Genomic DNA, 55,329 nt, shown 5'->3' with positions numbered 1-55,329 from the left:
TTTTTGTGGGGGCAAGCAGAAGATCCCGAAGGGAAGCAAATCCGCGGCCCCCCCCCCCCCCCCCCCCCCCCCCCCCCCCCGCGTCGGGCCCCTCCCGCCGCGGGGCGGGCGGCGGTGGTGGCGGCCTCGTCCACATGGTGGGCGGGACCGAAGATTTTACCCGCGCGGTCCCGTCGCGCCGCCGGGCGGTCCCGCGGCGCCGCACCCGGAGTCAGGGCTGCTGGGGGCCCTCTTGACAGCCTCGGCGGGCGCGGGCGCGAGCGCGCCCGTCCCCCTTCGGAGACATGTTCGACGCTGGTCTGGACCTTGACAGGTCCAGACCAGCGTCGTTGAGTGTCGGTCACCCCCACGGCGGCGCACGGCCGGACGTCGCGCCGCGTCTAAGGAGTGATCCCGTGATCCGACGCGTCATGAGTCTGCTCGTCGCGCTGGGCGCGCTCGTCGCCACGCTCGTCGTGCTCCCCGCCACCACCGCGCAGGCCGCCGCCTGCGCCGCGGCCTGGAACTCCTCCGCCGTCTACACCAACGGCGGCTCGGCCTCGTACAACGGCCGCAACTACACCGCCAAGTGGTGGACCCAGAACGAACGGCCGGGCACCTCCGACGTCTGGGCGGACCAGGGCGCGTGCGGCACCGGCGGCGGCGACGACGGCGGCCAGACCAACGGCTTCGTCGTCAGCGAGGCCCAGTTCAACCAGATGTTCCCGAACCGGAACCCCTTCTACACCTACAGCGGTCTGACCGCCGCGCTGAGCGCCTACCCGGCCTTCGCGAAGACCGGCACCGACGAGGTGAAGAAGCGGGAGGCCGCGGCCTTCCTCGCCAACGTCAGCCACGAGACGGGCGGGTTGGTCTACATCAAGGAGATCAACGAGGCGAACTACCCGCACTACTGCGACGCCACCCAGTCCTACGGCTGCCCGGCCGGCCAGGCCGCCTACTACGGCCGCGGCCCCATCCAGCTGAGCTGGAACTTCAACTACAAGGCCGCCGGTGACGCGCTCGGCATCGACCTGCTCAGGAACCCCTACCTGGTCGAGCAGAACGCCTCCGTGGCCTGGAAGACCGGCCTGTGGTACTGGAACACGCAGAACGGCCCCGGCACGATGACCGCCCACAACGCCATCGTCAACGGCGCCGGCTTCGGTGAGACCATCCGCTCCATCAACGGCGCGCTGGAGTGCAACGGCGGCAACCCGGCGCAGGTCGAGAGCCGGGTCAACAAGTTCACCCAGTTCACCCAGATCCTCGGCACCACGGTCGGCTCGAACGTGCGCTGCTGACCCCGCGAACCCCACCGCGTACGGGGGGTGCGTCCGGCTCACGCCGGGCGCACCCCCCGTACCCGTCGAGGCGGCGGGACCCCGGCTCACGCCTCCGCGCGTTCCGGCGCCGCCGGGCACTCGGGTCCGCCCTGTGCGGGCGCGGCGTCGCGCAGTGGCCGGCGCGCCCAGAACAGCAGCGCCAGCACCCCCGGCTCGTCCTGACCCGGTTTCTCCAGGCGGAGCCGCGCACCCCCTGACGGCCGTCCCCGGCAGGCGTGAGCGGTCGGGGACGCCCCCGCCTCCGACAGCCGGCGGCCGGGCCCCGGACGGCGTGTCCGGGACCCGGCCGCCCTGGCCTCACTTCGTGAAGATGAAGTACTTCCAGGCCCCGTGCGTCGTGGAGTTGACGCTGTCACCCGAGGACTCGTTGACGTAGCTGGACCGCACCCGCATCTTGTAGCCCGTCTCGTGCGGGCCCGCCAGCGTCACGATCGAGACGCCCTTGGAGCCGAGCGCGAAGTAGCCCTCGCCCGCGTCGTACCACGTGCCCTGGTAGTTGAGCTGGAGCGTCAGCCGCTGCGCACGGCCCTTGTGGTAGGTCATCTTCGTGGTGAAGACCGGGTTCTTCTTCTTGCTGTAGTACGCGTACGGCGTCTTGCCGATCTTCGCCGTCTTGTACTGCTTGGAGAGGGTCGTGGAGACCTTCACCTGCGCGTACGCCGTCGACTTGACGGACGCCGGGGCGTACCGGCCGTCCCCGGCGAACACGGCCGTGACCGTCGTGTCGCGCGCCATGTCGACGGTGACGGACAGGTTGCCCTTGGAGTTGACCTTGGCGCGCTTGACCAGCTTCTTCGGCTTGTCCGCGCCGAAGGGGTCGGCCCACAGCTCGACGACCCGGTTCTTGTACGTCTTGCCCAGCGTGGCGGTGAAGGAGAGGTCCTTGCCGTACGTGTGCAGGGAGTTGTGCCGGTTCAGCTTCATCCAGGTGCCGGCCCGCGAGACCGTGACCACGTCGGAGCCGGAGGAGGCGGTGTGCGTGGCGTCGCCCGCGTAGACCGCCCGGTACGTCACCTTGCCGCCGGTGGGCGGGGTGTCGGCGAACGAGAACGAACCGTCGGACTTCAGCGCCGCCGAACCGAGCGACCTGCCCTTCGGCGCCTCCATGTCGGTGCGGACGACCGAGACCTTGGCGCCCGCCGGGAACGCCGTGGGCGCCCCGACCTTGCCCGTGATGGTCAGCTTCTTCGCCCGGTCGGCCTTGGCCGGGGCGAACAGCTTCAGCGCGGTGACCGCCTTCGACGGGTCGGTGAGGACGCGGAAGCTGCGGATCCCGTCGCTGTTCGTCGTGACGGCGAACAGCCGGCTGGCGTCCGGGGCCCACGAGAGGCCCCCCGAGTCGAGCCTGTCGGCGCCGTGGCCGGAGCCGTCGTCGGTCCCGGTGTCGGGGAAGTCGTAGGTGCGGACGGCCTTCGCCGCGCCCTTCGGGTAGATGTACACGTCCCGCTCCCACGGGCCGGCGACGCCCGCCGCGACCGTCCCGTTGGGGGCGATCTCCACGGCGACGGGGAACGTGGCGGACGCGTAGGGCTTCTCGGCGCTCAGGTCGGACGTCCGGTACACCTGGTGGTGGGGCGGTGACGTGCTGCTCGCGGTGACGAGCCGCTTGCCGTCCGGGGTGAGCGCCAGGTCCTTCAGGTTGATCGCGTCGCTCAACCTGAAGGCGGTCCGGGCGGGGGTGCCCGAGGCCACGTCGTACACGGCCAGGGGGGTCGGGTTGTGGTTCTCGATGGCGGCGGCCAGCATCCCCGGCGCGCCGGGCGTCGAGTCCAGGTGCGGGGCGATGTTCCACAGGCGGTCCGGTTCCTGGCCCAGGGCGACCACGGGCTCCGCGCCGGACAGGTCCAGCGAGCCGATGTTGCCCTTGCCCTCATGTCCGTACCCGAACCAGAGCTTGCCGCCCGCGAGCGCGGGGTGCGACGGGTAGGTGCCCTCGCCGGTCGGGTAGCGGGCGGACTCCCTCAGCGTGGCGGTGTCGACCGCCACGATGGCATCGGCCTTCGAGACCGCCACGTAGAGCGTGCCGGAGTCCGGCGACAGCTCCAGGCCCCACGCGCCCGGCAGCGCCGGGAGGGTGGCCGTGACCTTGCCCGTGTAGTCGGTGACCAGGAGCTTCCCGTTGACCGAGTCGCTGATGAAGACCTGCTGGTGTACGCCGTCGGTGACGATGTCGCCCAGGGACGCCATGGGAAGGAGTCTGCTGCTGTCGGCGGCGGCGGGGTTCGCCGCTCCGCCGACCAGGACCACGGAACTGAAGAGGACCGCGAGCGCTGTCGCGGTCGAGATTCTGCGCGTGCGCACAGTTGCTGATACCCCCACGGTATGAGAAGGGGCCGCGTCGCCCTGGGATGAGAGAAACGTCGGGGCGCGGCCCGAACCGCAGATTAATGCATGGCCGAAACACTGGGGGACCAATTTCGTGCGGGAGGGGCCGGGTTCGGCGTCCGGCCCGCCGCCGGGGCCGCGCGGGCCCGGTCACCGCACGCGGGTGTAGGTCAGGCTCTCGCCCGATCCCATCGCGGTCCGGCGCAGCGAGCCGTCCGGGAGCAGGGTCAACTCGGTGGGCCTGCCGGGGGAGCAGGAGGTGGCCGGCGCGCCCGAGGTGACGCTGGAGGGTCCGATGCGGACCGGGCCGCCCGCGGGTGGTCGGGACGCCAGGTGCGCGGTGAACGCGCAGCGGTACGTGGAACCCGACGCGAGGGGGCCCTGGGCGGTGAGGGTGAGCACCGGGTCCCCGACACGACCCTGACGGAGCGTCAGGACACGGCGGGCGGTGCCCCGGTCGGTGGGCAGGGAGCCGGACCAGGTGCCCACGTACGCGGGGGGCAGGGCGCCCGCGCCGCGCTTCCGCCCCTGCTGCCCGCCCGTGCGGTCCGTCGTTCCGGCCGTGACGGAGGGGCCGGGGGAGGCGGTCGGCCCCGCGCCCCGGCCGCTCAGGAACGCGTGGACGGACCCGCCGGCCCCCAGCGCGACGACCACGGCGACGGCGACGAGCGCGACGGTCGCCCCGAGGGGGCGGCGCTCGGGGGCGGGCGGCGGGGGGAGCGTGAAGTACGGCGGGACGACGGGCTGTTGGGAGCCGGGCCCGTACGGCGGATGGTGCTGCGGGTACGGGTGGGGCTGCGGCGGCACGACGGGCCGGACGGCGGCCGGGGCGACGGGCCGGGCGGGGGTGGTCGGCGGGGCCGGGGGCGCTGCGCCGGCAGGCTCCGTGACCCCGTACGGGCCGAGTCCGGCGGGTCCGGTGTGGCTGTACGGGCCGGGGGGTCCGGCGGGTTCGGTGTGGCCGTACGGGCCGGGGGGTCCGGTGTGGCTGTACGGTCCGGGTCCGGCGGGTCCGGTATGGCTGTACGGTCCGGCGGGTCCGGCCGGTCTCGCGGGGGTGCTCGGGTCTGCGCCGTCCGGCGCGTCCCCCGCGCCTGCCGCGTCCCCTGCGTCCGTCGCGCTTCCCGCGTCCGGCGCGTCCCCCGCGTCCCCCGAGGCCGCCGCGTCCGTCGCGCCTGCCGCGTCTCCCGCGCCCGCTGTGTCCGTCGTACCCGCCGTGGCCCGTATGCCCGCCGACGCCACCGGGTCCTCGGTGTCGAGCAACCCCGCCGCCTGGCGGCCCAGTTGGGCGAGGAGCGTGCCGGGCAGCCAGGGCTCTTCGGCCTCACCCCCGCCCAGCCGCTCCAGTATCTCGTCCGTACCGGGGCGGGCGGACGGGTCCTTCGCCAGGCAGTCCCGGACGACGGCGGCCAGGGCTCCGGGTACCCCGGTCAGATCGGGGTCCTCCTGGGCTATCCGGAACATCAACGCGTGCGCCCCGCCGCTGTCGGCCGTACCGAAGGGCAGGCGGCCGGTGGCGGCGTACGCGAGGACGGACCCCAGGCAGAAGACGTCGCAGGCGGTCGTCACGCGCTCGCCGCGCACCTGCTCGGGGGCCATGAAGCCCGGCGACCCGATGAGCACGCCGGTGCGGGTGAGGTCGCCGTCCGGTACGGAGTCCAGGGCGCGGGCGATGCCGAAGTCGATGACGCGGGGGCCGTCGACGGTCAGCAGGACGTTGGAGGGCTTGAGGTCCCGGTGGACGAGCCCGGCCCCGTGGATGTGCCGGAGCGCGCGGGCGAGCCCGGAGCCGAGGAGCCGTACGGAGCGGTCGGGCAGCGGCCCGTACGCCCCCGCGCCCCCGACCGGTGCGCCGGGGCGGCCGGAGACGACGCGCTGGAGGGAGGGCCCGGCGACGTAACCGGTGGCGACCCAGGGGACGGGGGCCTCGGTGTCGGCGTCCAGCACGGGCGCGGTCCAGGCCCCGCCGACCCGTCGCGCGGCGCGGACCTCCTGGCGGAAGCGGGCGCGGAACTCGGCGCGTTCGGCCAGCTCGCGGCGGACGAGCTTCAGGGCGACGGTGCGTCCGCGCTCGGAGCGGGCCAGGAACACCTGGCCCATGCCGCCTTCGCCGAGGCGGCCGAGGAGGCGGTACGCACCGACGCGGTGCGGGTCATCGGGCCTGAGCTGGTCCATGGTGCGCGTCCTCCCCGGTGCGTCCCCCGCGGCCCGCACGAGGATAACGCCGCCGCCCGGCGGACGACCGACCCGCGGGCCCCTGTGTACGACACCTGTCCGGAGCGGCCGGTTCCCCTGCGGGCGGCCCCTGGCCGCGGCGGGGACCCGCGTTCGCCGCTGCACCGCACCCGGCAGGGCCGCCCGACCCGACACCCTGCCGACCCGCGCACGCCCCGCGCCATACAAGGTGGCCATGGAGACGGCCCCCGCCGACCCCTACGCTCGCCGCATGACCCCTCATCCCCCTGCCGCCCCGTACGTGGACCCCGCCGCCGGTGCGGCCGTGAAGGCCGCGGACCGCGCGCACGTCTTCCACCCCTGGTCCGCCCAGGACCTCATCGACCCGCTCGCCGTCGCCGGCGCCGAGGGGTCCCGGTTCTGGGACTACGAGGGCAACCGCTACCTGGACTTCAGCAGCGGTCTCGTCTACACGAACATCGGCTACCAGCACCCGACCGTGATCGCCGCCATCCAGGAGCAGGCGGGCCGGCTCGCCACCTTCGCGCCCGCGTTCGCCGTCGAGGCGCGCTCCGAGGCCGCGCGCCTCATCGCCGAGCACACGCCGGGCGACCTGGACAAGATCTTCTTCACCAACGGCGGGGCGGAGGCCGTCGAGAACGCCGTCCGCATGGCCCGGTTGCACACCGGCCGCGCCAAGGTGCTCTCCGCCTACCGCTCGTACCACGGGGCCACCTCCACCGCGATCAACCTCACCGGCGACCCGCGCCGTTGGCCCTCCGACAACGGATCGGCGGGCGTGGTCCGCTTCTGGACGCCGTTCCTCTACCGCTCCCCCTTCCACGCGACGACCGAGGAGGAGGAGTGCGCCCGCGCACTCCAGCACCTCACGGACACTCTCGCCTTCGAGGGGCCGTCCACCGTCGCCGCGATCGTCCTGGAGACCGTGCCGGGGACTGCGGGCATCATGCCCCCGCCGCCCGGTTACCTCTCCGGGGTGCGCGAGATCTGCGACCGGTACGGGATCCTCTTCGTGCTCGACGAGGTGATGGCCGGATTCGGCCGCACCGGCGCGTGGTTCGCCGCCGACCACTTCGACGTGGTGCCGGACCTGCTGACCTTCGCCAAGGGCGTCAACTCCGGTTACGTGCCGCTCGGCGGCGTCGCCATCAGCGCGGAGATCGCCGCGACCTTCGCCACCCGTCCCTACCCCGGCGGCCTCACCTACTCCGGCCACCCGCTGGCCTGCGCCGCCGCCGTCGCCACCATCGGCGTGATGGAGGACGAGCAGGTCGTCGAGCAGGCGGCCCGCATCGGCGAGACGGTCCTCGGCCCCGGCCTGCGCGAACTCGCCGAGCGCCACCCCTCGGTCGGCGAGGTCCGCGGGCTCGGCGCCTTCTGGGCGCTGGAGCTGGTCCGCGACCGGGAGACCCGCGAGCCGCTCGTCCCGTACAACGCCTCGGGCGAGGCCAACGCCCCGATGGCGGCCTTCGGGGCGGCGGCGAAGAAGCACGGACTGTGGCCGTTCATCAACATGAACCGGACCCACGCCGTCCCCGCCTGCAACATCACCGAGGCGGAGGCCAAGGAGGGGCTGGCGGCCCTGGACGCCGCCCTCTCGGTCGCGGACGAGCACACGGTGTAGGCCGCGCCCGCCCCACGGAGGGCGCGCACGCCCCGTACGCGCACGGCCCCGTACGCGTACGCCTCGCACGCGCACGCCCCAGCGCGCACGCCTCGCGAAACCGCGGAAGCGTGCGTGCACCTCCGTACGCGCAAGCCCCCGCGCACGTACGCCCGTTCGCGCCGCGTACGCCCTGCGCGCCGCGCACGCACCCCCGCTCCGCGCACACCGTGTAACCGGATGTCCTTGTTCCGTGCGCGATCGGGCCCTCGTGCGGCCCCGCCGTGCCCGGAAACGGGCACGGCGGCGACCCTGGCTTAAGGTGACCCGGACTGACAGTGAGCCCGGCCGGGAACCACCGGCGCACGGGGACCGACGGGAGGGGCCGGTATGCGTCGGAGCGGAGGTGTGACCCGCAGTACCCTGCGCCAGCAGATCGCTGACGCGCTGCGAGACGAGGTGCTCGCCGGGCGTCTGCCGCCGGGCCGGGAGTTCACGGTCAAGCAGATAGCCGAGCAGTACGGGGTCTCCGCGACCCCCGTCCGCGAAGCCCTCTTCGACCTCTCCGCGCAGGGGCTCCTCACCTCCGACCAGCACCGGGGTTTCCAGGTCCGGGAGTACACCGTCGCCGACTTCCGGGCGATGGCCGAGGCGCGCGCCCTCATCGTCGAGGGCCTCTTCCGCGACACCGACCGGGTCGCGGTCCGGCCCGAGGGCCTCGCCTCGATCCGGCGGCGGGCCGCGGAGGCCGCCCGCGCGGCCAGGGGCGGCGAACTCGACGTGCTGATCGGGTACGACCTGCGGTTCTGGCGCGAGCTGGGCGGGTTCGTCCGCAACCCGTACATCGCCGACTTCCTCACCCGACTCCGCGTCCAGGCTTGGGTGTTCGCCGTGCACCGGCTGCGCGGCGAGAGCCCCGACGAGAACCTGCTCTGGTTCGGCCACGAGGAGTTGGTGGAGGCCATCGCCCGCGGCGACCACGACCAGGTCCACGCCGTCCTGCGCTCCTACTACACGCACGCCCTCGACTGGGCGGACCGCCTGGAGGCGCGGTGACCGGCGCCCGGCGGGACGCGGGGGACCCAGCGCCCGCCTGAGCCCCGCCCGCCCGGAGCGCGTCCGGCCCGAAGACCCGCCGGGGCACTGTGCGCGGGGTTCCGCCCGCATTACGCTGGTCGGACGATCGCCCGACCCGTTGGAGAGCGAGACTTCGTGGCCTGTGACCTGTGGCTGGTCCCCCTCGTCGACGTGCTGTGCCACAGCGCCGACAACCCGTTCGCCGAAGAGATCGCCGTCTACGACAAGGCGCTGAACGACGTGGGGCTGCCGCCCGTCCCCGTCTACGCGTACATGCCCGGCCTCAACGGAGAGGTCGCCCCCGTGGCCGGCTTCGACTACGAGGCCCTGCACCTCCTGCGCCGCGCCTACCTGCTCCGGCTGAGCGGGCTCGCCGTCACCCCGGTGACCGGCCTCGACAGCGAGTACGAGCGGTTGCTGGAGATGTTCGAGCAGGGCGCGCAGCAGTCGCACCTGGTCTGGCACTACGACCACGCCGGGGCGTACGTCCCGGTGGACTTCCCCGTTCCGCTCTCCAACGACGCGCTCCTGGCCGGCGGGGGCCCGCTGGGCTCGTCGTACGGGCTGCTGCGCGAGCTGGAGTTCGTCGCGCCGTCCATCGGCATCGACCCGACCAACCCGCCGCCCGCCCCGCTGCCGCCGTCCGGCCCCACCGAGCTGGAGGAGCCGTCCCGGTCGCTGCCCTACGACGACAGCCCGTTCGCCCGTGAACGCCATGTCTGGCTCGGCCTGCACGCGGCGGCGACGCGCAGCCTGGCCCAGGGATCGATGATCATCTTCAGTTGACCGGCCCCGGCCGGGGCCATCCGGAACCGCCGGGGGCGGATCGCGGACCCCCTGGGGCCGAGCGGACCCCCTGGGGCCGACGAGGGCCGACCGGCCCCGTCACTGCCTCCCCGGCCTCCCCGGCCATCGTCCGCCGCGCTCGGCACCCCGCCGCGCTCGCCGCGCTCCGCGCCCGTCGCATCGCACGGCGGCCGCGGACCGAAGGGAAGGCCCCGGCCCGCTGCTCACCGGGGCGACTCCGGGGGCCGCTGGCGCGGCATGTTCGGGCGGGCCGCCACCGAGGGCATCGAGAACCGCCCCGGCGCGGCCGACTCACTGCGCCCGCCGGCGTTGCCGCTGAGGAGGGCCTGCATCCCCATCGGGGCGGGCCCCGCCCGGAACTCCACCATCCAGTCCGCCGTCTCCGACCGCACCAGCTCGGTGACGTCCTCGGAGAACCGCCGCAACACCCCCAGGCACCGCTCCGCGGCCTCGCTGGCCGTGCCCTCGGTCGGCCCGAGCATCTCCCGTACGCACTCCGAGGCCCAGTCGAACTGGAGCGCCTGGACCCGCCGCTGGACGGCCTGGGCCGTCGCCAGATCTCTTATCCAGCCCGAGGTGAGCCCGAAGAACCGGTCGCACGCCATGCAGGCGGCGCCCAGCAGCAGCGACAGATAGCCCCACCCGGCCGAACCGCTCAGCACACCGGTCAGGTCGAACAGCGGCAGGGCGGCCCCGGCCACCACCCCGGCGGCGGTGCCCGTCCGCAGGGCCCTGGCCCCCCGGCGCTTGCCGACCCGGTCGTGGAGATACCAGTGCGCGGTGTTCAGGGCGCCGGCCTCGACCCAGCGGTAGAGCTCGTCGAGCCGTTCGGCCGGCTCGCCCCAGTCGCCGAGGGGGAAGGGGCGCGCGGTCAGATCCCGGCCCCCGCCCCCGGAACGGCTCCCGTCGCCTCGGGCGTCCGTCACGGCCCCGGCAGCGGAACGTTCCCCTCCGTTTTCACCGGAACCTTCACCGGAACCCGCACCGGATTCTTTGCGGGGCGGCCCCTCGGGCTGCATCTCCGGCTGACTCACCGGGGCACTCCTCTGCACTCTGACGGACGGGACGGACGTGTCGGGCTTCCCGGAGCTGGCTCGGGGAGGGCGGGGCGGTCCGCACGGCCGACGACCCTCGCGGGTAACTCTGCGTCACCGACGATGTGCGCACGTGTACCGGTGCACATGCCCTTCCTACCGCCGAATGGTGGGCCGCGGGGACGAAAACGCGGGATTTCCGACTGTGCGGGGCCGCTGGTCAGGTATAGGAGTCATCACGGCGGTTCCGGAATCTCACCCGAAAGAGTTGGCCCCCGGTGGGTGGAGCGCGCCGACCGGGGAGCACGTAGGCTCGGCGTACCGAAACATTTGTCGTCGAAATGCCAGGAGTGACCGTGATTCCCGGTGGTGGCCAGCCCAATATGCAGCAGTTGCTCCAGCAGGCCCAGAAGATGCAGCAGGACCTCGCCACGGCTCAGGAGGAGCTGGCGAGGACCGAGGTCGACGGACAGGCGGGCGGAGGCCTGGTGAAGGCCACCGTGACCGGTTCCGGCGAGCTGCGCGGCCTGGTGATCGACCCCAAGGCGGTCGACCCCGAGGACACCGAGACCCTCGCGGACCTCGTCGTCGCGGCCGTGCAGGCGGCCAACGAGAACGCGCAGGCGCTCCAGCAGGAGAAGCTCGGCCCGCTGGCGCAGGGACTGGGCGGCGGCGGCATCCCCGGCCTGCCGTTCTGACCCCACCGGGCGGCCCCTGCCATCGGTGCCGGGGGCCTACTGGTACCGACCCGTACCCACTACGGTACGGAGCAGGAAGCGAAGAGAGGCGTTCCGTTGTACGAAGGCGTTGTTCAGGACCTCATCGACGAACTGGGCAGGCTGCCCGGCGTCGGTCCCAAGAGCGCGCAGCGGATCGCCTTCCACATCCTGCAGGCGGAGCCGACGGACGTCCGACGGCTCGCCCACACCCTCCTGGAAGTCAAGGACAAGGTCCGCTTCTGCGAGGTGTGCGGCAATGTCGCGCAGCAGGAGCAGTGCGGGATCTGCCGGGACCAGCGCCGCGACCGGAGCGTCATCTGCGTCGTGGAGGAGCCCAAGGACGTCGTCGCGATCGAGCGGACGCGGGAGTTCCGGGGCCGGTACCACGTCCTGGGCGGGGCCATCAGCCCCATCGAGGGCGTCGGCCCGGACGACCTGCGCATCCGCGAGCTGCTGGCGCGTCTCGCGGACGGCTCCATCACCGAGCTGATCCTCGCGACCGACCCCAACCTGGAGGGCGAGGCCACCGCGACGTACCTGGCGCGGATGGTCAAGCCGATGGGGCTGAGGGTGACCCGGCTGGCCAGTGGCCTGCCCGTGGGCGGCGACCTGGAGTACGCCGACGAGGTCACCCTGGGCCGCGCCTTCGAGGGGAGGCGGCTGCTGGATGTCTGACGCCTGCGCCGCGCCCCTGCGGTCCCGTCCGTTCGCCGTTACGGCCCACTCACCGTCCGAGACCGCGCCCACGGGAGGTCCCCTCGATGTCTGACGCCACGCTGAACTCCGTCACGCACGATCCGGGCGACTTCGCCGTCCAGATCGCGGACCAGATCAAGACCTTCATCGTCGCGGTCACCGAGGTGTCCAAGGTCGACGAACCGGAGGAGGCCGTGCCGGTCCTGCTCCTCCAGGTCTCCCAGCTCCTCCTGGCGGGCGGCCGCCTGGGCGCGCACGAGGACGTCCTGCCCGACGAGCGCTACGAGCCGGATCTCGGGGCGGAACCGGACGCGGACGGCCTGCGCGAGCGGTTCGCGGCGCTCCTGGAGCCGATCGACGTCTACTCCGAGGTCTTCGACCCGTACGAGCCCCGCAAGGCCCCGGTCCCGCACCGCATCTCCGACGACCTCGCGGACCTGGTCACCGACCTCGGCCACGGCCTGGCGCACTACGAGGCCGGCCGCACCGCCGAGGCCCTGTGGTGGTGGCAGTTCTCGTACTTCTCGAACTGGGGCTCCACCGCCTCCGCCGCGCTCCGCGCCCTTCAGTCCCTGGTCGCCCACATCCGCCTGGGCCAGCCCCTGGCGGAGCTGGACGGCCTGGACATCGACCAGGATCCGGGCGAGGCCGACCTCGCGGAGGAGGCGGGCCGCGTGATGCTCCAGGAGATCGCGGGCCCGCTGGGGCTGCGCCCGGTGAAGTAGGGCGGTCTCGTTCGGGTCGTGCCGGGCTCGGGCTCCCCCGTATGAGGCGGAGGGCCTCGCGCGGACCACGCCGGGCCCCGCTCCCTCTGCCGCGCCCGCGTCCGCACGCACCGGCCCCGCTCCTCGGTCCGGTCTGGTCCAGGCGGAAGATCCTGGGCCGGGGCGGCCCGAACCGCCGTGCAATGACGGCCCTTGACCTCGACCATGCTTGAGGCGTGAGGCTCGTGCTGTCGGACCGACCGGCACCGCAGCGCGAGGAGTCCCGCATGAGCACCTCATCCGCCCCCACCGCCCCCACCGTCCTCGGGGTGTCCGCCCCGCAGGAGGACGTCGACGCCATCGTGGCGTTCGTGGCCGCCGTGCAGCACGCCCAGCGCGGCGCGCTGCCCGAGGCGTTCCTCAGCGGCTTCCGCGAGGACGCGATCTGGACCACCGCCCACGGCAGGAGGCTGACCGGCCTGCCGGAGATCGGCGCCTTCACCCGCAGTGTGCTCCCGGCGTCGGCGGACTCCCCGGTGACCGCCGCGTACACGGTCGACCTCATCCTCTTCATCCGCCCCGACGTGGCCGCCGTGAAGATCCGCCAGCGCCCGGTCACCCGTGGCGGAGAGCCGCTGGACGTGATCTTCCGGGGGGTGGAGGACCCCGCCGAGCTCATCGCGTCCCGGCCCGAGGCGATCCCCGGCTCCCCGACCTACGTCCTGGCCAAGGACGACGGGGTCTGGCGCATCGCGGCGGGGCAGAACACGTTGGTGATCGACGCGGAGTCGCTGGCGGCCGTCTGACCGGGCTCGTCTGACCGAGTCCGGCTGACCGGGCCCGGCTGATCCGGCCCGGTCGGCGGGGCGACGGGGGTCCGCTTCGGCCTCCCGCCGCCTCCGTGCGTCACCGCTGCCCCCCCTTGGGCCCCGCCCCGCCCCGCATCGCCGCACCGGTCCCGCCCCGCATCGCCGCAGGTCGGCCCGGAGCTCAAGCCCCGAGCGGCGAGCCCCGCGCCCCGAGCCCTCTTCTGGGGAATGGGTGGTCAGGTTCAACCCACCCACCCTCCCTCCCCGGTTCCGACCTGCGCCGACGGGGCGGCGGATGACGTTTGGTGACCGGGTTGCGTCGGAGCGTGCGCACGCTCTATGTTCACGAACAGCAACCCACTATCCGAAAAACGGACGACCCCGGCGGTGCTACCAACACCAACCGGGGTCTGGCCGTACGAGATCGAGGAAGAGTCGATCCCCCATGGTTACCGCCCACATTAGTGCTGCCCTGCGCGCTCCCGCCCACCCCATGGCGAAAGCCGGGTACGGCAAGCGCCTCGCTCCCGACCAGGCCCCGCCCCGCGCCGCCGACTTCGCCGGCCTGGAGCCGCGCGAGGCGGCCATCGCCGCGTACATCGACCGGCTCCCCGAGGGCGCCGCGATCGGCTACAAGGTGCTGGCGGAGGAGTTGCCGGACTACGGGCAGCAGGCGTGCCGCAGCGCGCTGGACCGGCTGACCGGGGCCGGCCACCTGCGCCGGATCAAGGTGCACCTCACCATGGCGGACGGCCAGATGCGGTGGGTGACGCGTACGTACTTCTCCCGGACCGCCCGCGACGCCGACTGGTGGGCCGCCTACGTGCGGTTCATCCGGGGCGTGGACGCGCCGGGCCAACCCCCGGCCCCGGCCCCGGCGCACGCCCCTGCGACCCCTGCCCCGGCGCACGCGCTCGCCACCCCCGTACCGGCGCACGCGCCTGCCGCCGTCCGCGCTGCGGCCCCCGCTCCCGTGCACGTCTCGGCCGCCGTTCACGTGCCCACCGCCGGGCGGGAGCCCGAGTCGGAGCCCGGCGTACGCGCCCCGCGCTCGGAGGCGTACGGCGTCCTCGCCGGGCTCGGCGGCCGCGAACCCCGGCTCCAGCTCTCCGAGGGGGAGTGCGTGGAGCTGGAACACCTGGTCGGGGAGTGGCTGGCGCGCGGCGTCGGCCGCGAACAGATCACCCAGGTCCTCACCTCGGGCCTGCCGACGCCCGTGCACTCGGCCGGGCGCTTCCTTCGCAAGCGACTGGAGAGCAAGATGCCGCCGACCCCCGCCCCGCTGCCGGAGCAGGACCACCCGCGCGAGCAGGTCGTCGCCGCCGTGATGGTGTGCATGTTCTGCGACGAGGACGAGACGACGACCACCCTGGACCAGGGGGTCTGCCCCGACTGCCGCGCCGACATCGCCCGCGACGAGGCGAACGGCCTGAGCGGCGACGTACCGGACACCTTCCTGGCCCGGCCGCGCACCGGGGTCGACGTCGCCGCCCGGATGGCCGAACTCCGCTCGGCCACGGGCCGTCCCTCCCTCCCCGCTCCGAGGCCGCGCCGCTGAGCGACCGGCCGAGCGGCCGGCCCGGCGGCACGCCGACGGACGCCCCCGGCTCGCGCGTACCGGCCGGGGGGTGTGGGCTGGACCACAAAAAGGAGTGCGCTACTCCGGTATGGGCAGCAGCCCCGTACGAGCGGTCCGGGCCGACACGCCGTACCGGGTAGTGAGCGGGATATCTCACCATCTGGTAGGGACGGGTCGATTCCGGGCTGCTCGTTAGACTGAGCCGACCGCAGTAATGACTGAGCGAGGAGCGCACGTGGGCCTTGTCGTGCAGAAGTACGGAGGCTCCTCCGTAGCCGATGCCGAGGGCATCAAGCGGGTTGCCAAGCGAGTCGTCGACGCCAAGAAGAACGGCAACCAGGTGGTTGTCGTGGTGTCCGCGATGGGCGACACGACGGACGAGTTGATAGACCTCGCCGAGCAGGTGTCTCCGATGCCTACCGGCCGCGAATTCGACATGCTGCTGACCGCCGGCGAGCGCATCTCCATGGCCCTGCTGGCCATGGCGATCAAGAACCTGGGCCACGAGGCCCAGTCGTTCACGGGCAGCCAGGCCGGTGTCATCACCGACTCGGTCCACAACAAAGCGCGCATCATCGACGTCACTCCGGGCCGCATCCGGACCTCGATCGACGAGGGCAACATCGCCATCGTCGCGGGGTTCCAGGGCGTGAGCCAGGAGGGCAAGAACATCACCACCCTCGGCCGCGGCGGGTCGGACACGACCGCGGTCGCGCTGGCCGCCGCGCTGGACGCCGAGGTCTGCGAGATCTACACGGACGTCGACGGCGTCTTCACCGCCGACCCGCGCGTCGTGAAGAAGGCGAAGAAGATCGACTGGATCTCCTTCGAGGACATGCTGGAGCTGGCCGCGTCCGGTTCCAAGGTGCTGCTGCACCGCTGCGTCGAGTACGCACGCCGTTACAACATCCCGATCCACGTCCGCTCCTCCTTCTCCGGACTGCGCGGAACCTGGGTCAGCAACGAGCCGCAAGGGGACCAGAAGGTGGAGCACGCGATCATCTCCGGAGTCGCCCACGACGTCTCGGAGGCCAAGGTCACCGTCGTCGGCGTCCCGGACAAGCCGGGGGAGGCGGCCGCGATCTTCCGCGCCATCGCCAACGCCGAGGTCAACATCGACATGGTGGTGCAGAACGTCTCCGCCGCGTCGACCGGGCTGACGGACATCTCCTTCACCCTCCCCAAGGCCGAGGGCCGCAAGGCCATCGACGCCCTGGAGCGGACCAAGGGCTCCATCGGCTTCGAGTCCCTGCGCTACGACGACCAGATCGCCAAGATCTCCCTGGTCGGCGCGGGCATGAAGACCAATCCGGGCGTCACGGCCGGCTTCTTCGAGGCGCTGTCCGACGCGGGCGTGAACATCGAGCTGATCTCGACGTCCGAGATCCGCATCTCGGTGGTCACCCGCGCCGACGACGTCAACGAGGCCGTGCGCGCCGTGCACACCGCCTTCGGGCTCGACAGCGACTCCGACGAGGCCGTCGTCTACGGAGGCACCGGCCGATGACCGCGCACCGCCCTTCGCTCGCGGTCGTCGGTGCGACCGGGGCGATCGGCGGTGTCATGCTCCGCATCCTCTCGCAGCACGCGGATGTCTGGGGCGACGTCAGACTCGTCGCCTCGCCGCGCTCGGCCGGCCGCAAACTGGTCGTGCGCGGCGAGGAGAGCGAGGTGCTCGCCCTCACCGAGGACGTGTTCGACGGCGTCGACGTGGCCCTGTTCCTGGTGCCGGACGAGGTGTCCGCCCGTTGGGCCCCGCTCGCCGCGTCCAAGGGCGCGGTCGTCATCGACGACTCGGCGGCCTTCCGGCTCGACGAGGACGTCCCGCTGGTCGTCCCGGAGATCAACCCCCACGCCGCGCGGCTCCGTCCGCGCGGCATCGTCGCGTCCCCGAACTGCACCACGCTGTCGCTGATCGTCGCGGTCGGCGCGCTCCACGCCGAGTTCGGGCTGCGCGAGCTGATCGTCTCCTCGTACCAGGCCGTCAGCGGCGCGGGCCGCGACGGCGTCGCCGCCCTGCGCGAGCAGTTGTCGCTGGTGGCCGGTACGGAGCTGGGCACCCAACCCGGCGACGTACGCCGCGCCTTGGGCGACGGCCTGGGCGCCCCCGAGAGCCGGGCGGGCGACGGGTTCGGGGGCGGCGCCGGAGCCGTCGCCGGGTCAAGGGCGGGTCTTGGCACCGGTTTCGGGGCCGGTTTCGGCTCGGGGGGCGGGCTCGACGGCGGTTCGCGTTCCGGTCTCGGGACCGGAGCGGGGCGCGGGTCCGGTCTCGGGTCGGGGTCCGGGTCCGGGAAGAGCCCGTTCGCCGCCCCCGTCGCGCTGAACGTCGTGCCCTGGGCCGGTACGGACGCCGGGGACGGCTGGTCGTCCGAGGAGATCGCCATCCGCGAGGAGTGCCGCAAGATCCTGGACCTCCCCGCCCTCAAGACCACCGCCACCTGCGTGTACGTCCCCGTCGTCGCCACGCACTCCATGTCCGTCCACGCGCGGTTCGAGAGCGAGGTCACCGTCGACCGGGCCCACGAGATCCTCGCCACCGCTCCCGGCGTGGTGCTCTTCGACAGCCCCGCCTCCGGTGACTTCCCCACCCCGTCCGACGTGGTGGGGACCGACCCCACCTGGGTCGGCCGGGTCCGGCGCTCGATGGACGACCCGCACGCCCTGGAGATGTTCCTCTGCGGCGACAATCTCCGTAAGGGCGCGGCTCTGAACGTGGCGCAGATCGCCGAATCCGTGGCCGCCGAATTCCCCCGCAGCTGATCGGACCCGTTGGGCGGGCCGGTGAACGCCCGCTGGGCGAATCGCTGGCCTGAACCCCTTGAGCTGGGACATTGTCGTATCCGACGATGATGTCCCGGCCCACTGCAACCGCATGGCGGACGGGCGGCGTCTATGTCCTCACTTCTTGCGGGGCCGGGACGCCATGACGGGGCATTTGGGGAAGAGCAGGTGCGTATGAGGGCATGTCGCACAGCGCCGAACGGGGCGCCGGCCGCGTACAACCCTGGCGGGGAGCAGCGTGTCCAACAGGCGTGGCAGAGGTTCTCGACATCACAGTGGTGGGCCCGTTGCGAGGCGCGCCGGTGCGCCCGCTCCGGAGGCCCCGCGCGCCCGGCGGTATGCCGGTGATCGCGCCCATGCCCGCCGCGCGTACCGCCCGGTTGCCCGTGCAGCGCGGGAGCGCTGACGAGGCGGTGGCGGCGGGGACCACGGTCGACCACCTCACCGAGACCTACCGTGCCCACTACCGCTCGCTGCTCGGTCTCGCGGCCCTGCTGCTGGACGACACCGCCTCCTGCGAGGACGTGGTGCAGGAGGCGTTCATCCGCGTGCACTCCGCGCGCAGCCGGGTCCGCGAGCCCGAGAAGACCCTCGCCTACCTCCGCCAGACCGTGGTCAACCTCTCGCGCTCCGCGCTGCGCCGCCGCATCCTCGGGCTGAAGCTGCTCTCCAAGCCCATGCCGGACATGGCGAGCGCGGAGGAGGGCGCGTACGACCAACTGGAACGGGACGCGTTGATCAAGGCGATGAAGGGCCTCCAGCGGCGCCAGCGCGAGGTGCTGGTCCTGCGGTACTTCGCGGACATGACGGAGGTCCAGGTCGCGGAGACGCTGGGCATCTCGCTGGGTTCGGTCAAGGCGTACGGCTCCCGTGGCATAGCGGCGCTGCGCGTCGTCATGGAGGCGCAGGCATGAGCGGGCCCGAGCACCGGCCCGACTGCCGGCACGAGGAGGACCCCACGGGAGACGGAAGGATGAACGACAGGCCGCAGAAGTCCCCGCACACCGATCCGGCCCGCCCGCACGGCGACGGCTGCCGCGCCGGGACGGGCGCGGAGTGCGCGGACGCGGGCACGGGCGGGGAGGCGCGTACGGAGGCTGAGGCCCCCGGGACCACGGCGGGCGTCCCCCCCGGGCCGCGGGGTCAGGCTCCGGCGGGCACGCTGACGGACCTCTTCGCGGGCGGCCGCGGCGCGTCCGCGCCGAACGAGTTCGCCGAAGCGGACCTGCGCCGCCTGCTGCACGGCGCTGTGCGCGGGTTGGAGCCCTCGCGGGGGACCCTCGACCACCTGCACCGCGCCGTCCCGGCCCGCCGGGCCAAACGGCGGCAGGCGGTCGTCGGGGCGGCCGCCGCGGCCCTGCTGATCAGCACCGCCGTCCCCGCGTTCGTCCACGTGGCGACCTCGGACGGCTCGTCCACCGCGCACCCCGCCATCGCGGGCCACGGCGAGCAGGCCCAGGGCGGCAACGGAGCCGAAGCCGGCCCCCAGGAGCCCGGCGAACGGCCCGCACAGCCCACCCAGCGCGAGAGCGAGGGCCTCGCGGGCGAACCCGAACCGTCCCGCAGCCCGACCCCCGGCCCAGGCCGCGACCCCGAGGCCACCGTGACGGCCACGCCGTCCGCCTTCCCGCGCGACAGCTTCACGGCCGTCACCTTCTGCGAGCCGGACCAACTCGGGGTGCGGTCCGCGGAGACCGATGCGCCGGACGGCGACGGCACGGTCTACGGCAGCTTCAGGATCGCCAACGTCTCCGCCGAGGAGTGCATGGTCGGCAGCGGCGGAACCGTGGGCTTCACCGCCGTGGGCGCCGCCGACCCGTTCAGGATCGACGTGGTCCAGCACGCACCGGGAGACGCGGCCACCGGCCTGCCCGACCCGGCGCTGGAACACCCCATGGTGGTGCTGAAGCCGTCCACGGCGTACGAGATCCGGTTCGCCTGGGTGCCGTCCGACCCCTGCCCGACCATCGGCCCCTCACCCACCCCGACCCCGACGGTGGACAGCGGCGGGGCCCCGGTGGGCGAGGGCGCCGGACCGTCCGGCGCCGACACGCAGACCCTGCCCGACGACGGCGGAGACACGGCGGCCGGCAGCATCGCCGTGACGCACACCCCCGAATCGGGCGCGCCCACAGCGGAGACGACCATCACCAACGCCTGCACGGGCACGATCTACCGCACAGGCCTCCTCCCCCCACCCTGACACCCACCCACCGAGGTGACCCCGCCGAGGGGGGCGGGGGGCCCGGCGGGGGCTGCCAGTTCGGCCCCCTCCAGAGGTGCGTGGGCCCACCGGCTCCGGCTACGCCTCCGAGACTTCCGACGCCGTCGGAGCCGGAGCCGGAGCGGAAGCGGGGGCTGGAACGGGCGCGGGGGCCGTAACCGCAGCCGGCCCCGGAGCCGCAGCCTCGCCGGCCGACGCGTCGCGGGCGGCCGCCGAACCCTCGGCGCTCGACGCCCCGGCACGCCCCGCCCCGCTCGCCGGACCGTCCGGGTCCGACCGGCCGTCCACGCTCACCGGGCCTTCCGGGACGAGGCCGAGGGCGACGTCGCGGGCAGCCTCGGCCTCGCGGCGGACCAGGCGGAACCACATGAAGAGCACGAAGCCGGCGAAGACGAACCACTCACCCGTGTACCCCAGGTTCTGGAAGGCCTTCAGGTCCAGGCCGGTACCCGGCGGGGCCGCCGCGGGCACCGGCTTCATCGCACCGCCCGCGCCCCCGGCCTCGCTCTCGGGAAGGGTCACCCAGGCGTCGTACACGTCGTACGGGACGAGGTTCACCAGGGTCGCCGCGCTGATCATGCCGAGCTGGCCCTTGGGCAGTCCGCCCCTGACGTCGACACCGTCGCTGTGCGCGCTCTCCGACGCTTGGAGGTCACCGGTCACCGTGACCTCGCCCTGCGGCGCGGCCGGTACACGGGCGCTGCTCGCCTTGCCGGGCAGCCAGCCCCGCACCACCGGCAGAGCCTTGCCGCTGTCCGTGCGCAACAGGTTCAGGACGTAGAAGCCCTGGCGGTCGTCCAGCTCACGACCGGGCACCAGGAACTGGTCGGCGTACCTCCCCGTGGCGATGGCCGGGCGGCCGGACGTGACCTTGTCGACGGGCAGTAGTTCGTCCAGGGGTTTCGCGGCCCGCGTGCTCGGATCGGGCTGCTTCTCCGCCTGTTCGTGCGACTGCACACGGTCCTCGAAGCGGCCGAGCTGCCAGGTGCCCATGAACACGCAGAACGGGATGGCCAGCACGACGAAGAGGTTGATCCCCCACCACCGCGGGGTCAGCAGGAACCGGTACACCCCTCCACGGTACGGTTCCCCGCTCCGGTCGACCGGAGCGGGGTCCACCCCTTATCCCTCCCTTACGCCCCCGTCCGGCCCTTCCACGCTCGCGTTCTCCCCCTTCGGTACCGCCATCCGGCCCCACCGCACCAAGGCCCGCCCCCGGCGCGTCGGCACCCCCGCGCCGGTCCGCCTTCGGCGCGTAGGCCCCACCGCGCCGAAGCCCCCCCCGGCACCCAGGCCTACCGCTCCGAAGCCCACCCCCGGCGCCCAGGCCCACCGCGCCGGTCCCCCCCCCGGCACACCAGCCCCCACAACCCCGGCCCGCCCCCCGGCGCGTCGGCACCCTCGCGCCGGTCCGCCTTCGGCGGGTGGGCACCCCCGCGCCGGCCCGCCCGTTGTGCCTCGGCCCCACCGCGCTGCCCCGACCCCCTCAGGGCGCCCCCAGGTGCTTCAGGGCGAACTCCAGCTCCAGGCGGACTTGCTTGATGCGTTCCTCCACCACGAGCGAGCCGTGCCCGGCGTCGTACCGGTACACCTCGTGGACCGCGCCGCGGGCCGCGAGGCGGTCGACGTAGTTCTCCACCTGGCGGATGGGGCAGCGCGGATCGTTGACGCCCGCGGAGATGTAGACCGGGGCGCGCACCGCGTCGACGTACGTCAGCGGGGACGAGGCCGCGTACCGCTCGGGAACCTCCTCCGGGGTGCCGCCCAGCAACGTGCGGTCCATCGCCTTCAGCGCCTCCATCTCGTCCTGGTACGCCGTGACGTAGTCCGCGACCGGCACCGCTGCCAGGCCCAGCGCCCACGAGTCGGGCTGGGTGCCGAGGCCGAGCAGCGTCAGATACCCGCCCCACGACCCACCGGCCAGGACCAGGCGTCGCGGGTCCGCGAGCCCGGACTCCACGGCCCAGTCCCGCACGGCCGCGATGTCCTCCAGCTCGATCAGGCCGACCCGGTGCTTCAGCGCGTCCGTCCAGGCGCGGCCGTACCCGGTGGAGCCCCGGTAGTTGACCCGGACGACGGCGAAGCCGTGGTCCACCCAGGCCGCCGGACCGGAGGCGAAGGCGTCGCTGTCGTGCCAGGTCGGGCCGCCGTGGATCTCGAAGACCGTGGGGAAGGGGCCGTCACCGGCGGCGGGCGTCTGTACGAGGGCGTGGATGCGGCCGCCGGGCCCCTCCACCCACGAGTCCCGCACGGGCACCGACGGCGGGGCCTTCGCACCGGGCGGGTCCAGGACCACCGCGCCGCTCGTCGAACGCACCGCGGGCGGCTGGGCGGCCGAGGACCAGAGGTACTCCACGGTGCCGTCCGGCCGGGCCGTGGCGCCCGAGACCGTACCTGCGGGGGTCTCGACGCGCACGGGCTCCGCCGCCCCCGGCTCGTACCGCCACAACTCGCTGCGCGCCTCGAAGCTGTGCTCGATGAGCAACGCCGAGCCGTCCGGATACCACTCGGCCCCCACATCGCCCGGCAGGTCGACGGGCAGCGCGGTCTCCGTGCCCGTGACCGGGTCCCAGATCATCGGCTCCCAGCGGCCCCGGCGCTGATGTCCGACGAGCAACCGGCTGTCACCGGCCACCGGAGCGAACCCCAGCACCGACAGCCCCAGCTCCTTCGTGCCGCCCTCGGTGTCGTCCAGCTCCGCCACCGTGGAGCCGTCCCGCCGCACCACGCGCAGCGCCGAGTGCATCGCGTCGCCGTGCTCGGTGTGCTCCAGCGCGATCAGCGTCCCGTCGTAGGAGAGGTCCCCGACCCCGGCGGACTCCCGGTGGCGGTAGATCTCCACCGGCGCGTCGCCCGGCTGACGCACCAGGTGGATCGTCGTGCCGTCCTCGTCGGTCGAGCGGCCGATCACCGCCGAACCGTCCCGGCCGAGGGCGAGGCCCGCCGGATACGAGGGCGCGAGCCCCGGCACGGCCGGCTCGTCCTCCCCGCCGCCGAACGGCTGGCGCATCCACACGCCGTACTCGTCGCCGTCGGTGTCGCTGAACCACCAGATGGTTTCGCCGTCCGGCGTCAGGACGCCGTCGGTCGTCCCGTTCGGCCGGTCGGTGACCTGGCGCTGCTCCCCGGTCGCCCGGTCCCACGCGTACAGCTCATAGGTCCCGGTGGCGTTGGAGACGAACAACGAGCGGTCGGGCGCTTCCTCGGCCCAATCGGGCAGGGACACCCTGGGCGCGCGGAACCGCTGCTCCCACTCCGGCATGGTCGAGACGTTCGGTGATTCGCTCATGCCCCCATGTAACCCGATCGGCCATCCCACCGGGGACCCTGTGGATAACCTGCCCAGCGACCCCCTCCGGCCTGTGGATATTCCCTCGCGTCTCTCCCGGCGCGCGGGTAGCTTTTCCGCCCATGTACTCCCCGACACCGGACGACTGGCAGGCGGCCAACCGCGCACGCTGGGACGAGCGCGTCCCGATCCACGCGGCGAGCGACTTCTACGACCTGGAGGCGTTCCGAGCCGGCAAGGACGCGCTGCGCGCCTTCGAGCTGGCGGAGGTCGGCGACGTCACGGGGAAGACCCTGCTGCACCTCCAGTGCCACATCGGTCTGGACACCCTCTCCTGGGCGCGCCACGGCGCCACGCAGGTCGTGGGCCTCGACTTCTCCGAGCCCGCCGTCGAGACCGCCCGCGGCCTGGCCGAAGCGATGGGGCTCGGTCCGGACCGGGCGGCGTTCGTCACCGCCGACGTGTACGACGCCCAGGCCGCCGTCCCGGATTCCGCGTACGACATCGTCTACACCGGCATCGGTGCGCTGAACTGGCTGCCCGACCTCGGGCGTTGGGCGGAGACCGCCGCATCGCTGGTCGCTCCGGGCGGATTCCTCTACCTCGCGGAGTTCCATCCGCTGACCGACTCGTTGGACGACTCGACCGGCTCGATGGTCAGTCACGACTACTTCAGCCGCGACCCCTGGGTGGCGGAGACGCCGGGCACGTACGCGGACTTCGACGCGCCGACGGTGCACAACCGCAGTGTCGAATGGCAGCACCCGGTGGGCGAGGTGGTGACGGCCCTCGCGAGCGCCGGGCTGCGGATCGAGTTCCTGCACGAGCACGACGCCTCGCTCTTCCCCCGGTTCGGCGTCCTGGAGCGGCACGCGGACGGCCACTACCGCTTCCCGTCCGACCGCCCGCGCATCCCGCTGATGTACTCGATCAAGGCGTCGCGCCCTACGGGCCGACGGGCATAACTGCTGGTCAGTGCCCGGTCCTTCGGACGGTCGGGCCGATTGTCAGTGGTGGCCCCCACACTGGCTCCCATGACCGAGATGACTGGCGGAGCGATGGGTGTGACAGCGGGCGGGGCCGGGGGCCGGCCCGGCGGCGGGGGCCTCGGCACGGCCGCTCTGCGCGCGGTGGTCGAGACGTACTGGACGGCGGCCGACGCCCGTGACTGGAGCGCGTTCGCCGCCACCCTCGCCGGCGATGTGGTGTACGACCTGCCGCAGACGAGGGAGCGGATACGCGGCAAGCAGCGGTATCTCCGCTTCAACCAGGAGTATCCGGGAGCGTGGCGCGCGCGGATCGAGCGGATCGTCGTCGACGCGGAAGCCCGGCAGGCCGCCGCCCGCACCGAGGTGACCGTGGCGGGCGAGGCGCCGGAGGAGATGGACGCCATCCACTTCTTCACGTTCGACGAGCAGGGCCTGATCTGCGGCGTGACGGATTTCTGGCCGGAGACGTACGAGCCCCCGGCCGACCGCGAGCACCTGGTGGAGCGCTACTGAGACCGGCCGGGCACCCGTAGAGCGGGGTGAGCGCGGGAGGGATGGACGCCCGCGGCACGGTGACGGCGGCCCATCGGACGCCCGATGAACCGCCGTAGGTCTGAACGCTGTTCCGCCCGTACCGCCGGCGGACGGGGCAGCGGCTCTGCGTCCTAGACCTCCGAGCGAAGGGCGGGCAGGTAGCCGCCCGACTGCCCTTCCGCCTTGGGGTGGTACGAGTGCTCGATCGGCAGGGTCACGCTGTGGAGCCAGGCGTTCCCGGAGCACAGCTCATGGCCGGTGAAGTCGTCCACCACGCTGGAGAAGGTGAATCCGGCACCGGCGGCCCGCTTGGCGAGGACGTCGTTCAGCACGCCCGACGCGTTGTTGACGGCGGTCCGCTCGGTCTCGCTGAGCCCGGCGGCGCAGTTTCCCGACAACTGGTAGAGACGGGGGTATCCGAGCACCACCACCCGCGCCTTCGGAGCGCGGTCGCGGATGGCGTCGTAGAGCGAATCGAGGCGCGCGGGCAGGGAAGTCCTCATCCGTCCGACCGCGGCGTCGATGCTCTCGATACAGACGGTCTCGCTCGACAGCACGCAGTCCCGCATGACGTCCGCGAACCCGATGTCGTTGCCACCGACCGTGATGCTGACCAGCGACGTCGACGCGCTGAGCACCCGCAGTTGGCCATCGGCGACGGACGAGGTGGTCGCTCCGGAGCAGGCGACGAAGGCGAACGAGGAGGGGGAGTGGGCGGCCGCCCACAGATACGGGTAGGCGTTGGTGCTGCGTCGGCAGTCGCCGCTGTCGGGGAGGTAGTCCCCGGCGCCGAGACCCGAGGAGTAGGAGTCGCCGAGGGCGACGTAACCACCTGCGGTGGCTGCGTTGTTCGCACCCGCCGCGGAAGCCGGACCGACGACGCCGAGAGCGGTCACGGCTGTGAGGGCCAGAGTGGATACGGACGCCCAGAACCTTCGTACTGACATGGCTGCCAGCCCTTCGCGGTGTGGGGGGACGGGAGAGGCACCAGCTTTGTAGCAGCTCGCGGAACCCACCCGTAATGACCGCGACATAAGTCTTCTGATATCGCCGCGTGCCTGTTCGACCAGCCGCTGCGCACAGAGGAGTCGCCGGCAACCACCAGACAGGCGCGGCGAATCAGGCGCATCGCCGAATCTGCGCGACGGCGCTTCGGGCACGCCCGTGCGGTGCGGCGGAGGCCGCGACAGGCGACAGGTTCAGCCGGTCGGCCCAAGGCCCGTACCTGCCACCGAACGTGCGCACGAAGGGTCGTTCGAGGGAGGCGGCCAAGGGCTGGCAACGTACCCGACCATCCGGAGGGGGTGAGCCTAGGATGTGGACTGCCTCGGCCGTCAGGGACCTGCTTGGCCGCCTGTTCCGGACGGCCGAGCGCTCTGCGCGCGTTGTCCTCACGGCGTACGCGTCCGCTCCGCGGAGAAATCAGCTCGCGGGAGAGATGCCCCGGTTCGATACGATGACGGCGGCCCGCAGGCGTGACCGTCACCGCACGTCACGCGACGGGGCGACCGGAGTGGTCGCCGCCTGCCGCCCCCTCCCGACCTGGCCCGCCGCGGCATCGCCGCCGGCGCCGTACGTAGGAAATGGAGCATCCGAGGATGGCTCGACACCTGGTGACCAGCGCGCTTCCCTACATCAACGGGATCAAGCACCTGGGGAACATGGTCGGGTCGATGCTTCCGGCCGACGTGTACTCCCGTTACCTCCGCCAGCGCGGCCACGACGTCCTGTACATCTGCGCGACCGACGAGCACGGCACCCCCGCCGAGCTGGCGGCCAAGGCGGCCGGGCTCTCCGTCAGCGAGTTCTGTGCGCAGGCGCACGACGCGCAGAAGGCGGTGTACGAAGGCTTCCGGTTGGCCTTCGACCACTTCGGCCGCAGCTCCTCCCCGCAGAACGCCGAGATCACGCAGCACTTCGCGCGCAAGCTGTGGGAGAACGGCTTCATCGAGGAGCGGGCGATCCGCCAGGTGTACTCCCCGGTCGACGGCCGCTTCCTCCCGGACCGGTACGTGGAGGGGACCTGCCCGCACTGCGGCTACGACAAGGCGCGCGGCGACCAGTGCGAGAACTGCACCCGCGTCCTGGACCCGACCGACCTGCTGAACCCCCGCTCGGCGATCAGCGGCTCCATCGAGCTGGAGGTCCGCGAGACCAAGCACCTCTTCCTGCTCCAGTCGAAGCTCCAGCACGAGGTCGAGGCCTGGGTGGCCCAGCACGAGGAGCAGTGGCCGCAGTTGTCGTCCTCCATCGCCCGCAAGTGGCTGACGGAGGGGCTGCACGACCGGTCGATCACCCGCGACCTGGACTGGGGGGTTCCGGTCCCGGCCGACACCTGGCCGGGACTGGCGGCCGAGGGCAAGGTCTTCTACGTCTGGTTCGACGCTCCGATCGAGTACATCGCGGCGACGAAGGAATGGGCGGACGCCGCCCCGGACGGCGAGACGCGCGAGTGGAAGCCGTGGTGGTACGAGGCCGACGACACCGTGCGCTACACCCAGTTCATGGCCAAGGACAACGTCCCGTTCCACACGGTGATGTTCCCGGCCACGGAGCTCGGTGTCCGCGAGCCGTGGAAGAAGGTCGACGTCGTCAAGGGCTTCAACTGGCTCACGTACTACGGCGGCAAGTTCTCCACCTCCCAGCAGCGGGGCATCTTCACCGACGCCGCGCTGGAGACGCTGCCGGCCGACTACTGGCGCTACTTCCTCATCGCCAACGCCCCCGAGTCCGACGACTCCTCCTTCACCTGGGAGCACTTCGCCGCCACGGTCAACAAGGACCTGGCCGACACCCTCGGCAACTTCGTCAACCGCGTGCTGTCGTTCTCCCGCAAGCGCTTCGGAGACGAGGTCCCCGCGGGCGCCGTGGCCGGCGCGGCGGAGGCGACGCTCGGCGAGGAGATCGCGCGCCTGCTCGCGGAGTACGAGGAGCACATGGAGGCCCTCCAGTACCGCAAGGCGGCGGCCGCGCTGCGGGCCCTGTGGTCGGCGGGCAACTCCTACCTGGAGGAGAAGGCCCCCTGGCTGGAGATCAAGACCGACCCGGAGGCCGCCGCGCTCACCCTGCGTACGGCGATGAACCTCATCCACCTGTACGCGATCGTCTCCGAACCGCTGATCCCGGCCTCGGCCGCCGCCATGCGCGGAGCCTTCGCCCTGGCCGACGACACCGCGACCTGGGTGACCGCAGACCAGGCCACGTCCTTGGACACCGTCCCGGCCGGCACCCCGTTCACGGTTCCGCCGGTGCTGTTCGCGAAGATCACGGAGGAGGACCTGGAGTCCTACCGCGAACGTTTCGGCGGCGCGGACGCCTGAGCCGGGGGCGGTGCGGCCTCCTCATCGGGTGCTCAGCCGCCGAGGTACCCCCGAAGGTCTTCCTCCCGAAGGCGCTGGTCCGCGTCGGCGACGCCTCCTGCGAAGCGCACGCCTTCACGGACCAGGACGTCCGCGGCGCTCTCCACGCGATCCTGGTCGTGCCACTGGAAGCCGGGGCTGACCTTCCCGGCGGCCGTGAGGACGCGCCAGGGGCCGGGGCACTGACCGCACGTGGCGAGATGCCGGCCGACCGGGACCGCGTGACTGTCGATCGCCGCGGCCAGGTCGCCGTAGGTGGTCCAGCGCCCGGAGGGTATGCGGCTCAGCAGGGTGTGGAACGCGGACCAGTCCTTGCGTGCGCCGCTGAGCTGCCGTGCCAGAGCGGCGAGGTCGGTCCCCGCCAACGTGGCCCACGCCTCGGAGTCGACGCCGGCGGGGACGTGCGCGGTGTCCACGTCCCACCACGTCGTCCCCTGGATGCCGTCGACGGACCGGCCCGTCACGCTCGTGAAGATGTGATGGGCCAGCCCGGTGGGGGAATAGGCGGCCCCGTCCGCGCCCCAGACCAGTGGCTGGGCGGTGTCGTTGGTCCAGGTGGCGGTCGCCCGACCGGGGTCCTCCGCCACCCAGGCGCGGATGCCGTCGCGGACGGCCTCCGTCACGCCGTGGCGCGGCGTCATCCGCAACCTGGCCCCATCGGGCAGCAGTCCCGCACCGACGAGCACGTGGACGGCGTTGCGCGAACGGGTGCGCTCCTGCAACTTCTTGGCCACCGCCTCACCCTCCATCCGGGCCGGGGTGAGCGTGAACTCCTCGACCTCCGGGGTCGGATACACCTTGGTGAAGCCGGCGACGAGGTGCCCTTCCACCCGCCACAGACCGACCTGCACCAGATCGATGTCCAGCCCCATCTCCGACAGCCAGACCACGGAGTGGGTGACCTGCTTGGGGAAGTCGGCGGCGATGATCACCTGCCGGGGCCGCTGGAGCAGTTCCGGACTCCACTCCCCTTCCACGTGGTCGAGCAGGCGCTGCCGGCACACGTCGGCGTCGAGGGGCTGCCCCCGGTGAGCCAGGAAGCGGCGGTGCGCGTCGGCGAGGGTGTCCAGGTCGAACCGGGACACCAGGGCGGCATACGTGATCGCCTGAAGGTGCACGTCCCGATCGGCGGCGCCCCGCTTCAACTCGACCACGACGAGCCGCCCGGTCGCGTCCAGCCCGAGCACGTCCAGCCGGTCACGGGCCGGCACCCCGTCCGTGTCGGCCCACCGGTCGTACTCCGCGGTGACCACGAGCACGGACTCCCCGAGCACCTGCGGATGGGCGATCACCCACTCCTGGAGATGCTGCCGCTCCAACAGGCTCTCCGCGGCCAGCTCGGTGCGCGCTATCGGGATGGCCGTCCGGCCCTCGACGGTGAAGAGATGATCCACGCTGCCCCCTTCGAACGCCCGGCGCGACGCGTCGGACGCCCAGAGCGTACGGGGGCGGGCGGGCCCGCGGATGCCGTCCCGGCGAATCGCCGAAACACCCCGCCGAGCCCGACACCGCAAAGGCCCACACAACACTCAGGGGACCGACTCACAATTCGCATCATGCCCCTGACCTGGTGCTTTAGCTATCGGGGTGGCGGGATTTGAGGCCGCGACCCCTTCGCTCCGAATCAGGGAGGCTGTGAAACCAGTCCAGGACCCGCGACCCTCTGACCTGCGCTGTAGCACCGCATAAGCCCAGTTCAGAGGCGCGAGTTCAAGGCCCGTGCCCCCCCAGTCGTGCATCTGCGATACCTCTCCGGCACCCCTCAGTCCTGGAGACTCATACCCAGTTCACACCCAGAATCGGCAGAAGTGCCGCAGAGGTATGCCCAGGTTGGAGAGGGTGCAACGCCGGATCTGCCCCGACACCCGGGTGTTGCCTCCAGAAGTGGGTGTCGCACCCAGGCGAGCGCCGACTCAGGCCGAGTCGACGGCTGGCCGGGACCCCCTGGTGCCGGAACCGAGGCATGGCCGGACCCGGTGGGGCCCGGCGGGCGGCGGTCTCAGTTCGCCGGGGCGGACACGGCGGCGTGCAGCTCCCGGACGCCAACGGCACGAGGGTGCCGCTGCGCCAACTCGGTCACGATGCTGCGGATCGCGGGGCGGTCTCTCACCTCGCCGGGGCTCGCACGGTGGGCGTCGAGCAAGGCGCGGGCGGTCTGCTCAGGGCGGTCCCACGCCCACCAGGCACGTGCCATGTCCGTGCCCAGGCGTGCCTTCCGCTCAGCCGTGGGGAAGTACTCGGGCCGAAGGTTCCGCCCCGCCTCCAGGGCGGCGCCGGCGTCGCCGAGGGCCCAGTGGACGCCGACGGCGTAGAGGTCCACGGCGGCCGGGCTGATGGGGAAGAGACGCCCGGCAGGTGCCTGGAGCGGCAGGCGGCGTGCGGCCCGCCGTGCCTCCTCGGCCATGGCCAGGGCCTCCGTGCGCCGGCCTCCCCGGGCGGCGGTGTAGGCCAGGGTGCACAGCATCTGCGCGTAGGCCGACGAGGCCGCGTCCGTCCGCAGCCCTGTCACCTCCACCCGGGCCGCGGCCGATTCCATGAGAGTCTGGGCTTCCTCGCCCCGGTCCTGGTGGCGCAGCACGATCGCGAGCTCGCGAGAGGCAGCAGCGGCGGCGAGCGGGGACCCGGACACCTCGGCCCAGGTGCGCGCGCGGTCGGCGGTGAGGCGGGCCTGCTCGTACGAGCCGAGCTTGATCAGCAGGGCGGCGCTCAGGCCGTAGACGGAGGACAGCCGTGCCTGGTCCAGCTCGCGGCGCGAGGAGGCAGCGGCGTGCCCGTCGGCCAGGAGGCCCGGCAGCAGTCCGAGGAGCTGTGTGTGGGCCCCCTTGTCGTAGAGGTCGCGGGCGGAGGCCACACGGGCGTCCAGGGCACCCCGGCCCGTCGGCGGCGGGGTGTCGGCCAAGGCCCGGTCCATGCCGAGCAGCATGGCGGCCGGGACGGTCGCCGTGGCGGCGAGCAACGAGCGGCGGCGCATCGGGTCCTCCTCGGCGTGCGGACTGGCCGACACTCTAGTGCTGGCCAGTCCGGAAGAAGCGGGGGGGGGCCAGAGAACTCACCAGGACGTGTCGAGGAACGCCCACCGTGGAGGCGGCCCGGTGAACGAGCGTCAGGTCGGTGACACGAGTCCGGCGTTCCATCCGCGAGACCGTCGCCGCCGAACACCCCAGGTGCTCGCCGAGTTCGGCGAGCGTCCATCCTCGGTGCTCACGGCCCAACCGTACGAGTCCGCCCGGTTGTCGCCGGGCGACTAGCTCCCTGACCTTCGCGCTGTCCCAGAGCGGGTCACCGGGCACTGGTCCCTCCCCCCTGCTGCACGACCGGGGGCCAACACGGTACGGGCGTGGGACGGCGCCCGTCGAGACCGTTTGCGCGACGTGCAAACGCCTTGCAAGGAAACCTGGTTGATCGCCGAGCGGGTGCCGGATGCGGTGTTCTCGTTACATCGCCCCGCACCTCGTGGGGCACCATCCAAGGGAGGCACCATGGCAACCACAGCCGACAGCGCCGTCGCCACCGATCCGGTGACCGGACCGGCCCGCTCCCCCCGGGACATCGTGCCGGCGGACCTCTGGGAGAAGCAGGTCGGCCTACTGATGCGGGACTACCCGTACGACTCCGTCATGGCCACCCGCGTCCTCGGCCAGGGCTACGCCTACCTGCTCACCGCCATGTCCCTCCGGGGCCAGGGCCTGGGACTCGCCCCGAGCAAGCTGGTCGACATCGGCGCCCACACGATCATCCTGGACACCGTCGCCTACGCCGAGCTGTGCGACAAGTACAACGGCGGACACTTCCTGCACCACGTGCCCAAGGTCGAGATGAAGAACGACGGGTCGGTCATCAAGACCGCCCACCTCGTCGCCCGCGCCGGTTGGGAGGTGGACCCCCCGTTGTGGGAGGGCGCCGCCGACTGCGGCCCCTGCCACCCGGGCAACGACTCGCACTGACCCCCACGTGACGCCCTCGGCGGTCCGGGCCCACGGCTCGGGCCGCCGAGGCACGCCCGGGCGACTTTCGTCCGAACCGGCAGCAGCCCCCCGCACGATGCCGCCAGGATGACCCAGGTGACGACCACGACCACAGACCTATGGCACCACTACGGTCGGGCCCGCGCCGCGCAGGATCACGCCGTCCCCGACTCCTTCCGCTGGGCTTGGGGCCAGGAGGACGGGCCGGGCCCGGAAGTCCTCGGCGACCTCACCGGCAAGACCGTGGCCGACCTCGGCGCCGGCGCCGCCCGCCACGCCGCGCACCTGGCCGTGCACCACGCCCCGAGCCGGATCGATGCCGTGGACGCGTCCCCGGCCCAGCACAGCATGGCCACCGCCCTGTACGCCGACCTCGCCCCGCGCCTGCACTTCGTCCACGCGGACGTCGTCGCCCACCTCCGTGCGAACGCGGGCGCCTACGACGTGCTTTACAGCCACTTCGGGGCGGTGGACTTCACCGATCCCCGTGAGTTGCTTTCGGCCGCCGCTGACGCGCTCCGCCCCGGTGGGCGCCTGGTCTTCTCCACCCTCGCCCACTACCTGTCCGGCAAGCCCGCGCAGCCGGACGTCACGGCCGTCGAGGTGCCGGCGAAGACCCCGGAGGGCGAGAGCGCCACCATGCACCGGTGGGTGCTGCAGGCACACGTGTGGACCAAGGTCCTGGACCAGGCCGGGTTCACCGACATCCGCGTCGAGGCGCTGTCCGCCGGCGACGGCCCCCGGCCCGCCGCGACCCTCCTCGTCACGGCCGAGCGTCCCGCCACCTGAGACCGGGCCGGGGAATGCCACTGCCCCGGGCCGCGTCTCCTGGGCTCCGGGGCCGCGGTGCGTTCGCGCTGAGGGTCAGCTAAGGCGTGCCGGCTGCCTCAAGGACCGGCTGACCCGTCGCGGCTCCGCCACGGCCACCCCACGCTCCTCTTGGAGGAGCGTGGGCTGCCCGAAGGTTCTCGCGGACGAGCGCCTGGGTCACGAGGACGGATCGGTCAGCGCCCGGTACACCCACGTGACGGACACCATGCGCGCGCTCCTCATGGACCAGCTCACCGAGGTCTGGCACGAGTCCCTGGATGACAGGCTGCTCCTCACCCCGCGCTCCCCGGCCCCGATCCTCGACCGGCTGTTGCGGCAGCGCGCCGCCGAATGGTGACACCCTGTTTCAAGATCACACCCAGATGACACCCAGATACAACGCAGCCAGGGCCGGTCTCCCTGAGGGGAAACCGGCCCTGACCTGTTGCTTAGCTGTCGGGGTGGCGGGATTTGAACCCACGACCTCTTCGTCCCGAACGAAGCGCGCTGCCAAGCTGCGCTACACCCCGATGCCCACCGGACTCCCGGCGACATCGATTACTTTAGCCCACCGGCGGCCGGAGGCGAAATCCGGTTTCTTCGGCGGTGGAGCCGGCCCGCCACGTCCGGTCGGAGGTGGTCTGCGGCGGTGAGGAGGGCGCCCAGGGCCGCGAAGAGAAGGCCGAGGGCGAGAGCCTGGGTGAGGACTCCGGCGTAGCCGTACGTGTCGACGTCGAGGAACGGGTATGGGTAGCGGGCCGGGGCGCCGGGGGAGAGCAGGGCTCCGCGGGTCAGGGCGTAGGCGGAGTAGGCCAGAGGGGCGAGCAGCCAGAGCGGGACGTGGGCAGGCCGCAGGGTTCTGGGGGTGGTCAGCAGGAACCAGTCGACCGCCACGGCCAGGGGCGTCGCCGTGTGGAGCAGGAGGCTCGCGGCGGGGGGCGGGCCGGGGGCCGCGTAGTTGGCCAGGACCAGGTGGTACATCAGCCCGGAGGTCGCGGCGAGCAGGAGCACCCCGCCGGACAGCCGCGGCGGCAGCGGTGGGGCGCCTCGCCACGCGCGTACGGCCGACCAGGCGAAGGCCCCCGCGACCAGCGCGTTCGCCAGGACCGTGAAGTGGCTCAGCGCCCTCGGCGGCTCCCCGACCACCAGAGCGGCGAGCGGGCCCGCGAGCGCGGCCCCGCACACCAGGGCGCGCAGGGCCGCCGTCCAGGGGTGGGCCGTCCTGACCTGGGCCGGGAGCGCCTCCGCCGCCCGAGGGCCGGGGAGGAGGGGCGTGCCGGGGGCGGTCATGGTTCGTACCGTATGCGGAGGGGGAGGGCCCCGCGATTCGTCGTCCTCCGCCGTCCGGGACGGCGTACGCCGTCCCGAGGGCTCGCCCCTCGACCGGCCCGGAGCCGCAGACGCGCGCCCCGGTCTCCGCCGTCAGGCCGTCGGGGCCAGCGTCAGCAGGGTGGCCTCGGGGGGGCAGGCGAAGCGGACCGGGGTGTAGCGGTTGGTGCCGCAGCCCGCGGAGACGTGGAGGTAGGCGCGCCGGTCGCCGACCGTGTGGCTGGTCAGGCCCTTCACCCGGTCGGTGTCCAGGTCGCAGTTGGTGACCAGGGCCCCGTAGAACGGGATGCACAACTGGCCGCCGTGCGTGTGGCCCGCCAGGATCAGGGGATAGCCGTCGGCGGTGAAGGCGTCCAGGGAACGCAGGTACGGGGCGTGGACCACGCCGATGGAGAGGTCCGCTCCGCTCTCCGGGCCGCCCTCGACCTCGGCGTAACGGTCCCGCTTGATGTGCGGGTCGTCCAGCCCGGTGAACGCCAGCTCCAGGCCGTCGAGCTTGAGCCGGCCCCGGCAGTTCGACAGGTTGAGCCAGCCGGCCTCGTCGAAGGCGTCGCGCATCGGCTCCCACGGGTTGTGGACGACGCCGACCGCGGGGGCGTTGCCGTTGAGGCCGTGCTTGCCCTGGACCTTCTCCAGGAGGTAGCGGGCCGGGTTGCGCAGCTTGGGGCCGTAGTAGTCGTTCGAGCCGAAGACGTACACACCGGGGAACTCCATCAGCGGGCCCAGTGCGTCGAGCAGCTCGGGCACGGCTTCCGGGTCCGAGAGGTTGTCGCCGGTGTTCACCACGAAGTCCGGGCGCAGCCCGGCGAGCGACTGGAGCCAGGCGCGCTTCTTGCGCTGACCGCTCACCATGTGGATGTCGGAGACCTGGAGCACGCGCAACGGGCGGGCCCCACGCGGGAGTACGGGGACGGTGACGCGGCGCAGCCGGAACGAGCGGGCCTCGAATCCGGCGGCGTAGGCCAGACCGGCCGCGCCGACCGCGGCACCGACTGCCGTGACTTTCAGGGGTACTCCGTAGCGTGCGCGCATGTGTCCATCGTCGCAGACACGGCGGGGCGACCGGAAAACCGGCGGGCGGCACAGGCCGCGTACCTGTCACAATCGCGGCATGACCACGCTCAAGTCCAAGCTCAAGGAAGACCTCCACACCGCCATGAAGGCGCGTGACGAGCTGACCTCGTCCACCCTTCGGCTCACCCTCACCGCCATCACGAAGGAGGAGGTCAGCGGCACCACGGCGCGCGAGCTCTCCGACGACGAGGTGCAGAAGGTGATCGCCAAGGAGGCGAAGAAGCGCCGCGAGGCGGCCGAGGCCTTCGCCCAGGGCGGTCGGACCGAGCAGGCCGAGCGGGAGAAGGCCGAGGGCGAGCTGCTCGACGGGTACCTGCCCAAGCAGCTCACCGACGACGAGCTGGACGCCCTCGTGGCGTCCGCCGTCGAGGAGGCGAAGGCCGCCGGGGCCGAGGGGCCGCGTGCGATGGGCGCCGTCATGAAGATCGTCACCCCTAAGGTCGCCGGGCTCGCGGAGGGCGGCCGGGTGGCCGCCGCGGTGAAGAAGCTCCTCGCCGGCTGACCGGGAGGGCACGCGGACAGCCGGACCCGAGGCGGTGTTCCCGAGGGGGTGGTCGGGTCTCCGTGTCCGTCGCTGTCGTCACGGCCGTCGGCCTTGGTCCGGTGGGCGTGCGGTGTTCCCGAGGGGTGGTCGGTCTCCGCGTCCGTCGCAGTCGTAACGGCCGCCCGCCTCGGTCCGGCGGCCCCGCAGAGACCACCGCCCTCCGAGCCGCCCGTCCCGCCGGCCCGGCAGACGCCACCGCCCTGCGAGCCGCCCGCCGCTCCCGGCCGTGCGCTCCTCCCCAGCGGGCAGGCGAAGCCGTAGGACGCTGCTGCCGAAACGACGAGAGGGTGGGGCGCCCGGTCCTCGACCGGGCGTCCCACCCTCCGTCATACAGGGGGTGCGAGGGCTCAGGGGCCGTTGCCGCCCAATCCGCCGAGCACGCCCTCCGGCAGTTCGATGCCGTCGAACGGGTCGCCGTCGCCGGGCTTGGCGTTGCCGCCACCGCCGGGCTTCGCGTTGCCGTCGCCGGGCTTGGCGTTGCCGCCACCGCGACCGGGGTTCGGCTCGCGGCCGCCCTGCCCCTTGTCGGCGCTCGGCTTCTCCTGGGCGCGGGGCACCTGGACCGGGCTGAACGTGGGGGTCTCGGACGCGTCCAGCGCGCCGGTCATCGCGATGCGCCAGATCGGGCCGGGGAGGCAGCCGCCGCAGACCTTGTCGTAGTACTGGCCGCCGATGGTGACGTCGAACATCGAGCTCTTGTCGCCGATGTCGTCGCCGACCCACACCGCGGTGGAGAGGTTCGGCGTGTACCCGACGAACCAGGCGTCCTTGCGGTCGTTGGTCGTACCGGTCTTGCCCGCGTTGTCCCGGTCGCTGAGGCCGGCCTGCGTGCCGGTGCCGTCCTCGACGACGCCCTTGAGCATCTGGTTGATGGTGTCCGCGGTCTTCTCGCTCATCGCCCGCGAGCACTGCGTCTTGGGGACCTTGAGCTTCTTGCCGTTCGCGTCGGTGATCGACTCGATGGCGATCGGCGTGCAGTACGTGCCCCGGTTGGCGAACGCGGCGTAGGCGCCGGCCATGGAGAGCGGGGTGCTCACCTCACCGCCGAGGGTGATCGAGGGGTACTCGCCCACCTTCTTGCCGTCACCGCGCTCGTAGCCGACCTTCTTGGCCATCTCCACGGTCTCGCAGAGGCCGGCCTTCTGCTCCAGCAGCGCGAAGTAGGTGTTGATGGACTTGCCGAGCGCGCTCGTCATGTCCCAGGAGCCCTTCTCGGACTCCAGCTCGTTCTGCAGCTTCCAGTCCGCGTAACCGGCCGGGGAGCCGGAGCAGTTGCGGAAGTCCTGCTCCTTCAGCGTGATCTTCCAGTCCGTGGCGAACGACGTCGCCGGGCTGATGCCCTTCTCCAGCGCCGCCGCCGCGGTGAACGGCTTGAACGTGGAGCCGACCTGGAAGCCGTACGTGCTGCCGCCCATCCTGTTGCTGACGGAGAGGTTGAGCACGGTCTCGTTCTGCTTCGGGTCCAGGCCGTACGGGCGGGACTGGCCCATGGACAGGATCTTGCCGCTGCCCGGCTGGACCTGCACCACCGACGCCGCGAACTTGTCGTCCTTGTTGACCTTCGCGGTGGCCGCTTCGTTGGCGGCCTGCTGGGCCCGCGGGTCCAGCGTGGTCCGGATGGTCAGACCGCCGAGGTTCCAGAGCTTCGCGCGCTCCTCCTCGGTCTTGCCGAAGGCGGGGTCGTTGAGGATCGTCTTGCGTACGTAGTCGCAGAAGAACCCGGAGCCGCTGACGGCGGTGATGCAGCCGTTCTTCGGCCTGCGGACCTGGAGCTTGATCGGGGTCTCCATGGCCTTGTCGGCCTCGGCCCGCGTGATGCTGCGGACCGCCGCCATCCGGGCCAGCACCGTGTTGCGGCGCTTGGTCGCCTCCTCGATGTCGTTGACCGGGTCGTAGCGGCTCGGCGACTGGACGAGGCCGGCGAGCAGCGCGGCCTCCTCCAGCTTGAGGTCCTTGGCGCGCTTGGAGAAGTAGCGCTGGGAGGCGGCCTCGACGCCGTACGCCTGCTGCCCGAAGAACGTGATGTTGAGGTAGTTCTCCAGGATCGTCTTCTTGCCCAGCTCCTCCTCGACCTGGATCGCGAACTTCAGCTCGCGGATCTTCCGGCCGAGGGTCTGCTGGGTGGCCGCCGCGACCTTCTCGGGGTCGTCGCCGGCCTCCTCGACGAACACGTTCTTCACGTACTGCTGGGTGAGCGTGGACGCGCCCTGCGCGGTCCCGCCCGCCTGCACGTTGCGGTTCATCGCCCGCAGGATGCCCTTGAGGTCGACGGCCCCGTGCTCGTAGAAGCGGGAGTCCTCGATCGCGATGATCGCGTCCTGCATGTACGGCGAGATGTCCTTCAGCGGGACGACCGTGCGGTCACGGGAGTAGACCGTGGCGATGGCGCCGCCGTCGCGGTCCAGGATCTTCGTCCGCTGGCTGAGCGGAGGGGTCTTGAGATTGGAGGGGATCTCGTCGAATCCTTCGACCGTCCCCTTGGCGGCGAGCCCCAGCGCTCCGGCTGCGGGCAGCGCGATGCCTGCCAGCACAGCTCCGGAAAGCGCGGCGACACCGAGGAACTTGGCGGCCTGCTGGGTCGTGGTGAGACCCCCGCCCGAGCGCTTCTTTGGCATGGGGGCAGCCTACGTTCTCATTCGCCGGACAGGCGTATAGGCCTTGGCCTAAGCTGCTGCCAACTGTCACAGCAGTCCGGTTCGGTAGCAAGTCGCGTGCGCCCCCATGCACGTCTTCTGGTCATTCTTCGCCTGGTCGACGCGTAGCCACACCGCTCAGAACCCGCCCAGTGCGACGTTCTCGGAATCGCCCGGTCAGTCAGGGAAAGTCCGTTGTGACTTGAGTGTTCTGTCCGCATTGATGGGCGATGGTCGCGCATGTCCTCGCATCACTCCCCTGGGTGATCTGCCGCATACGCATAGTCCGTTCGGACCATTCAAGATTGGGCCCGAAGGGGGTGTTGTGGTGTCCCCACCTTCCGTAACGTCCTCAACCGGCAGCGGTGAATATGCCGCTACCGCCGTGGGGGAGCCTCGATTCGGGAGAGGACGGCGCCGGCATGGGCTGGGTAACCGACTGGAGTGCGCAGGCAGCCTGCCGCACTACCGATCCGGATGAACTGTTCGTACAGGGCGCAGCGCAGAACAGGGCCAAGGCGGTGTGCACCGGATGCCCGGTGCGGACCGAGTGCCTGGCCGATGCGCTGGACAATCGCGTCGAGTTCGGCGTGTGGGGCGGAATGACGGAGCGGGAGCGCCGCGCACTGCTGCGCCGCCGCCCCACCGTCACGTCCTGGCGCCGACTGCTGGAGACCGCGCGCAGCGAGTACGAGCGGTCCGCCGGCATGTTGTCCGGAGTCATCGGACTGGAGGGCGAGGAGCTGCACGAGACGTACGCCGCCGTCGGGTAGCCGCGCGGGCGGCCCCGTCGTGCGGCAGGCGGCCGCGGCGGTCCGGCAGGGCGGTTACGCCGTTCCGGTCGGCGCGGGGTCCAAGCGGTTCGCGAGGCGGTCGCCGATGGCCCGCAGGCCGTCCAGGTCGTGCACATCGCCGGGCAGCGCCGCCACGCTGGTCACCGGCACCTCGGGGTGCCGGGCCGTGAAGCGGTCGCGGGTGCGGTGTTCGCGGGCGACGATCTGCATCCGCTCGGCGTGCAGTCGCAGCAGACCCGCCGTCAGCTCGTCGACGCCCACGAGCGCCTCCGGATCGGCGGTCCCGTCCGGTGCCGTGCTCCCCGTCGTGTCCTGGTACTCGGACACGGGCCTGTTTTCGGTCCCGGCCTGCCGTTCGGGGGAGAGGGCCGAGTCGGTCGTACCGGGGGCGGTGACCGCGGGGTCGGGGATCACCCGGTCACCAAGGGCAGCCTTCCCTTCCCGTTGATCCACCATGCGGAGTGCGTCAAGATTTTCCGCGGCCTCCAGCGCCTGCTCGGCGGAGAGTCGCGCCGCCTCGCTCCCGTGCACGCGGTTGAGGACGAGACCGGCCAGCGGCATGTCCTCGGCGGCCAGCCGCTCCACGAAGTACGCGGCCTCGCGCAGCGCGTCCCGCTCCGGGGTGGCGACCACGAGGAAGGCGGTGCCGGGCGCCTGGAGCAGCCTGTACGTGGCGTCCGCGCGGCTGCGGAATCCGCCGAACATGGTGTCCATCGCGGCCACGAACGTCTGGACGTCCCGCAGGAACTGGCCGCCGAGCAGCTTGCCCAGCGTCCCGCTCATCATCGACATGCCGACATTGAGGAACTTCATCCCCGCCCGGCCGCCCACTTTCGCGGGCGCCATCAGGAGCCGGATGAACTTCCCGTCGAGGAAGGAGCCGAGCCGCTTGGGCGCGTCCAGGAAGTCCAGCGCGGAGCGCGAGGGCGGGGTGTCGACGATGATCAGGTCCCACTCGTCGCGGGCCCGCAACTGCCCGAGCTTCTCCATCGCCATGTACTCCTGCGTACCGGCGAACCCGGCCGACAGGGACTGGTAGAAGGGGTTCTCCAGGATCGCGCGGGCGCGCTCGGCGTCCGCGTGCGCCTCGACGGTCTCGTCGAAGGTCCGCTTCATGTCGAGCATCATGGCGTGCAGCTCGCCCGCGCCCGCGATGCCGTCGACCCGCCGGGGGACGTTGTCCAGCTGGTCGATGCCCATGGACTGGGCGAGCCGCCGGGCCGGGTCGATGGTGAGGACGACGACCTTGCGGCCGCGCTCGGCGGCTCGTACGCCGAGGGCCGCGGCGGTCGTCGTCTTGCCGACCCCGCCGGAACCGCAGCAGACGACGATCCGGATGCCGGGGTCGTCCAGCAGCGCGTCGGCGTCCAGCGTCTCCGTGTCCCGCGACCGCGCGCCGGGGTCGTCCGGCGCCTCCGTGGCCCGAGCCGTGCCGGGCGTGGCCGGTGTCATGCGTCCCCCTCGTCCCCTGCGCCCTGTTTGCGCAGTTCCACGGCCAGGTCGTGCAGCGCGGTGAGGTCCACCCCGTCGCCCATCAGCGGCAGCTCCACCGTCGGCAGGCCCAGTCCCGCCAGCACGGCCCGCTGCTCCCGCTCCAGGCCGACCCGCTCGGCGTGCTCGGCCGCCTGCTCGACCAGGGGGCGCACCAAGGCGGCGGAACCGGTCACCCCGGCCCGCGTCAGCGCCTTGGCGATCTCCTTGCGGCGGCCGCCCGCGGCGGTGCGCAGGGCGTCCTCGTCCAGCAGGTGCGGGCGGACCATGTTCACGAAGACGCGGCCCACGGGCAGATCGGCCGCGCGCAGCTCGGCGATGCCGTCCGCGGTCTCCTGGACCGGCATCTCCTCCAGCAGGGTCACCAGGTGGACCGCGGTCTCCGGGGACTTCAGCACCCGCATCACGGCCTGCGCCTGGTTGTGTATCGGGCCGATCCTGGCCAGCCCGGCGACCTCGTCGTTGACGTTGAGGAAGCGGGTGATCCGGCCGGTCGGCGGGGCGTCCATGACCACGTGGTCGTAGACGAACCGGCCCCGCTTGTCCTTGCGGCGTACGGCTTCGCACGCCTTCCCGGTCAGCAGGACGTCCCGGACGCCGGGCGCGATCGTGGTGGCGAAGTCGATCGCGCCGAGCTTCTTCAGCGCCCGGCCCGCGCCGCCGAGCTTGTAGAACATCTGGAGGTAGTCGAGGAGGGCGCGTTCGGCGTCGATCGCCAGCGCGTACACCTCTCCGCCGCCGGGCGCGACGGCGATCCTGCGCTCCTCGTAGGGCAGCGCGTCGGAGTCGAAGAGCTGGGCGATGCCCTGCCTGCCCTCGACCTCGACGAGGAGGGTGCGCCTGCCCTCGGCCGCGAGGGCGAGCGCGAGGGCGGCGGCCACCGTGGTCTTACCGGTACCGCCCTTACCGCTGACGACCTGGAACCTGCTCACGTATTCGAGCCTAACCAGTCGAGCCCCGGCCTACGCACGGGACCGTACGTGCCAGGCGTTACAGTCGGGCCCATGACCAAGTGGGAATACGCGACCGTGCCGCTTCTCGTGCACGCGACCAAGCAGATTCTGGACACCTGGGGCGAGGACGGCTGGGAGCTGGTCCAGGTCGTTCCCGGCCCGAACAACCCCGAGCAGCTCGTGGCCTACCTGAAGCGGGAGAGGCCGTAGTGGCGGGCGCCGTCGAGGCGCGGCTCGCCGAACTGGGCCTGACCCTGCCCGCCGTCGTGCCGCCGCTGGCCTCGTACCAGCCGGCCGTGCGGTCCGGGGCGTACGTGTACACCTCCGGCCAGTTGCCGATGGTGGACGGCGCGCTCGCCGTCACCGGCAAGGTGGGCGCCGAGGTCACGCCGGACGAGGCGAAGGAGCTCGCGAGGACCTGCGCGCTCAACGCCCTGGCCGCCGTGAAGTCGGTCGCCGGGGATCTGGACCGGATCAAGCGCGTGGTGAAGGTCGTGGGCTTCGTCGCCTCGGCCGCCGACTTCACCGGTCAGCCCGCGGTGGTCAACGGCGCCAGCGAGCTGCTGGGCGCGGTCCTCGGCGACAAGGGCGTGCACGCCCGCAGCGCCGTGGGCGTGGCCGTGCTGCCGCTGGACGCCCCCGTCGAGGTCGAGGTCCAGGTCGAGCTCGTCGACGACTGAGCCGCCGGCGGCTCGCCGCCACCCGCACCTCCGAGATCCCGCCCCGTCGCAGCGACCGGGCGGGATCTCGCGTGTACGGGGTCGCCGGGGCGGGGCGGGGCGGGGCGGGGCGGGATGCGGTCGGGATGTGTACGGGACGGCTGCGGCGGGCGCGGGGCGTGCTCCAGGCGGTGCGGGGCGCGGTCCGCGGTGTGCACGGGACCGGCGGGGGCGGTGCGGCGTGCGGCCCGAGATGTCTGCGGGGCCGCTGGGCGGGGTCCGAGGCGTCCGCCGCCCGTGTCGGACGAGCACGTGCCTCTCGAACATCGGCGCGGTTCCGGATAGCCTCCGCCCATGCCCTCTGGCCAGTGGTACCCCCCGGAATGGCCCGACCGGATTCGGGCCCTCGCCGCCGGCGAGCTGACGGCCGTGGAGCCCCGGCGGTCCGCCACGGTCATGCTGCTCCGCGACACGGGCGCGGCGGACGCCTCCGGCCGGGCCGGCGGGGGCGGGCCGGCCGTGCACATGCTCCGCCGCCGGACGTCGATGGCCTTCGCCGGAGGCGCGTACGCCTATCCGGGTGGCGGGGTCGACCCGAGGGACGACGACCGCCTGATCGGGTGGGCCGGGCCCTCCCTGGAGCAGTGGGCCGCCCGGCTCGGCGTGGCGACGGTCACCGAGGCGCAGGCCGTGGTGTGCGCGGCGGTGCGCGAGACGTTCGAGGAGGCGGGCGTCCTGCTCGCCGGGCCGACCGAAGGGACGGTGGTCGGCGACACGACCGGGGCGGAGTGGGAGGCCGACCGGGAGGCGCTGGTGGCTCGGGACCTGTCCTTCGCGGAGTTCCTGGACCGGCGGGGTCTCGTGCTGCGCTCGGACCTGCTGGGCGCGTGGGCGCGGTGGATCACCCCGGAGTTCGAACCGAGGCGGTACGACACCTGGTTCTTCGTCGCCGCGCTCCCCGAGGGGCAGCGCACCCGCGACGTGTCCACCGAGGCGGACCACTCGGTGTGGATCGCCCCGTCCGAGGCGGTCCGCCGGTACGACCGGGGCGAGCTGCTGATGATGCCGCCCACCGTCTCGACGCTGCGGGCGCTCACCCCGTACGGGACGTCCGCCGAGGCCCTCGCGGCCGCCGAGGGCCGGGACCTGGCCCCCGTACTCGCCGAGGCCCGCCTGGAGGGCGGCGAGCTGGTGGTGAGCTGGCCGGGGCACGAGGAGTTCACCCGGCACGCGCCGACGGCCGGTCAGAGGGGTGAAGGCGCGTGAGTGACGCCGCCGCCCTGCCGGGGCAGCCGCGCGGAGCCGTGGTGTCCGGCCCCGCCACCACCCGTACGGTCAACGTCCTCGCGCCCAACCCCTCCGCGATGACGCTCGACGGCACGAACACCTGGATCGTCGCGGAGCCGGGCTCCGACCTCGCCGTGGTCATCGACCCCGGCCCGCTCGACGACGCGCACCTGCGGGCCGTGATCGACACGGTGGAGCGGAGCGGGCGGCGCGTGGGGCTCACACTGCTGACCCACGGGCACGCCGACCACGCGGAGGGCGCGGGCCGGTTCGCGGGGCTGACGGGGACGAAGGTGCGGGCCCTGGACGCGGCGCTGCGGCTGGGGGACGAGGGCCTCGCGGCGGGCGACGTGATCACCACCGGCGGTCTGGAGCTGCGCGTGGTGCCGACGCCGGGGCACACCTCGGACTCGCTCTCGTTCCATCTGCCCGCCGACCGGGCGGTGCTGACGGGGGACACGGTCCTCGGGCGCGGCACGACGATGGTCGCGCACCCGGACGGGCGGCTCGGCGACTACCTGGACACGTTGCGGCGGCTGCGTTCGCTGACGGTCGACGACGGCGTCCACACGGTGCTGCCGGGCCACGGGCCGGTGCTGGACGACGCGCAGGGGGCCGTGGAGTACTACCTGGCCCATCGCGCGCACCGGCTCGCCCAGGTCGAGACGGCGGTGGAGGCCGGACACCGTACGGCGTCGGAGGTGGTGGCCCATGTGTACGCCGACGTGGACCGCTCCCTGTGGCCGGCCGCCGAGCTGTCCGTACGGGCACAACTGGAATACCTGGCCGAGCACGGACTCATCCGGAGGCGGGAGCCGCCGCTCCCGTAGCGGCCGGACCGCCGGCGCGCGGCGGGCGGGCCCCCGGCGGCCGTGCCGGGCGGTGTGCGGCGGAGCGAAGGGCCCCGCCGACCGGAGCGCGCGGGTCGGCGGGGCCGTTGGGATCGTCCCGTGCGGCTCACCGGCCGGTGCTCCGGGTCAGCGCGAACGCTTCGCCAGCCGCTCCACGTCCAGGAGGATGACCGCGCGGGCCTCCAGCCGGAGCCAGCCGCGGCCCGCGAAGTCCGCGAGCGCCTTGTTGACCGTCTCGCGCGAGGCGCCGACCAACTGGGCCAGCTCCTCCTGCGTGAGGTCGTGCACCACGTGGATGCCCTCCTCCGACTGGACGCCGAAGCGGCGCGACAGGTCCAGCAGGGCGCGGGCGACGCGGCCCGGCACGTCGGAGAAGACCAGGTCGGACATCTGGTCGTTGGTCTTGCGCAGCCGCCGGGCGACCGCGCGCAGCAGGGCGGTGGCCACCTCGGGCCGGACGTTCAGCCAGGGCTGCAGGTCGCCGTGGCCGAGGCCGAGCAGCTTGACCTCCGTCAGCGCGGTGGCGGTCGCGGTCCGCGGGCCCGGATCGAAGAGCGACAGCTCACCGATCAGCTCGCCGGGGCCGAGCACGGCCAGCATGTTCTCGCGCCCGTCGGGCGAGGTGCGGTGGAGCTTCACCTTGCCCTCGGTGACCACGTACAGCCGGTCCCCCTGGTCGCCCTCGTGGAACAGCGCGTCTCCACGTGCGAGGGTCACCTCACTCATCGAGGCGCGGAGCTCCGCGGCCTGCTCGTCATCGAGCGCCGCGAAAAGCGGGGCGCGCCGCAGAACGTCGTCCACGAGTTCTCTCCTTGTCGGCCTGTCCCGGGAACCGTGGTCCCCATCATGCCGGACGGTAAAACAGTGCGATCAATCACAAACCAGTTTGACGCACGGGAGTGCCGGACCCTACGGCAGGGGGCCGATCGGGCGCGGATACCCGGTCACATGGGTGGTTGTCCGCGGCTGGCTCTAGGCTGGCCGGGTGTCCAGAACGCCGGGCAGAGCGCAGGCGGCGGGGGCTCACGGAGCGTCCGGGAGCCGTGATTCCGCTGAGAGCGAACAGCCCCGGCCGTGCCCGAAGAACGCCGCGTACGGCTCCCCGGAGACGCGCGTCGCCCCGGAGACCGGGGGACCGCTTCCGGAAGTCGGCCAGGAGGTCCGCAGTGTCACCGTCAACGCCCGGCACGACGCCCGACGAGCCGAAGGGGGGACCGGCACCCCGGCGCGCGTCCGCCGCCGGGGCCGGGGGGCGTGCGCGCAAGGCCCCGAGGGCGGAGTCGCATCTGGCGATGGTCCGCAGGGCGCGCCGGATCAACCGCGAGCTCGCCGAGGTCTATCCGTACGCCCATCCCGAGCTGGATTTCCGCAACCCCTTCGAACTCCTGGTGGCCACGGTCCTCTCCGCCCAGACGACGGATCTGAGGGTCAACCAGACCACTCCGGCCCTCTTCGCCGCCTACCCCACCCCCGAGGACATGGCGGCGGCCGTGCCGGAGGAGATGGAGGAGATCATCCGGCCGACCGGGTTCTTCCGGGCCAAGACGAAGTCGCTGCTGGGGCTCTCGGCCGCTCTCCGCGACGAGTTCGGCGGCGAGGTCCCCGGCCGTCTGGAGGACCTCGTCAAGCTGCCCGGCGTCGGGCGCAAGACCGCCAACGTCGTGCTGGGCAACGCGTTCGGAGTGCCCGGCATCACCGTCGACACGCACTTCGGCCGTCTGGTGCGGCGCTGGAAGTGGACGGACGAGGAGGACCCGGTGAAGGTCGAGGCCGTCGTCGCCGGGATCTTCCCCAAGAGCGAGTGGACGATGCTCTCCCACCGCGTCGTGTTCCACGGCCGCCGGATCTGCCACGCCCGCAAGCCCGCCTGCGGGGCCTGCCCCATCACCGCGCTCTGCCCGTCGTACGGGGAGGGCGAGACGGACCCGGAGAAGGCCAGGAAGCTCCTGAAGTACGAGATGGGCGGCTATCCGGGCCAGCGGCTCAGCCCGCCGCCGGACTATCCCGGCAAGCCCGCTGCGCCGCTGGGGTCCGCGTGAAGGCGGAACGGCCCTGACCGGAGGGGAGCCGCGGGGGGCGGCTCGGAACGAAACGACGCACGACAGCCGTTGTGCATCTACGGGGGTGCCTATGACACACGCGCACACACACGGCACGACGCGGGCCCGCGGCGTTCCGGCCGACGGTCCGGGAGGCGCCGGGCCCCGACACGCGGGGGCCGGCCCGAGCGGCGGGAGCCGGGGAGGGGCCGAGGGACGCGGCGGCCAGGAGCACGGCGGGCGCGGGGACGCGGAGCGCGCGCCCGAGGAGCGCGGCCCGCGCGGGGACGAGGGCGGGCGCGGGGCCGGGGAGCACGGCGGGCACGGGGCCGGCGGGGCCCCCGCCGGCGTACCGCCCGCTGGCCCGGCGGCCGTCTCCCCGGCCGTCGCGGACAGCGCCGCCCCCGGCCTGCCGACCTCCGGGCCGGGGGGTTCCGGTGCGGTGGTGGCGGGCGGGGCAGCTTCCGGGCCGGGGGGTTCCGGTGCGGTGGTGGCGGGCGGGGTCGCCTCCGACGCGGCGGTTCCCGTCACGACCGACGGCCTGCCCGCGTGGCTCGACCCCGTCGCCCGTGCCGCGCGGAGCGTCCAGCCGCGGCAGTTGAGCCGCTTCCTGCCGCCCGAGAGCGGGGCGGGCCGGCAGTCCGCCGTCCTGATCCTGTTCGGCGAGGGCGAGCGCGGGCCCGAGCTGCTGCTCATGGAGCGCTCGGGGACCCTGCGCTCCCACGCGGGTCAACCCTCCTTCCCCGGCGGCGCGCTCGACCCCGCGGACGGCGACCCGGCCACCACCGGTCCGCTGCGGGCGGCGCTGCGCGAGGCCGAGGAGGAGACCGGGCTCGACCCGCGGGGCGTCCAGGTCTTCGGTGTGCTGCCCCGGCTCTACATCCCGGTCAGCGGCTTCGTCGTGACGCCCGTGCTCGGCTGGTGGCGCGCGCCCAGCCCGGTCCGGGTGGTCGATCCGGCCGAGACGGCACGGGTCTTCACCGTCCCCGTGGCGGATCTCACGGACCCGGCCAACCGGGCCACGGCCGTGCACCCGAGCGGGCACAGGGGCCCGGCATTCCTGGTCGAATCGGCCCTTGTCTGGGGGTTCACGGCCGGAGTGATCGACCGGATCCTGCACTACGCGGGGTGGGAGCGCCCATGGGACCCGGCCAGACAGGTGCCGCTCGACTGGCGCTCATGACACGCTGGCTCTCCTGCTGCGCTGCTCCGGGCCCGGCCCGGACCCCGTCACCACCGACGGGCCAGGTGACGAAAGTGCGAGGCTACAGACGGTGAACGTGCTGGACATCCTGCTGCTGCTCGGTGCCGTGTGGTTCGCGGTCATCGGATACCGCCAGGGTTTCGTCGTCGGCATCCTGTCGGTGATCGGCTTCCTGGGGGGCGGTCTCGCCGCCGTCTACCTGCTGCCGGTCATCTGGGACCGGGTGACCGACGGGTCCGAGGTCTCCACGACGGCCGCCATCGTCGCGGTCGTCATCGTGATCGTCTGCGCCTCGGTCGGCCAGGCCCTCACCACCCACCTGGGCAACCGGCTCCGCAGGTTCATCACCTGGTCGCCGGCGCGCGCCCTGGACGCCACCGGCGGCGCGCTGGTCAACGTGGTCGCCATGCTCCTGGTGGCCTGGATGATCGGCCTGCTGCTGGCCGGCACCTCACTGCCGACCCTCGGCAAGGAGGTCCGCAGCTCCTCGGTGCTGCTGGGCGTCGACCGGGTGATGCCCCAGCAGGCGCCCAACTGGTTCGACGACTTCTCCTCGGTCCTGGCGCAGAACGGCTTCCCGCAGGTCTTCAGCCCGTTCGCCAACGAGCCGATCACCGAGGTCAAGGCTCCGGACCCGGCGCTGGTGGGCAGCCCGGTCGCCGCCCGTGCCAAGAAGTCGATCGTCAAGGTCGTGGGCACGGCCCCGAGCTGCGGCAAGGTCCTCGAAGGGACCGGCTTCGTCTTCTCCGGCCGCCGGGTCATGACCAACGCCCACGTCGTCGGCGGCGTGGAGGAGCCCACCGTCCAGATCGGCGGCGAGGGCCGACTGTACGACGCGAAGGTCGTCCTCTACGACTGGCGGCGCGACATCGCCGTCCTGGACGTCCCCGACCTCAAGGCCAAGCCCCTGGAGTTCACCGACACGGACGACGACGCGCGCAGCGGCGACAGCGCGATCGTCGCCGGCTTCCCGGAGAACGGCGCGTACGACGTGCGCTCCGCCCGCGTCCGCGCCCGTATCAACGCCGACGGCCCGGACATCTACCACCGGGGCACCGTCCGCCGCGACGTGTACTCGCTGTACGCGACGGTGCGTCAGGGCAACTCCGGTGGCCCGCTGCTCACCACGGACGGCAAGGTCTACGGCGTGGTGTTCGCCAAGTCGCTCGACGACCCGGACACCGGTTACGCGCTGACGGCCGACGAGATCCGCGAGGACATCGAGATCGGCCGCACGGCCAACCAGCAGGTCGACAGCGAGGGCTGCGCCCTGTAGCGCGCCGCCCGCCCGGTGAGCGCGGCGCAACGCGGACGGGTCGGCCGGTCCGACTGCGGGCGGCCCGACCCCGTCCCCGTACCGCCGCCGTACCGTGAAGAGCCCCGTCAGCCGCACTGCGGATCGACGGGGCTCGGGGGCGGGGTGTCGGAAGGGTGCGGGGAGGTCAGTTACGGGGGTGGCGCAGGCGCGCCGAGACCCAGCGGGCCCGGCGGCGGAGGATGCGCGGGATCCCGAGCCGGGGATGATGGAGGTCGTGCACGTCGTGTCCCCGGCCGCTGGGGCCGCCCCCTTCATGAGTGCCCGCACCGGCTGTCGCGGTGGAGCGGCGGTTGCGTGCTTCGTCGGTGAAGTCGTGCGTCCAGCCCATACCCCGACGTCTGCCCGTGACGCATGGTCGGTAATCGTGTGGGCGTCAGCCGATTGGCCTATGCGGTAGGCAAGTGGCCAACCCTCGAACACCCGTGCCGTCGCCGGGCCGGGGGCTACCGGTCGGGCTCGGGGTCTTTGAGCCAGTTGACGAGTTCGGTGGAGAAGCCGATCGGGTCCTCCTCGTGCGGGAAGTGCCCGACGCCGTCGAAAAGCCGCCATCGGTAGGGCGCTTCGACGTACTCCCCGGACCCCGCCGAACTCCGGGTGCGGACGGCCGGATCGAGCGACCCGTGCAGATGCAGCGTGGGCACGCGGACCGGGCGCTTCATCCGCCGGTTGAACTGCACGCCGTCCGGGCGGGCCATCGACCGCACCATCCAGCGGTACGGCTCGATCGAGCAGTGCGCGGTCGACGGGATGCTCATGGCCCGCCGGTAGACGTCCAGGGTGTCCCGGTCGGGGAAGTCCGGGGTCCGGGGGCCCGCCCACTCCTCGATGAGACGGCCGACCAGCGCGGCGTCGTCCGCGACGAGCCTGCGCTCCGGCAGCCACGGCCGCTGGAAGCCCCACACGTACGAACCCGCCCGCGACTGGGCGAAGTCCGAGAGCATCGAGGAGCGCCAGCGGCGCGGGTGCGGCATGGAGGAGACGGCGAGCCGGCGGACCAGCTTGGGCCGCATCACGGCGGCCGTCCACGCGAGGTACCCGCCGAGGTCGTGGCCGACGAGTGCCGCATCGGGCTCGCCGAGGGAGCGGATCACCCCGGTGACGTCGAGGGCGAGGTTGGCGGGGTCGTAGCCGCGCGGCGTGCGGTCGCTGCCGCCCACCCCGCGCAGGTCCATCGCCACGGCCCGGAAGCCCGCTTCGGCGAGCGCGGTCATCTGGTGGCGCCAGGTCCACCAGAACTGCGGGAAGCCGTGCAGCAGGAGCACCAGCGGCCCCTCACCCGCCTCCGCGATGTGGAACCGCGCCCCGTTGGCCGCCACGTCGCGGTGCGTCCAGGGGCCGTCGAGGCGTACGGGGCCTCCGGCCGGGGCGCGGCCCGCCGTGGCGGCCCGCTGCTCGTCGCTCCCGCCGGCGGAGGGCCCGTCGCCCGGCGGCCTGCCCGCGGCCTCGACCGGGCGCGTGGCTGATGTCGCCGAGGCGGCCGGGCCCGTCGGGTCCACCGGACCCGTCGGACCGAATGCGCTGGAATCGGGAACCGTCATGTGGACGAGCGTGCCACAGCGGCGGCCTCACCCTGACCGACGCGCCCCTCGCCGCCCTTCGCCGCCAGGCTGCTGCCGGATCGGTCGATGATCGCGGCGGCCTTGACGGACGGGCGCGGGTGCGGCTTCGCGCTCTGCAGGACCGCGGCGGTCTGCTTGGCCGAGGCGATCGACTTCTGCGGCGGCTTGACCTTCTTGAACTTGCGCAGGCCGATCAGCCCCAACAGGGCCGCCAGCAGCACGAACCCGCCCGCCACGATCAGGAACGACCACGCCAGGCCCAGGCCCAGGTTGTGAATCCCGTACGCGGCGGCGAAGCTCAGCATCGGCATCGTGAACAGGAGCAGCGCGCCCGCGACGATGAACGCCACGCTGCCGATCACCCCGCGCTTGACGTCCTGGCGCACTTCCGCCTTGGCCAGGGCGATCTCGTCGTGCACCAGCGCGGACATCTCGGCGGTCGCCGTGGCGACCAACTGCCCGATGCTGCGGTCGGCACTGGCCACGTAGTTGCCGGGGTCGCTCATCCCTGACTCCCTCTCCGTCTTCGACACATCCGATGTCAGATCATGCCGGACTGTTCGGCTTGTCGCGCGCTGCCCCCGCCCGTTCGGCGAGACGGAGGTGCTCGGCCGCCTTCCGCTCGTGGATGGCGGCCATCCGCAAGTGGTACTCGGGATCGTCCTGCTCGTAGACGTCCGGCACCCCGGACGCGTCCTCGTCCCGCTCCTCGGCCTCCCACAGCGCCTGGTACTTGCGTACCCGCAGGCGGAGAAGTACACAGGCGAACAGCGCCGCGATCAGCGAGCCCATGAGGACGGCGGCCTTGATCTCGTTCACCGTCTCCGTGTCGCCCTCGAAGGCGAGCTCGCCGATGAGCAGGGAGACGGTGAAGCCGATGCCGGCGAGCGAGGCGACGGCGAAGACGTCCGCCCAGGCCAGGTCCTTGTTCAGCTCCGCCTTGGTGAAGCGGGCGGCGAGGTAGGTGCCGCCGAAGATGCCGACCGCCTTGCCCACGACGAGTCCGAGCACGACGCCGAGCGTCTCCGGGCGGGTGAAGACGCCCGCCAGCGCCTCCCCCTTCAGGGAGACCCCGGCCGCGAACAGGGCGAACAGCGGGACCGCGACCCCGGCCGACAGCGGACGCACCAGGTGCTCGATGCGCTCACCGGGGGAGTGCGCCTCGCCCTCGCGCCGGGTGCAGCGCAGCATCAGGCCCATCGCGACGCCGGCGATGGTGGCGTGGACGCCGCTGTTGTACATCAGGCCCCAGACGACCAGGGCGAGCGGTACGTAGACGTACCAGCCCCGGACGCCGAAACGCAGGAGGAGGTGGAAGGCCACCAGACCGGCGACGGCCCCGCCGAGCGCCAGGAAGTCCAGGTCGGAGGTGAAGAACACCGCGATGATGAGGATGGCGAAGAGGTCGTCGACCACGGCCAGGGTCAGCAGGAACGCCCGCAGCGCCGAGGGCAGCGACGTGCCGATCACCGCGAGGACGGCCAGCGCGAAGGCGATGTCGGTGGCCGTGGGCACGGCCCAGCCGGCCATCGAGCCGCCGCCGACGCCCACGGTCAGGGCGTAGACCAGGGCGGGTGCCACCATGCCGCACAGCGCCGCCACCACGGGGAGGGCGGCCGCTTTCGGGTCCCTCAGTTCGCCCGCGACCAGCTCGCGCTTGAGTTCGACGCCGGCGACGAAGAAGAAGACGGCGAGCAGCCCGTCCGCGGCCCAGTGCGCCACCGAGAGGTCCAGCCCGAGGGCGCCGGGGCCGAAGTGGAAGTGGCTGACCGATGCGTAACTGTCGCTGAACGTGTTCGCCCAGAGCAGCGCCACGACCGCCGCGACGAGCAGGAGGACGCCGCCGACCGTCTCGGTCCGCAGCGCTTCGGCCACGTAGGTGCGCTCGGGGAGGGAGAGCCTGCCGAGCACGGTGCGGCGGTGCGGGGGCGGTGCGGGGTTGGACGCGGCCACGAGAGGGACCTCCGGGTCGGTACGGCGAAGCAGGCGGACAAGGCATGGCTGATGCACATGCCGACCAGACTTCCCGGCGCCCCTGTGGGATCTCTATGACGTTGTGGCTGCGGTGGGTCCACCCTACCTGGGGGTTCTCGCCCTGCGCGGTGAGCGCCCGATTCGACGATCTTCGCCTGGGACGCCGACGGGGCGCCCGGCGGTGTGCCGGGCGCCCCGTCGGAGCCGTACGGGCTCTCTCTCCGCGGTGTCGGTCCTCGGCGGAGTCCGCGCGCGTCAACCCTCGGAGGACGTCGCACCCTCGGAGGACGTCGCACCCTCGGAGGGTGTCGGTCCTCCGAGGGTGTCGGTCCACGGAGAGTGTCAGTCCTCGGAGGAGGAGGACGGCAACTGGGTGGTGATCAGGTCCATCACCGAGGAGTCGGTGAGCGTGGTGACGTCTCCCAGCTCGCGGTTCTCGGCGACGTCGCGCAGCAGACGGCGCATGATCTTGCCGGACCGGGTCTTCGGCAGCTCGGCGACCGGCAGCACCCGCTTGGGCTTCGCGATCGGGCCGAGCGTCGCTCCGACGTGGTTGCGCAGGTCGGCGACCAGCTCCTCGGAGGCGGACGCCGTACCCCGCAGGATCACGAACGCCACGATGGCCTGGCCGGTCGTCTCGTCGGCCGCGCCGACCACGGCGGCCTCGGCCACCGAGGGGTGGGAGACCAGGGCGGACTCGACCTCGGTGGTGGAGATGTTGTGCCCCGAGACGAGCATCACGTCATCGACCCGGCCGAGCAGCCAGATGTCGCCGTCCTCGTCCTTCTTGGCGCCGTCGCCCGCGAAGTACTTGCCCGCGAAACGCGACCAGTAGGTGTCGATGAACCGCTGGTCGTCGCCCCAGATGGTGCGCAGCATCGACGGCCACGGCTCGGTGAGGACGAGGTAGCCGCCCCCGCCGTCGGGCACCTCGTTCGCCTCGTCGTCCACGACGGTGGCGGAGATGCCCGGCAGCGCGCGCTGGGCGCTCCCCGGCTTGGCCGCCGTGACGCCGGGCAGCGGGGAGATCATCATCGCGCCGGTCTCGGTCTGCCACCAGGTGTCCACGACGGGACACTTGTCGGCGCCGATGTTCTTCCGGTACCACATCCACGCCTCGGGGTTGATCGGCTCGCCCACCGACCCGAGAACGCGCAGCGAGGACAGGTCGAACTTGGCGGGGATGTCGTCCCCCCACTTCATGAACGTGCGGATCGCGGTCGGCGCCGTGTAGAGGATCGTGACGCCGTACTTCTGCACGATCTCCCAGAAGCGCCCCTGGTGCGGCGTGTCGGGCGTGCCCTCGTACATGACCTGGGTCGCGCCGTTGGCCAGCGGCCCGTAGACGATGTACGAGTGCCCGGTCACCCAGCCGATGTCGGCGGTGCACCAGTAGACGTCGGTCTCCGGCTTGAGGTCGAAGACCGCGTGGTGGGTGTAGGCCGCCTGGGTGAGGTAGCCGCCGGAGGTGTGCAGGATGCCCTTGGGCTTCCCCGTCGTGCCGGAGGTGTAGAGGATGAAGAGCGGCTGCTCCGCCTCGAAGGCCTCGGGGGCGTGCTCGGCGGACTGCCGGGCGGTGATCTCGTGCCACCAGACGTCGCGGCCCTCGGTCCACGCGGTGTCCTGCCCGGTGCGGCGGACCACGAGGACGTGCTCGACGCTGTCGATACGGGACACGGCGTCGTCGACCGCGGGCTTGAGCGCGGAGGGCTTGCCGCGCCGGTAACCGCCGTCCGCCGTGATCACGACCTTGGCGTCCGCGTCCTGGATGCGGGTGGCGATGGCGTCGGCGGAGAAGCCGCCGAAGACCACGGAGTGCGCGGCGCCGATACGGGCGCACGCCAGCATCGCCACGGCCGCCTCGGGGATCATCGGCAGATAGACGGCGACCCGGTCGCCCTTGCCGACTCCCAGCTCCGTGAGGGCGTTGGCGGCGCGCGAGACCTCGTCCTTCAGCTCGGCGTAGGTGATCGAGCGGCTGTCGCCGGGCTCGCCCTCGAAGTGGATGGCGACCCGGTCTCCGTTGCCCGCCTCGACGTGGCGGTCCACGCAGTTGTACGCGACGTTCAGCTCGCCGTCCGCGAACCACTTCGCGAAAGGCGGATTGCTCCAGTCGAGGGTCTCGGTCGGTTCGGTGACCCATGTCAGGCGGCGGGCCTGCTCGGCCCAGAAGCCCAACCGGTCCGCCTCGGCCTGCTCGTACGCCTCTGCGGTGACGTTGGCGTTGGCGGCCAGCTCGGCAGGCGGAGCGAACTTCCGCTCTTCCCGAAGCAGGTTGGCCAGGCTTTCGTTGCTCACGACTTCTCCCAGTCCCAGGGTGTCCGTTGTGTCCCGAGGCATAGCTCATCAGGCGCGAGGCCGGGTGACAAGGGTCTGCCGGGAATTGGTTTAGACCTGTGTCTTCCTGTATGGAGACATGATCCCGTTCGGCTCTCCGGGGCCGCCCCGCGACGCGTGCCGCGCGGAGTCCGCGTCCCCCGATGAGGGCGTGGAGCGGGCACATCGGGTGCCACGGATGTGAGGCGCGTCCGGTTCAGGTCGGCACGGCTGGTCCCGGCGCGTGGGTGGGACTCTTCGTTTCGGCCAGGTCGTCTGCCCCGACCGCACCTCCCTGGCGTGGGGGCGGGTTGTCTGCCTGGCGTGACGTGGGCTCCGTGCGGTGGGTGGATGCCGCTTGGCCGGGCGCATGTCGCGCGGGGGGGGGGGTGTCTCTATGTCCTTCGTCAAGGACGTGGTGCCTGGTATGGGGCTGTTTGGGGTGGTCATGCGGTGAGGGTGACGGTGGGGGTTCTGGA

General features: G+C 72.6%; 47 protein-coding genes, 1 tRNA gene and 1 pseudogene. 28 read left to right on the top strand and 21 right to left on the bottom strand.

What is annotated here, in order from left to right; translation table 11 throughout:
• Positions 1–395 precede the first annotated feature (395 nt).
• Complete coding sequence (locus ACZ6EJ_RS03790; protein WP_469264329.1) at positions 396–1,283, top strand: glycoside hydrolase family 19 protein; 888 nt, start codon at positions 396–398, stop codon at positions 1,281–1,283.
• Between the two features lie 339 nt (positions 1,284–1,622).
• On the opposite strand, the gene ACZ6EJ_RS03785 is transcribed toward ACZ6EJ_RS03790, so the two are convergent.
• Both ACZ6EJ_RS03785 and ACZ6EJ_RS03780 read right to left on the bottom strand, forming a co-directional pair.
• Complete coding sequence (locus ACZ6EJ_RS03785; protein ID WP_469264327.1) at positions 1,623–3,626, bottom strand: Ig-like domain repeat protein; 2,004 nt, start codon at positions 3,624–3,626, stop codon at positions 1,623–1,625.
• Positions 3,627–3,800: 174 nt separating this feature from the next.
• The gene (locus ACZ6EJ_RS03780; RefSeq protein WP_469264325.1) at positions 3,801–5,825 is read right to left on the bottom strand and encodes a serine/threonine-protein kinase; all 2,025 of its coding nucleotides are present in this window, start codon (positions 5,823–5,825) and stop codon (positions 3,801–3,803) included.
• Positions 5,826–6,096: 271 nt separating this feature from the next.
• On the opposite strand from ACZ6EJ_RS03780, the gene ACZ6EJ_RS03775 reads away from it, so the two are divergent.
• The 3 genes and pseudogenes from ACZ6EJ_RS03775 to ACZ6EJ_RS03765 all read left to right on the top strand — a co-directional run bounded on the left by ACZ6EJ_RS03775 (position 6,097) and on the right by ACZ6EJ_RS03765 (position 9,312).
• Entirely contained in the window at positions 6,097–7,470 is a 1,374-nt protein-coding gene (locus tag ACZ6EJ_RS03775; RefSeq protein ID WP_469264324.1) for an aminotransferase class III-fold pyridoxal phosphate-dependent enzyme, read from the top strand.
• Positions 7,471–7,839: 369 nt separating this feature from the next.
• Positions 7,840–8,502, top strand: a pseudogene (locus tag ACZ6EJ_RS03770) (GntR family transcriptional regulator); the annotation flags it as partial.
• Between the two features lie 159 nt (positions 8,503–8,661).
• On the top strand, positions 8,662–9,312 hold the full coding sequence (locus tag ACZ6EJ_RS03765) for a hypothetical protein (RefSeq protein ID WP_469264322.1): 651 nt from the start codon (positions 8,662–8,664) through the stop codon (positions 9,310–9,312).
• Between the two features lie 224 nt (positions 9,313–9,536).
• Here the strand turns inward: ACZ6EJ_RS03765 and ACZ6EJ_RS03760 are convergent, their stop codons facing one another.
• Positions 9,537–10,367 (bottom strand): SLATT domain-containing protein, encoded by an 831-nt coding sequence (locus ACZ6EJ_RS03760; RefSeq protein WP_469264321.1) that lies wholly within the window; start codon positions 10,365–10,367, stop codon positions 9,537–9,539.
• A 356-nt stretch (positions 10,368–10,723) separates the two neighbouring features.
• On the opposite strand from ACZ6EJ_RS03760, the gene ACZ6EJ_RS03755 reads away from it, so the two are divergent.
• The 9 genes from ACZ6EJ_RS03755 (at position 10,724) to ACZ6EJ_RS03715 (ending at position 19,858) form a co-directional block, all read left to right on the top strand.
• Positions 10,724–11,065: a YbaB/EbfC family nucleoid-associated protein gene (locus ACZ6EJ_RS03755; RefSeq protein WP_469264506.1), complete on the top strand. Its 342-nt coding sequence runs from the start codon at positions 10,724–10,726 to the stop codon at positions 11,063–11,065.
• 96 nt (positions 11,066–11,161) lie between these two features.
• A complete protein-coding gene (gene recR / locus ACZ6EJ_RS03750) occupies positions 11,162–11,761 on the top strand; it encodes a recombination mediator RecR (protein WP_469264319.1) in 600 nt (199 codons plus the stop codon).
• An 86-nt stretch (positions 11,762–11,847) separates the two neighbouring features.
• Positions 11,848–12,507, top strand: a complete 660-nt coding sequence (locus tag ACZ6EJ_RS03745; protein WP_469264318.1) for a DUF5063 domain-containing protein — start codon at positions 11,848–11,850, stop codon at positions 12,505–12,507.
• Between the two features lie 266 nt (positions 12,508–12,773).
• Positions 12,774–13,292, top strand: a complete 519-nt coding sequence (locus ACZ6EJ_RS03740; RefSeq protein WP_469264317.1) for an SgcJ/EcaC family oxidoreductase — start codon at positions 12,774–12,776, stop codon at positions 13,290–13,292.
• 448 nt (positions 13,293–13,740) lie between these two features.
• Positions 13,741–14,853, top strand: a complete 1,113-nt coding sequence (locus ACZ6EJ_RS03735; RefSeq protein WP_469264315.1) for a hypothetical protein — start codon at positions 13,741–13,743, stop codon at positions 14,851–14,853.
• Positions 14,854–15,109: 256 nt separating this feature from the next.
• Positions 15,110–16,381: an aspartate kinase gene (locus tag ACZ6EJ_RS03730; protein ID WP_469264314.1), complete on the top strand. Its 1,272-nt coding sequence runs from the start codon at positions 15,110–15,112 to the stop codon at positions 16,379–16,381.
• Positions 16,378–17,634, top strand: a complete 1,257-nt coding sequence (locus ACZ6EJ_RS03725) for an aspartate-semialdehyde dehydrogenase (RefSeq protein ID WP_469264312.1) — start codon at positions 16,378–16,380, stop codon at positions 17,632–17,634. Before ACZ6EJ_RS03730 ends, ACZ6EJ_RS03725 begins: the two co-directional genes overlap by 4 nt.
• Before the next feature lie 272 nt (positions 17,635–17,906).
• Positions 17,907–18,569 carry a SigE family RNA polymerase sigma factor gene (locus ACZ6EJ_RS03720; RefSeq protein ID WP_469264311.1) on the top strand — a complete coding sequence of 221 codons (663 nt, stop codon included), beginning with the start codon at positions 17,907–17,909 and terminating at the stop codon, positions 18,567–18,569.
• Positions 18,566–19,858 (top strand): hypothetical protein, encoded by a 1,293-nt coding sequence (locus tag ACZ6EJ_RS03715; protein ID WP_469264309.1) that lies wholly within the window; start codon positions 18,566–18,568, stop codon positions 19,856–19,858. Before ACZ6EJ_RS03720 ends, ACZ6EJ_RS03715 begins: the two co-directional genes overlap by 4 nt.
• A gap of 99 nt (positions 19,859–19,957) precedes the next feature.
• Here the strand turns inward: ACZ6EJ_RS03715 and ACZ6EJ_RS03710 are convergent, their stop codons facing one another.
• The gene (locus tag ACZ6EJ_RS03710) at positions 19,958–20,950 is read right to left on the bottom strand and encodes an SURF1 family protein (RefSeq protein WP_469264307.1); all 993 of its coding nucleotides are present in this window, start codon (positions 20,948–20,950) and stop codon (positions 19,958–19,960) included.
• A 415-nt stretch (positions 20,951–21,365) separates the two neighbouring features.
• Positions 21,366–23,141, bottom strand: a complete 1,776-nt coding sequence (locus ACZ6EJ_RS03705) for a S9 family peptidase (protein WP_469264504.1) — start codon at positions 23,139–23,141, stop codon at positions 21,366–21,368.
• Positions 23,142–23,290: 149 nt separating this feature from the next.
• Between ACZ6EJ_RS03705 and ACZ6EJ_RS03700 the strand changes: the two genes are divergently transcribed.
• Both ACZ6EJ_RS03700 and ACZ6EJ_RS03695 read left to right on the top strand, forming a co-directional pair.
• On the top strand, positions 23,291–24,133 hold the full coding sequence (locus ACZ6EJ_RS03700; protein WP_469264306.1) for a class I SAM-dependent methyltransferase: 843 nt from the start codon (positions 23,291–23,293) through the stop codon (positions 24,131–24,133).
• 93 nt (positions 24,134–24,226) lie between these two features.
• On the top strand, positions 24,227–24,670 hold the full coding sequence (locus ACZ6EJ_RS03695) for a nuclear transport factor 2 family protein (protein ID WP_469264502.1): 444 nt from the start codon (positions 24,227–24,229) through the stop codon (positions 24,668–24,670).
• Positions 24,671–24,822: 152 nt separating this feature from the next.
• Here ACZ6EJ_RS03695 and ACZ6EJ_RS03690 read toward each other — a convergent pair whose 3' ends face one another.
• Positions 24,823–25,638, bottom strand: coding sequence for an SGNH/GDSL hydrolase family protein (locus ACZ6EJ_RS03690; RefSeq protein WP_469264305.1), 816 nt, complete (start codon positions 25,636–25,638; stop codon positions 24,823–24,825).
• 651 nt (positions 25,639–26,289) lie between these two features.
• Between ACZ6EJ_RS03690 and metG the strand changes: the two genes are divergently transcribed.
• Complete coding sequence (metG, locus tag ACZ6EJ_RS03685; RefSeq protein WP_469264303.1) at positions 26,290–28,011, top strand: methionine--tRNA ligase; 1,722 nt, start codon at positions 26,290–26,292, stop codon at positions 28,009–28,011.
• A gap of 32 nt (positions 28,012–28,043) precedes the next feature.
• Here the strand turns inward: metG and ACZ6EJ_RS03680 are convergent, their stop codons facing one another.
• From ACZ6EJ_RS03680 to ACZ6EJ_RS03670, 3 genes are all read right to left on the bottom strand, one after another.
• The gene (locus ACZ6EJ_RS03680; protein WP_469264301.1) at positions 28,044–29,444 is read right to left on the bottom strand and encodes a DNA-binding protein; all 1,401 of its coding nucleotides are present in this window, start codon (positions 29,442–29,444) and stop codon (positions 28,044–28,046) included.
• A 605-nt stretch (positions 29,445–30,049) separates the two neighbouring features.
• The gene (locus ACZ6EJ_RS03675; protein WP_469264299.1) at positions 30,050–31,021 is read right to left on the bottom strand and encodes a transcriptional regulator; all 972 of its coding nucleotides are present in this window, start codon (positions 31,019–31,021) and stop codon (positions 30,050–30,052) included.
• Positions 31,022–31,055: 34 nt separating this feature from the next.
• The gene (locus ACZ6EJ_RS03670) at positions 31,056–31,340 is read right to left on the bottom strand and encodes a helix-turn-helix domain-containing protein (RefSeq protein WP_469264298.1); all 285 of its coding nucleotides are present in this window, start codon (positions 31,338–31,340) and stop codon (positions 31,056–31,058) included.
• A gap of 189 nt (positions 31,341–31,529) precedes the next feature.
• On the opposite strand from ACZ6EJ_RS03670, the gene ACZ6EJ_RS03665 reads away from it, so the two are divergent.
• From ACZ6EJ_RS03665 to ACZ6EJ_RS03655, 3 genes are all read left to right on the top strand, one after another.
• Positions 31,530–31,994: a glycine-rich domain-containing protein gene (locus ACZ6EJ_RS03665; RefSeq protein ID WP_469264297.1), complete on the top strand. Its 465-nt coding sequence runs from the start codon at positions 31,530–31,532 to the stop codon at positions 31,992–31,994.
• Between the two features lie 108 nt (positions 31,995–32,102).
• Entirely contained in the window at positions 32,103–32,804 is a 702-nt protein-coding gene (locus ACZ6EJ_RS03660) for a class I SAM-dependent methyltransferase (protein ID WP_469264296.1), read from the top strand.
• 160 nt (positions 32,805–32,964) lie between these two features.
• The gene (locus ACZ6EJ_RS03655; RefSeq protein WP_469264294.1) at positions 32,965–33,183 is read left to right on the top strand and encodes a hypothetical protein; all 219 of its coding nucleotides are present in this window, start codon (positions 32,965–32,967) and stop codon (positions 33,181–33,183) included.
• A gap of 98 nt (positions 33,184–33,281) precedes the next feature.
• On the opposite strand, the gene ACZ6EJ_RS03650 is transcribed toward ACZ6EJ_RS03655, so the two are convergent.
• The 3 genes from ACZ6EJ_RS03650 to ACZ6EJ_RS03640 all read right to left on the bottom strand — a co-directional run bounded on the left by ACZ6EJ_RS03650 (position 33,282) and on the right by ACZ6EJ_RS03640 (position 35,186).
• A tRNA-Pro gene (locus ACZ6EJ_RS03650) sits at positions 33,282–33,355 on the bottom strand.
• A gap of 28 nt (positions 33,356–33,383) precedes the next feature.
• Positions 33,384–34,115, bottom strand: a complete 732-nt coding sequence (locus ACZ6EJ_RS03645) for a Pr6Pr family membrane protein (RefSeq protein WP_469264293.1) — start codon at positions 34,113–34,115, stop codon at positions 33,384–33,386.
• A gap of 132 nt (positions 34,116–34,247) precedes the next feature.
• On the bottom strand, positions 34,248–35,186 hold the full coding sequence (locus ACZ6EJ_RS03640; RefSeq protein WP_469264292.1) for a metallophosphoesterase: 939 nt from the start codon (positions 35,184–35,186) through the stop codon (positions 34,248–34,250).
• 79 nt (positions 35,187–35,265) lie between these two features.
• On the opposite strand from ACZ6EJ_RS03640, the gene ACZ6EJ_RS03635 reads away from it, so the two are divergent.
• Complete coding sequence (locus tag ACZ6EJ_RS03635; RefSeq protein WP_469264291.1) at positions 35,266–35,730, top strand: GatB/YqeY domain-containing protein; 465 nt, start codon at positions 35,266–35,268, stop codon at positions 35,728–35,730.
• 389 nt (positions 35,731–36,119) lie between these two features.
• On the opposite strand, the gene ACZ6EJ_RS03630 is transcribed toward ACZ6EJ_RS03635, so the two are convergent.
• Positions 36,120–38,387, bottom strand: a complete 2,268-nt coding sequence (locus tag ACZ6EJ_RS03630; RefSeq protein WP_469264290.1) for a transglycosylase domain-containing protein — start codon at positions 38,385–38,387, stop codon at positions 36,120–36,122.
• A gap of 440 nt (positions 38,388–38,827) precedes the next feature.
• Between ACZ6EJ_RS03630 and ACZ6EJ_RS03625 the strand changes: the two genes are divergently transcribed.
• Positions 38,828–39,178, top strand: coding sequence for a WhiB family transcriptional regulator (locus ACZ6EJ_RS03625; protein WP_469264289.1), 351 nt, complete (start codon positions 38,828–38,830; stop codon positions 39,176–39,178).
• A 54-nt stretch (positions 39,179–39,232) separates the two neighbouring features.
• On the opposite strand, the gene bagB is transcribed toward ACZ6EJ_RS03625, so the two are convergent.
• Positions 39,233–40,651, bottom strand: coding sequence for an ATPase BagB (gene bagB / locus ACZ6EJ_RS03620; RefSeq protein WP_469264287.1), 1,419 nt, complete (start codon positions 40,649–40,651; stop codon positions 39,233–39,235).
• Positions 40,648–41,622, bottom strand: coding sequence for an ATPase BagA (bagA, locus tag ACZ6EJ_RS03615; protein WP_469264286.1), 975 nt, complete (start codon positions 41,620–41,622; stop codon positions 40,648–40,650). Before bagA ends, bagB begins: the two co-directional genes overlap by 4 nt.
• Before the next feature lie 72 nt (positions 41,623–41,694).
• Here bagA and ACZ6EJ_RS03610 point away from each other — a divergent pair, with 72 nt between their 5' ends.
• The 4 genes from ACZ6EJ_RS03610 (at position 41,695) to ACZ6EJ_RS03595 (ending at position 44,419) form a co-directional block, all read left to right on the top strand.
• On the top strand, positions 41,695–41,853 hold the full coding sequence (locus tag ACZ6EJ_RS03610; RefSeq protein ID WP_469264285.1) for a DUF4177 domain-containing protein: 159 nt from the start codon (positions 41,695–41,697) through the stop codon (positions 41,851–41,853).
• Complete coding sequence (locus ACZ6EJ_RS03605) at positions 41,853–42,323, top strand: RidA family protein (RefSeq protein ID WP_469264283.1); 471 nt, start codon at positions 41,853–41,855, stop codon at positions 42,321–42,323. Before ACZ6EJ_RS03610 ends, ACZ6EJ_RS03605 begins: the two co-directional genes overlap by 1 nt.
• 333 nt (positions 42,324–42,656) lie before the next feature.
• Positions 42,657–43,568 carry an NUDIX hydrolase gene (locus ACZ6EJ_RS03600; RefSeq protein ID WP_469264282.1) on the top strand — a complete coding sequence of 304 codons (912 nt, stop codon included), beginning with the start codon at positions 42,657–42,659 and terminating at the stop codon, positions 43,566–43,568.
• Entirely contained in the window at positions 43,565–44,419 is an 855-nt protein-coding gene (locus ACZ6EJ_RS03595; RefSeq protein ID WP_469264281.1) for an MBL fold metallo-hydrolase, read from the top strand. Before ACZ6EJ_RS03600 ends, ACZ6EJ_RS03595 begins: the two co-directional genes overlap by 4 nt.
• A 147-nt stretch (positions 44,420–44,566) precedes the next feature.
• Here the strand turns inward: ACZ6EJ_RS03595 and ACZ6EJ_RS03590 are convergent, their stop codons facing one another.
• A complete protein-coding gene (locus ACZ6EJ_RS03590) occupies positions 44,567–45,241 on the bottom strand; it encodes a Crp/Fnr family transcriptional regulator (RefSeq protein WP_030972192.1) in 675 nt (224 codons plus the stop codon).
• Between the two features lie 365 nt (positions 45,242–45,606).
• Between ACZ6EJ_RS03590 and nth the strand changes: the two genes are divergently transcribed.
• The 3 genes from nth to ACZ6EJ_RS03575 all read left to right on the top strand — a co-directional run bounded on the left by nth (position 45,607) and on the right by ACZ6EJ_RS03575 (position 48,959).
• Positions 45,607–46,479, top strand: a complete 873-nt coding sequence (gene nth, locus ACZ6EJ_RS03585) for an endonuclease III (protein ID WP_469264280.1) — start codon at positions 45,607–45,609, stop codon at positions 46,477–46,479.
• Between the two features lie 487 nt (positions 46,480–46,966).
• Positions 46,967–47,662, top strand: a complete 696-nt coding sequence (locus tag ACZ6EJ_RS03580) for an NUDIX hydrolase (RefSeq protein WP_469264279.1) — start codon at positions 46,967–46,969, stop codon at positions 47,660–47,662.
• Positions 47,663–47,753: 91 nt separating this feature from the next.
• A complete protein-coding gene (locus tag ACZ6EJ_RS03575) occupies positions 47,754–48,959 on the top strand; it encodes a MarP family serine protease (RefSeq protein ID WP_469264277.1) in 1,206 nt (401 codons plus the stop codon).
• Positions 48,960–49,125: 166 nt separating this feature from the next.
• Here ACZ6EJ_RS03575 and ACZ6EJ_RS03570 read toward each other — a convergent pair whose 3' ends face one another.
• From ACZ6EJ_RS03570 to acs, 5 genes are all read right to left on the bottom strand, one after another.
• Positions 49,126–49,329: a hypothetical protein gene (locus ACZ6EJ_RS03570; RefSeq protein ID WP_469264275.1), complete on the bottom strand. Its 204-nt coding sequence runs from the start codon at positions 49,327–49,329 to the stop codon at positions 49,126–49,128.
• A gap of 115 nt (positions 49,330–49,444) precedes the next feature.
• The gene (locus tag ACZ6EJ_RS03565; protein ID WP_469264274.1) at positions 49,445–50,539 is read right to left on the bottom strand and encodes an alpha/beta fold hydrolase; all 1,095 of its coding nucleotides are present in this window, start codon (positions 50,537–50,539) and stop codon (positions 49,445–49,447) included.
• Positions 50,536–51,066 carry a phage holin family protein gene (locus ACZ6EJ_RS03560; protein ID WP_469264272.1) on the bottom strand — a complete coding sequence of 177 codons (531 nt, stop codon included), beginning with the start codon at positions 51,064–51,066 and terminating at the stop codon, positions 50,536–50,538. Before ACZ6EJ_RS03560 ends, ACZ6EJ_RS03565 begins: the two co-directional genes overlap by 4 nt.
• A gap of 40 nt (positions 51,067–51,106) precedes the next feature.
• Positions 51,107–52,513, bottom strand: coding sequence for a Na+/H+ antiporter NhaA (gene nhaA / locus ACZ6EJ_RS03555; protein WP_469264270.1), 1,407 nt, complete (start codon positions 52,511–52,513; stop codon positions 51,107–51,109).
• 363 nt (positions 52,514–52,876) lie between these two features.
• Positions 52,877–54,874: an acetate--CoA ligase gene (acs, locus tag ACZ6EJ_RS03550; RefSeq protein WP_469264268.1), complete on the bottom strand. Its 1,998-nt coding sequence runs from the start codon at positions 54,872–54,874 to the stop codon at positions 52,877–52,879.
• Positions 54,875–55,329: the final 455 nt, after the last annotated feature.

The sequence above is a fragment of the Streptomyces sp. NPDC041970 genome (assembly GCF_055588985.1).
Note: the sequence above shows the minus strand (reverse complement) of the source record. Positions and strands in the feature narration are given on the sequence as shown.

What these genes read in the sequence shown, in the direction of transcription:
- ACZ6EJ_RS03640 (WP_469264292.1), bottom strand. Translation starts at nt 35,186, where the DNA reads ATGCGCGCACGCTACGGAGTACCCCTGAAAGTCACGGCAGTCGGTGCC.
- ACZ6EJ_RS03690 (WP_469264305.1), bottom strand. Translation starts at nt 25,638, where the DNA reads ATGTCAGTACGAAGGTTCTGGGCGTCCGTATCCACTCTGGCCCTCACA.
- ACZ6EJ_RS03695 (WP_469264502.1), top strand. Translation starts at nt 24,227, where the DNA reads ATGGGTGTGACAGCGGGCGGGGCCGGGGGCCGGCCCGGCGGCGGGGGC.
- ACZ6EJ_RS03630 (WP_469264290.1), bottom strand. Translation starts at nt 38,387, where the DNA reads ATGCCAAAGAAGCGCTCGGGCGGGGGTCTCACCACGACCCAGCAGGCC.
- ACZ6EJ_RS03780 (WP_469264325.1), bottom strand. Translation starts at nt 5,825, where the DNA reads ATGGACCAGCTCAGGCCCGATGACCCGCACCGCGTCGGTGCGTACCGC.
- bagB (WP_469264287.1), bottom strand. Translation starts at nt 40,651, where the DNA reads ATGACACCGGCCACGCCCGGCACGGCTCGGGCCACGGAGGCGCCGGAC.
- ACZ6EJ_RS03705 (WP_469264504.1), bottom strand. Translation starts at nt 23,141, where the DNA reads ATGCCGGAGTGGGAGCAGCGGTTCCGCGCGCCCAGGGTGTCCCTGCCC.
- ACZ6EJ_RS03600 (WP_469264282.1), top strand. Translation starts at nt 42,657, where the DNA reads ATGCCCTCTGGCCAGTGGTACCCCCCGGAATGGCCCGACCGGATTCGG.
- ACZ6EJ_RS03745 (WP_469264318.1), top strand. Translation starts at nt 11,848, where the DNA reads ATGTCTGACGCCACGCTGAACTCCGTCACGCACGATCCGGGCGACTTC.
- ACZ6EJ_RS03665 (WP_469264297.1), top strand. Translation starts at nt 31,530, where the DNA reads ATGGCAACCACAGCCGACAGCGCCGTCGCCACCGATCCGGTGACCGGA.
- ACZ6EJ_RS03775 (WP_469264324.1), top strand. Translation starts at nt 6,097, where the DNA reads ATGACCCCTCATCCCCCTGCCGCCCCGTACGTGGACCCCGCCGCCGGT.
- ACZ6EJ_RS03570 (WP_469264275.1), bottom strand. Translation starts at nt 49,329, where the DNA reads ATGGGCTGGACGCACGACTTCACCGACGAAGCACGCAACCGCCGCTCC.
- metG (WP_469264303.1), top strand. Translation starts at nt 26,290, where the DNA reads ATGGCTCGACACCTGGTGACCAGCGCGCTTCCCTACATCAACGGGATC.
- ACZ6EJ_RS03560 (WP_469264272.1), bottom strand. Translation starts at nt 51,066, where the DNA reads ATGAGCGACCCCGGCAACTACGTGGCCAGTGCCGACCGCAGCATCGGG.
- ACZ6EJ_RS03740 (WP_469264317.1), top strand. Translation starts at nt 12,774, where the DNA reads ATGAGCACCTCATCCGCCCCCACCGCCCCCACCGTCCTCGGGGTGTCC.
- ACZ6EJ_RS03645 (WP_469264293.1), bottom strand. Translation starts at nt 34,115, where the DNA reads ATGACCGCCCCCGGCACGCCCCTCCTCCCCGGCCCTCGGGCGGCGGAG.
- ACZ6EJ_RS03715 (WP_469264309.1), top strand. Translation starts at nt 18,566, where the DNA reads ATGAGCGGGCCCGAGCACCGGCCCGACTGCCGGCACGAGGAGGACCCC.
- ACZ6EJ_RS03660 (WP_469264296.1), top strand. Translation starts at nt 32,103, where the DNA reads ATGACCCAGGTGACGACCACGACCACAGACCTATGGCACCACTACGGT.
- ACZ6EJ_RS03625 (WP_469264289.1), top strand. Translation starts at nt 38,828, where the DNA reads ATGGGCTGGGTAACCGACTGGAGTGCGCAGGCAGCCTGCCGCACTACC.
- acs (WP_469264268.1), bottom strand. Translation starts at nt 54,874, where the DNA reads ATGCCTCGGGACACAACGGACACCCTGGGACTGGGAGAAGTCGTGAGC.
- ACZ6EJ_RS03565 (WP_469264274.1), bottom strand. Translation starts at nt 50,539, where the DNA reads ATGACGGTTCCCGATTCCAGCGCATTCGGTCCGACGGGTCCGGTGGAC.
- ACZ6EJ_RS03725 (WP_469264312.1), top strand. Translation starts at nt 16,378, where the DNA reads ATGACCGCGCACCGCCCTTCGCTCGCGGTCGTCGGTGCGACCGGGGCG.
- ACZ6EJ_RS03675 (WP_469264299.1), bottom strand. Translation starts at nt 31,021, where the DNA reads ATGCGCCGCCGCTCGTTGCTCGCCGCCACGGCGACCGTCCCGGCCGCC.
- ACZ6EJ_RS03635 (WP_469264291.1), top strand. Translation starts at nt 35,266, where the DNA reads ATGACCACGCTCAAGTCCAAGCTCAAGGAAGACCTCCACACCGCCATG.
- ACZ6EJ_RS03735 (WP_469264315.1), top strand. Translation starts at nt 13,741, where the DNA reads ATGGTTACCGCCCACATTAGTGCTGCCCTGCGCGCTCCCGCCCACCCC.
- ACZ6EJ_RS03610 (WP_469264285.1), top strand. Translation starts at nt 41,695, where the DNA reads ATGACCAAGTGGGAATACGCGACCGTGCCGCTTCTCGTGCACGCGACC.
- ACZ6EJ_RS03700 (WP_469264306.1), top strand. Translation starts at nt 23,291, where the DNA reads ATGTACTCCCCGACACCGGACGACTGGCAGGCGGCCAACCGCGCACGC.